Origin of the sequence: Streptomyces sp. NPDC091281 (assembly GCF_044757425.1) — a bacterium.
Lineage (GTDB): Bacteria > Actinomycetota > Actinomycetes > Streptomycetales > Streptomycetaceae > Streptomyces.
Map to the genome: position 1 here is coordinate 509684 of NZ_JBIVUY010000005.1, position 53839 is coordinate 563522.

At 73.6% G+C, this 53839-nt stretch carries 45 protein-coding genes, 1 tRNA gene and 2 pseudogenes (1 of these 48 only partly in view); 7 read left to right on the forward strand and 41 right to left on the reverse strand.

Annotated features, from left to right (window positions below):
• On the reverse strand, positions 1 to 527 hold the 5' portion of the coding sequence (gene ribA, locus ACIQPQ_RS16710) for a GTP cyclohydrolase II (RefSeq protein ID WP_383766927.1). It extends 133 nt beyond the left edge of the window; 527 of the gene's 660 nt are visible here — the first part of the coding sequence; the start codon lies at positions 525 to 527; the stop codon falls past the left edge of the window.
• Between the two features lie 38 nt (positions 528 to 565).
• Between ribA and ACIQPQ_RS16715 the strand changes: the two genes are divergently transcribed.
• The gene (locus tag ACIQPQ_RS16715; RefSeq protein ID WP_401304426.1) at positions 566 to 1420 is read left to right on the forward strand and encodes a creatininase family protein; all 855 of its coding nucleotides are present in this window, start codon (positions 566 to 568) and stop codon (positions 1418 to 1420) included.
• A gap of 140 nt (positions 1421 to 1560) precedes the next feature.
• Here ACIQPQ_RS16715 and ACIQPQ_RS16720 read toward each other — a convergent pair.
• The 5 genes and pseudogenes from ACIQPQ_RS16720 to ACIQPQ_RS16740 form a co-directional block, all read right to left on the reverse strand.
• Positions 1561 to 2604 (reverse strand): annotated as a pseudogene (locus ACIQPQ_RS16720) (lysylphosphatidylglycerol synthase transmembrane domain-containing protein); the annotation flags it as partial.
• Positions 2601 to 3575 (reverse strand): hypothetical protein, encoded by a 975-nt coding sequence (locus tag ACIQPQ_RS16725; RefSeq protein ID WP_401304427.1) that lies wholly within the window; start codon positions 3573 to 3575, stop codon positions 2601 to 2603. The pseudogene ACIQPQ_RS16720 and the gene ACIQPQ_RS16725, both read right to left, overlap by 4 nt.
• Positions 3572 to 4858 (reverse strand): glycosyltransferase family 4 protein, encoded by a 1287-nt coding sequence (locus ACIQPQ_RS16730; protein WP_401304430.1) that lies wholly within the window; start codon positions 4856 to 4858, stop codon positions 3572 to 3574. The genes ACIQPQ_RS16725 and ACIQPQ_RS16730 overlap by 4 nt, the downstream gene beginning before the upstream one ends.
• Positions 4855 to 5253: a 6-pyruvoyl tetrahydropterin synthase family protein gene (locus ACIQPQ_RS16735; protein WP_383766938.1), complete on the reverse strand. Its 399-nt coding sequence runs from the start codon at positions 5251 to 5253 to the stop codon at positions 4855 to 4857. Before ACIQPQ_RS16735 ends, ACIQPQ_RS16730 begins: the two co-directional genes overlap by 4 nt.
• 115 nt (positions 5254 to 5368) lie before the next feature.
• Complete coding sequence (locus ACIQPQ_RS16740; RefSeq protein WP_401304433.1) at positions 5369 to 6349, reverse strand: zinc-binding alcohol dehydrogenase; 981 nt, start codon at positions 6347 to 6349, stop codon at positions 5369 to 5371.
• A gap of 107 nt (positions 6350 to 6456) precedes the next feature.
• On the opposite strand from ACIQPQ_RS16740, the gene ACIQPQ_RS16745 reads away from it, so the two are divergent.
• Complete coding sequence (locus ACIQPQ_RS16745; protein ID WP_401304436.1) at positions 6457 to 7236, forward strand: CDP-alcohol phosphatidyltransferase family protein; 780 nt, start codon at positions 6457 to 6459, stop codon at positions 7234 to 7236.
• A gap of 60 nt (positions 7237 to 7296) precedes the next feature.
• On the opposite strand, the gene ACIQPQ_RS16750 is transcribed toward ACIQPQ_RS16745, so the two are convergent.
• The 7 genes from ACIQPQ_RS16750 to ACIQPQ_RS16780 all read right to left on the reverse strand — a co-directional run bounded on the left by ACIQPQ_RS16750 (position 7297) and on the right by ACIQPQ_RS16780 (position 17229).
• Positions 7297 to 8157, reverse strand: coding sequence for an alpha/beta fold hydrolase (locus ACIQPQ_RS16750; protein WP_401304439.1), 861 nt, complete (start codon positions 8155 to 8157; stop codon positions 7297 to 7299).
• 345 nt (positions 8158 to 8502) lie between these two features.
• Positions 8503 to 9861: a GH1 family beta-glucosidase gene (locus ACIQPQ_RS16755; protein ID WP_383766949.1), complete on the reverse strand. Its 1359-nt coding sequence runs from the start codon at positions 9859 to 9861 to the stop codon at positions 8503 to 8505.
• A gap of 29 nt (positions 9862 to 9890) precedes the next feature.
• Entirely contained in the window at positions 9891 to 10730 is an 840-nt protein-coding gene (locus tag ACIQPQ_RS16760; protein ID WP_401304555.1) for a carbohydrate ABC transporter permease, read from the reverse strand.
• A 34-nt stretch (positions 10731 to 10764) separates the two neighbouring features.
• Positions 10765 to 11754 (reverse strand): carbohydrate ABC transporter permease, encoded by a 990-nt coding sequence (locus ACIQPQ_RS16765; protein WP_383766951.1) that lies wholly within the window; start codon positions 11752 to 11754, stop codon positions 10765 to 10767.
• 9 nt (positions 11755 to 11763) lie between these two features.
• Positions 11764 to 13083, reverse strand: a complete 1320-nt coding sequence (locus ACIQPQ_RS16770; protein ID WP_401304441.1) for an ABC transporter substrate-binding protein — start codon at positions 13081 to 13083, stop codon at positions 11764 to 11766.
• A 944-nt stretch (positions 13084 to 14027) separates the two neighbouring features.
• A complete protein-coding gene (gene fusA / locus ACIQPQ_RS16775) occupies positions 14028 to 16094 on the reverse strand; it encodes an elongation factor G (protein WP_401304443.1) in 2067 nt (688 codons plus the stop codon).
• A 466-nt stretch (positions 16095 to 16560) separates the two neighbouring features.
• A complete protein-coding gene (locus tag ACIQPQ_RS16780; protein WP_401304558.1) occupies positions 16561 to 17229 on the reverse strand; it encodes a DNA polymerase beta superfamily protein in 669 nt (222 codons plus the stop codon).
• A gap of 479 nt (positions 17230 to 17708) precedes the next feature.
• Here ACIQPQ_RS16780 and ACIQPQ_RS16785 point away from each other — a divergent pair, with 479 nt between their 5' ends.
• Both ACIQPQ_RS16785 and ACIQPQ_RS16790 read left to right on the forward strand, forming a co-directional pair.
• Positions 17709 to 18545 carry a hypothetical protein gene (locus ACIQPQ_RS16785; RefSeq protein WP_401304560.1) on the forward strand — a complete coding sequence of 279 codons (837 nt, stop codon included), beginning with the start codon at positions 17709 to 17711 and terminating at the stop codon, positions 18543 to 18545.
• Positions 18546 to 18659: 114 nt separating this feature from the next.
• Positions 18660 to 19940 carry a flavin-containing monooxygenase gene (locus ACIQPQ_RS16790; protein ID WP_401304562.1) on the forward strand — a complete coding sequence of 427 codons (1281 nt, stop codon included), beginning with the start codon at positions 18660 to 18662 and terminating at the stop codon, positions 19938 to 19940.
• 289 nt (positions 19941 to 20229) lie between these two features.
• Here ACIQPQ_RS16790 and ACIQPQ_RS16795 read toward each other — a convergent pair whose 3' ends face one another.
• From ACIQPQ_RS16795 to ACIQPQ_RS16920, 26 genes and pseudogenes are all read right to left on the reverse strand, one after another.
• Positions 20230 to 21360: a tryptophan dimethylallyltransferase family protein gene (locus tag ACIQPQ_RS16795; RefSeq protein ID WP_401304446.1), complete on the reverse strand. Its 1131-nt coding sequence runs from the start codon at positions 21358 to 21360 to the stop codon at positions 20230 to 20232.
• A 222-nt stretch (positions 21361 to 21582) separates the two neighbouring features.
• On the reverse strand, positions 21583 to 22932 hold the full coding sequence (locus ACIQPQ_RS16800; RefSeq protein ID WP_401304448.1) for a cytochrome P450: 1350 nt from the start codon (positions 22930 to 22932) through the stop codon (positions 21583 to 21585).
• Positions 22933 to 22943: 11 nt separating this feature from the next.
• Positions 22944 to 23537, reverse strand: coding sequence for a GTP-binding protein (locus tag ACIQPQ_RS16805; RefSeq protein ID WP_401304451.1), 594 nt, complete (start codon positions 23535 to 23537; stop codon positions 22944 to 22946).
• On the reverse strand, positions 23512 to 23889 hold the full coding sequence (locus ACIQPQ_RS16810; RefSeq protein ID WP_401304454.1) for a DUF742 domain-containing protein: 378 nt from the start codon (positions 23887 to 23889) through the stop codon (positions 23512 to 23514). Before ACIQPQ_RS16810 ends, ACIQPQ_RS16805 begins: the two co-directional genes overlap by 26 nt.
• A complete protein-coding gene (locus ACIQPQ_RS16815) occupies positions 23886 to 24287 on the reverse strand; it encodes a roadblock/LC7 domain-containing protein (protein ID WP_383766974.1) in 402 nt (133 codons plus the stop codon). Before ACIQPQ_RS16815 ends, ACIQPQ_RS16810 begins: the two co-directional genes overlap by 4 nt.
• The gene (locus ACIQPQ_RS16820; RefSeq protein WP_383766976.1) at positions 24284 to 25459 is read right to left on the reverse strand and encodes an ATP-binding protein; all 1176 of its coding nucleotides are present in this window, start codon (positions 25457 to 25459) and stop codon (positions 24284 to 24286) included. The genes ACIQPQ_RS16815 and ACIQPQ_RS16820 overlap by 4 nt, the downstream gene beginning before the upstream one ends.
• A gap of 487 nt (positions 25460 to 25946) precedes the next feature.
• A tRNA-Leu gene (locus tag ACIQPQ_RS16825) sits at positions 25947 to 26031 on the reverse strand.
• A gap of 194 nt (positions 26032 to 26225) precedes the next feature.
• Entirely contained in the window at positions 26226 to 27305 is a 1080-nt protein-coding gene (locus ACIQPQ_RS16830; RefSeq protein WP_401304457.1) for a sugar phosphate isomerase/epimerase family protein, read from the reverse strand.
• 97 nt (positions 27306 to 27402) lie between these two features.
• Positions 27403 to 28854, reverse strand: coding sequence for a nucleotide pyrophosphatase/phosphodiesterase family protein (locus ACIQPQ_RS16835; RefSeq protein WP_401304460.1), 1452 nt, complete (start codon positions 28852 to 28854; stop codon positions 27403 to 27405).
• Positions 28851 to 30020 (reverse strand): metabolite traffic protein EboE, encoded by a 1170-nt coding sequence (gene eboE, locus ACIQPQ_RS16840; RefSeq protein ID WP_401304463.1) that lies wholly within the window; start codon positions 30018 to 30020, stop codon positions 28851 to 28853. The genes ACIQPQ_RS16835 and eboE overlap by 4 nt, the downstream gene beginning before the upstream one ends.
• Before the next feature lie 3 nt (positions 30021 to 30023).
• Complete coding sequence (locus ACIQPQ_RS16845; RefSeq protein ID WP_401304465.1) at positions 30024 to 30872, reverse strand: TatD family hydrolase; 849 nt, start codon at positions 30870 to 30872, stop codon at positions 30024 to 30026.
• On the reverse strand, positions 30872 to 31675 hold the full coding sequence (locus ACIQPQ_RS16850; protein ID WP_401304466.1) for an EboA domain-containing protein: 804 nt from the start codon (positions 31673 to 31675) through the stop codon (positions 30872 to 30874). The genes ACIQPQ_RS16845 and ACIQPQ_RS16850 overlap by 1 nt, the downstream gene beginning before the upstream one ends.
• Entirely contained in the window at positions 31672 to 32637 is a 966-nt protein-coding gene (locus ACIQPQ_RS16855; RefSeq protein WP_401304469.1) for a sugar phosphate isomerase/epimerase family protein, read from the reverse strand. Before ACIQPQ_RS16855 ends, ACIQPQ_RS16850 begins: the two co-directional genes overlap by 4 nt.
• Positions 32634 to 33542, reverse strand: coding sequence for an SCO3242 family prenyltransferase (locus tag ACIQPQ_RS16860; RefSeq protein ID WP_401304565.1), 909 nt, complete (start codon positions 33540 to 33542; stop codon positions 32634 to 32636). Before ACIQPQ_RS16860 ends, ACIQPQ_RS16855 begins: the two co-directional genes overlap by 4 nt.
• 248 nt (positions 33543 to 33790) lie before the next feature.
• Positions 33791 to 34921, reverse strand: coding sequence for an inositol-3-phosphate synthase (locus ACIQPQ_RS16865; RefSeq protein ID WP_401304472.1), 1131 nt, complete (start codon positions 34919 to 34921; stop codon positions 33791 to 33793).
• 116 nt (positions 34922 to 35037) lie between these two features.
• A pseudogene (locus ACIQPQ_RS16870) lies at positions 35038 to 35637 on the reverse strand (DUF1080 domain-containing protein); the annotation flags it as partial.
• Between the two features lie 452 nt (positions 35638 to 36089).
• On the reverse strand, positions 36090 to 37088 hold the full coding sequence (locus ACIQPQ_RS16875; RefSeq protein ID WP_401304474.1) for a sugar phosphate isomerase/epimerase family protein: 999 nt from the start codon (positions 37086 to 37088) through the stop codon (positions 36090 to 36092).
• A gap of 12 nt (positions 37089 to 37100) precedes the next feature.
• Positions 37101 to 38336, reverse strand: coding sequence for a Gfo/Idh/MocA family protein (locus ACIQPQ_RS16880; protein ID WP_401304476.1), 1236 nt, complete (start codon positions 38334 to 38336; stop codon positions 37101 to 37103).
• 261 nt (positions 38337 to 38597) lie between these two features.
• Positions 38598 to 39662, reverse strand: a complete 1065-nt coding sequence (locus tag ACIQPQ_RS16885) for a substrate-binding domain-containing protein (RefSeq protein WP_401304478.1) — start codon at positions 39660 to 39662, stop codon at positions 38598 to 38600.
• Positions 39663 to 39679: 17 nt separating this feature from the next.
• Positions 39680 to 40696: an ABC transporter permease gene (locus ACIQPQ_RS16890; RefSeq protein WP_383767007.1), complete on the reverse strand. Its 1017-nt coding sequence runs from the start codon at positions 40694 to 40696 to the stop codon at positions 39680 to 39682.
• Positions 40693 to 42219: a sugar ABC transporter ATP-binding protein gene (locus ACIQPQ_RS16895; protein ID WP_401304481.1), complete on the reverse strand. Its 1527-nt coding sequence runs from the start codon at positions 42217 to 42219 to the stop codon at positions 40693 to 40695. The genes ACIQPQ_RS16890 and ACIQPQ_RS16895 overlap by 4 nt, the downstream gene beginning before the upstream one ends.
• Positions 42220 to 42431: 212 nt before the next feature.
• Entirely contained in the window at positions 42432 to 43613 is a 1182-nt protein-coding gene (locus ACIQPQ_RS16900) for an ROK family protein (protein WP_401304484.1), read from the reverse strand.
• Between the two features lie 218 nt (positions 43614 to 43831).
• Positions 43832 to 44527: a GntR family transcriptional regulator gene (locus ACIQPQ_RS16905; RefSeq protein WP_401304567.1), complete on the reverse strand. Its 696-nt coding sequence runs from the start codon at positions 44525 to 44527 to the stop codon at positions 43832 to 43834.
• Positions 44528 to 44719: 192 nt separating this feature from the next.
• The gene (locus ACIQPQ_RS16910; protein WP_383767015.1) at positions 44720 to 45667 is read right to left on the reverse strand and encodes a beta-ketoacyl-ACP synthase III; all 948 of its coding nucleotides are present in this window, start codon (positions 45665 to 45667) and stop codon (positions 44720 to 44722) included.
• 258 nt (positions 45668 to 45925) lie between these two features.
• Positions 45926 to 46144, reverse strand: coding sequence for a hypothetical protein (locus ACIQPQ_RS16915; protein WP_401304573.1), 219 nt, complete (start codon positions 46142 to 46144; stop codon positions 45926 to 45928).
• Complete coding sequence (locus tag ACIQPQ_RS16920; protein ID WP_401304487.1) at positions 46101 to 47576, reverse strand: OFA family MFS transporter; 1476 nt, start codon at positions 47574 to 47576, stop codon at positions 46101 to 46103. The genes ACIQPQ_RS16915 and ACIQPQ_RS16920 overlap by 44 nt, the downstream gene beginning before the upstream one ends.
• A gap of 194 nt (positions 47577 to 47770) precedes the next feature.
• Here ACIQPQ_RS16920 and fdhD point away from each other — a divergent pair, with 194 nt between their 5' ends.
• Positions 47771 to 48628, forward strand: coding sequence for a formate dehydrogenase accessory sulfurtransferase FdhD (fdhD, locus tag ACIQPQ_RS16925; RefSeq protein ID WP_401304490.1), 858 nt, complete (start codon positions 47771 to 47773; stop codon positions 48626 to 48628).
• A gap of 46 nt (positions 48629 to 48674) precedes the next feature.
• Here fdhD and ACIQPQ_RS16930 read toward each other — a convergent pair whose 3' ends face one another.
• Positions 48675 to 49754: a bile acid:sodium symporter family protein gene (locus ACIQPQ_RS16930; RefSeq protein ID WP_401304570.1), complete on the reverse strand. Its 1080-nt coding sequence runs from the start codon at positions 49752 to 49754 to the stop codon at positions 48675 to 48677.
• A 149-nt stretch (positions 49755 to 49903) separates the two neighbouring features.
• Between ACIQPQ_RS16930 and ACIQPQ_RS16935 the strand changes: the two genes are divergently transcribed.
• Complete coding sequence (locus ACIQPQ_RS16935; protein ID WP_401304493.1) at positions 49904 to 50857, forward strand: LysR substrate-binding domain-containing protein; 954 nt, start codon at positions 49904 to 49906, stop codon at positions 50855 to 50857.
• A gap of 79 nt (positions 50858 to 50936) precedes the next feature.
• Here ACIQPQ_RS16935 and ACIQPQ_RS16940 read toward each other — a convergent pair whose 3' ends face one another.
• Positions 50937 to 51917 (reverse strand): Lrp/AsnC family transcriptional regulator, encoded by a 981-nt coding sequence (locus ACIQPQ_RS16940; RefSeq protein ID WP_401304496.1) that lies wholly within the window; start codon positions 51915 to 51917, stop codon positions 50937 to 50939.
• 185 nt (positions 51918 to 52102) lie between these two features.
• Here ACIQPQ_RS16940 and ACIQPQ_RS16945 point away from each other — a divergent pair, with 185 nt between their 5' ends.
• Positions 52103 to 53680 (forward strand): MFS transporter, encoded by a 1578-nt coding sequence (locus ACIQPQ_RS16945; protein ID WP_401304498.1) that lies wholly within the window; start codon positions 52103 to 52105, stop codon positions 53678 to 53680.
• Positions 53681 to 53839: the final 159 nt, after the last annotated feature.

Below are 53839 nucleotides of genomic sequence, written 5' to 3' on the forward strand. Positions count from 1 at the left end.
TTGTCGGCGAGCGCCTCCCGCTTGCGCGGGTTGTTCGACATCAGCCGCACCGAGGCGACCCCGAGGTCCTTGAGGATGTCGGCGGCGACCGTGTAGTCGCGGGCGTCCACCGGCAGACCGAGCGCCAGGTTCGCCTCGACGGTGTCCAGGCCCTCCGCCTGGAGCGCCATCGCCCGCAGCTTCGCCAGCAGGCCGATGCCGCGCCCCTCGTGCCCGCGCAGGTACACCACGATGCCGCTGCCCTCGGTGACCACCGCCCGCAGCGCGGCGTCCAGTTGGTCGCCGCACTCGCAGTGCTGCGAACCGAACGCGTCGCCCGTCAGGCACTCCGAGTGCAGCCGCACCAGAACGTTCTCGGCGCCTATCTCGCCGTACACCAGGGCCACTTGTTCGTCACCGCGGTCGTGGTCGAGGTAGCCGATCGCCTGGAATGCGCCGTACACGGTGGGCAGCGGCGCATTCACCACGCGTTCCGTACCGGTGCGCTGCGGGGACTTCTTGCCGAGGACACCAATTTTTTCTGTCATGATCTGTTTCCTAAGCAGAGACGAAAGGCCGGGAAATGATGAGCGATTCGGGAATACGGCCGCCGGCGCGCGGTCCGCTGCACGGCACCCTGCCGGCGGACACCACCGAGGACGTCCGGGCGCGCGGCGCCGGCCTCCCGGTCCGGGTGGCGGTCCTTCCCGTCGGAAGCTTCGAGCAGCACGGCCCGTACCTGCCGCTGGCGACGGACACCCTGGTCGCCTGCGCGATCGCCGGGGAGATCGCCGCCGCGTACCCGGTGCAGCTCCTCCCGCCGGTCACCATCGCCTGCTCCCACGAGCACGCGGCCTGGCCGGGAACCGTCAGCATCTCGTCAGTGACCCTTCATGCGGTTGTACGGGACATCGCGGCCTCACTGCGCCGCTCGGGCGTCGAGGCCCTGGTGCTGGTCAACGGACACGGCGGGAACTACGTCCTGGGCAACGCGGTCCAGGAGTCCTCCGCCCGCGGTGAGCGGATGGCGCTCTTCCCGGCCCCGGAGGACTGGGAGGCGGCGCGGGAGCGGTCCGGGGTGGTGACCTCGCTGCTCACCGACATGCACGCGGGCGAGATCGAGACCTCGATCCTGCTGCACACCCACCCGGAACTCGTCCGGCCCGGCCATGAATCCGCGGATTTCGTCGCGGACGACCGTCGCCATCTGCTCACCCTGGGAATGTCCGCCTATACCGATTCAGGCGTCATCGGCCGTCCTTCCCTGGGGTCCGCGGAAAAGGGGAAGGAACTCCTGGCGAGCCTCGCGGATTCCTTCGGCACGTATTTCTCGATACTCACCGCCGGAACACCCGGAACCCCCGGAACACCTGGAGCGGCCGGAACCGGCGCGCCGGGGACGAGCGGCAGCGGGGACGGCGCGGGCTCCGCGGGGGCGTAGGCCGCGGCCGGGCCGGGGGCCGCGGACGGCACGCGCCGCTTCCGCAGCCCCGCCCCGGCCCGTACGGCGAGGACGACCGCGCCCGGCAGCGCGGCGACGAAGCTCAGCACGCCGTACACCACGGCGACCGACAGGCCGGTGCCCGCGCCGAGCCCGGCGGCGCCGAACGCCCAGGCGGTGACGCCCTCGCGGGGCCCCCAGCCGCCGACGTTGAGCGGCACGCCCATCGCCAGCAGCGCGAGGACGGCGAGCGGCAGCAGGGTGAGCACCGGGGCGTCCGAGCCCGCGACCCGCGCGGCCACCACGAACATCCCGAGGTGACCGGCGAGCACCACCGCCGAGGAGAGGGCGACGCCGGGACCGTTGCGCCGGGACAGCAGGCCCTCGCGGGCCTCGGCCAGCACCGCGCGGGTCCGCCCGGCGGCCCGCTGCCTGCCGGACGCGGAGTTCATGCGGACGGCGACGATGACGGCCAGCGCGCCCACCGCACCGGCCGCGACCAGCGGCGCGAACTGCCGTACGTCGGCCGCGACCGGCGACGGCAACGTCAGCAGAATCGTCACTCCGGCGACGGCGAGCACCAGCTGGCCCGCCGTGCGCTCCAGGACCACCGCCCGCACCCCGCGCCCGACGTCCCCGGCGCTCTGCCCGTGGCGGACGGCGCGGTGCACGTCGCCGAGGATGCCGCCGGGCAGGGCCGCGTTGAGGAAGAGGGAGCGGTAGTAGTCGGCGACGGCCGGGCCGAGGGGCAGCCGGATGCGCAGGCCGCGGGCGACCAGGGCCCACCGCCACGCGCTGAACACCGTGGTGACGGCGCCGATGGCGAGGCCCGCCAGCAGGGTCGCCGCGTCGATGCGGCGCAGCCCGTCCAGGAAGACGCCGGTGCCCATGCGCCACAGCAGCACGCCGAGGATGACCGTCCCGGCGACGGGGCCCAGGTGGGGGCGGACGGCGGCCAGACGGGACCGGGGCGCGGCGGGCGGCCGGACGGCGGGGGCGGAGACGGCGGGGGCCTCGGCGGCCGGGGCGTGGGGGGACGCGGCGCCGGTGCGCGCCGCGGGGGCGCCCGGCCGCACGGCCGCGGTACGGCGCCACGGCAGCGGGCCGCGCCGGGGCCGCCGTACGGCCACCGGGGTGGCCGGGCGGGTGGGGGGCCGGTGCGTGCCCGCCGTCTCCGCGGTCATCGGGTGCCGCCCGTCGGACCGGGCAGGGCCAGCAGGTCGTCGTGGTGGACGGTGACGCGCAGCTCCCCGGCGGCGCAGGCCGCGAGGCGGGCGTCGAGGTGGGCGGCGGCGCGGTCGGCGATCTCCGGGCGCTGTTCCACGGCGGCGCCGACCCAGCCGCGCAGCCACTGGGCGGTGAGCGCGGCCTCGTCGGGGCCGAGCCGCCAGGCGCTGGGCCGGACCGTGACGGTCGCCCCGTGCCGGGTGAACGCCTCCGCGGCGACGGTGACCGCGTCGGGGCCGAGGAGTCCGTCGCGGCGCTGGTGGTCGTTGAACGCGGCGGCGATCTCCGCGTCCATCGGGTCCTCGGCGGTCAGCTCGACCCGTCCGGCGACGGAGAGGGTGAGCAGGGCGGGGCAGCCCGCGCCCGCGCAGACGGCGGCGAGGGTGTCGACCTCCCCGGCGGTGAGGACGTCCAGCAGCGCCGAGGCGGTGACGAGTCCGGCGCCGACCAGGGCGTCCGGGGTGAGGCGGGCGAGGTCGGCGCGCCGGGTCTCCACGGTGACGCGGCTGCCGTCGGCGGCGGCCTTGGCGGCGCCGACCGCCGCGAAGTGCAGCAGGTAGGGGTCGCGGTCGTGCAGGACCCAGTGCTGCGGGCCGTCCAGGCGCGGCGCGAGCCAGCGCCCCATCGAACCGGTGCCGCAGCCCAGGTCGTGGACGGCGAGTCCGCCGTCGCGGCCGGGCCGGTCGGCCAGGCGGGCGCGCAGCGGGTCCAGCAGTTCGGTGGAGCGCGCGGCGGCGTCGGCGGGCTCGCGCAGCTGGAGCCACTCGGGCGCGTAGCGGGGCGGCTCCTGCTCGTCGGCGTCGTCACGCAGCCGTACGGTGGGGCGCTCGCCGGGGCGGGTGACGGGCCCGGCGCCCGCGATGACGTCGACGGGGCCGGTGTGCGCGCGGCGGGCCAGGTCCGCCGGGGTGGCGGTGGTCTTCCTCATGCCGCCCTCCGGGGTTCGTTCGGCAGCCGTCCGAGGACGCCCGCGAGGCTCTTGGCGGTGTGGGCCCAGCCGTCGAGGGCGGCCCGGCGACCGCGGGCGGCGGCCTTGAGGCGGCGCCGTACGTCGGCCTCGCCGAACCAGCCGCGCAGTTCGGCGGCGAGCGCGGCGGGGTCCTCCGGCGGGACGAGGATGCCGGGGACGCCGCCGTCGGGGGCGCGGCCGACGGCCTCGGGGAGACCGCCGACGTCGGTGGCGAGGACGGGGATGCCGCGGGCGAGGGCCTCGGTGACCGCCATGCCGTAGGTCTCGGCGTAGGAGGTGAGGACCATCAGGTCGGCGGCGGCGTAGGCGGCGTCGAGGTCGGCGCCCGCCTTGGGTCCGGCGAGTTCCAGGCGGTCGTCGAGGCCGTGTGCGGCGATGAGTCCGCGCAGGTGGCGTACGTAGTCGGGGTCGCCGCCGAGGCCGCCGACCAGGGAGCAGGTCCAGGGCAGGTCGGTGACGGCGGCGAGCGCCTCGACGAGGCGGTGCTGGCCCTTGCGGGGGGTGACGGCGGCCACGCACAACAGCCGGGAGACGCCGTCGGTGCCGGAGGCGAGGGGGGCGATGTCGGCGCCGGGGGCGGCGACGTGCACCGTCTCGGGGGCGAGGCCGTGGTGCGAGACGAGGCGGCGCACCGCCCACTCGCTGGTGGCGACGACCGCGGGGACGGCGCGCAGCACCTCGCGTTCCTGTGCGTCGAGCGCGGCGGCGACCAGCGGGTCGAGGCCGGTCTCGTCGCCGAGCGGGAGGTGCACGAGGACGGCGAGCCGCAGCCGGCCGGTCTCCGGGACGACGATCTCGGGGACGCCGCAGGCGACGATGCCGTCGAGGAGGACGGTCGCCCCGTCGGGCAGTTCGCGCAGGGTGCGGGCGAGCGCGTTGCGCCCGTCGGCCTGCGGGCGCGGCCAGGCGCCGGGGACCAGGTGCTTCTCGACCTGCCAGCCGAAGCCGGGGAGGTCGAGGCAGACGCGGCGGTCGTAGGCGTTGCCGCCGCTGGGGTTGGCGGGGTCGTCGACGCCGCCCGGCATGACGAAGTGCACGGTGCTCAGGGACATCGGGATGATGCCGCTGGTCCGGGCGGGCGCCGGCTGCGGCGGGAGGTAGGTGAGGGGGCCCGCCTCGGGGGTGGGCGCGGTGAGGGCGGACTGCTGCGGGACCGGGCCGGGGGCCGTGCGGCCCGGCTGCTGCGCGGTCGGCGCGGGGGCCATGAGCCCCGGCGTCTTCTCCAGGGTCACGTCGGTCACAGGGCACGCTCGAAGCTCGCCCAGGCGACGTGCGACTCGTGGAGGGTGACGGAGAGGGCGGCGATGCCGCGGGCGCCCTCGCCGAGCGCGCCCTGGTGGATGCGGTCGGCGAGCCGGTCGGCGATGACCTTGGCGAGGAACTCGGTGGAGGTGTTGATCCCGGCGAAGTCGGGCTCGTTGTCCAGGTTTCTGTAGTTCAGCTCGCTCACGACGGCACCGAGCTCCTGGGTGGCCAGGCCGATGTCGACGACGATGTTGTCGTCGTCCAGCTGCTCACGGCGGAACGTGGCGTCCACGAGGAACGTCGCTCCGTGCAGGCGCTGCGCGGGTCCGAAGACCTCACCGCGGAAGCTGTGGGCGATCATGATGTGATCGCGGACGGTGACACTGAACAACGGACGACCCTCCAGGTGCGGCGCGTCTTGGTCCCCCGCACAGGCCGCCGGGGGATGTCCTGTAGTACGGCCGGGCCCCTCCCCGCGTTCACCCGCGCCGGACTCTTTTCTGAGGTCAGGCGCTCCGGCCGTACCGCACGCGGTGGCAGAGGGCCGGGATCTCGCCGCTCGCCAGGCGGGGCATCACCTCCGGAAGATCCTCGAACGCGCTTTCCCCGGTGACGAGGGCGTCAAGCGTGGGATCGGCGAGGAGTTCCAGGGCGAGGGCGAGACGGTCACCGTACGTGCGGTTCGCGCGGCGCGGGGAGACGGTGCCGACCTGGCTGCTGCGCAGGACGAGGCGGCGGGAGTGGAAGGCCTCGCCGAGCGGGAGGGCCACCGCGCGGTCGCCGTACCAGCTCAGTTCGAGGACGGTGCCCTCGGGGCGCAGCAGGTCCAGGGCGCGGGTGAGGCCCTGCTCGGTGGCGCTGGCGTGGACGACGAGGTCGCAGTCGCCGAGGGCGTCCTCGGGCAGCGCGAAGCCGATGCCGAGCGCCTCGGCGGTCGTGGCGCGGGCGGGGTCGGCGTCGACGAGCTGGAGGCGGACGCCGGGGAAGCGGCGCAGCAGGGCGGCGACCGAGCAGCCGACCATGCCGCCGCCGACCACCGCGATCCGGTCGCCGACCAGGGGTGCGGCGTCCCACAGCGCGTTGACGGCGGTCTCCACGGTGCCCGCGAGGACGGCGCGGGCGGCGGGCACGGTGTCGGGGACGACGGTGACGGCGCTCGCCGGGACGACGAACCGGGTCTGGTGGGGGTGGAGGGAGAAGACGGTCCGGCCGACCAGCTCCTTCGGGCCCTCCTCGACCTCGCCGACGTTGAGGTAGCCGTACTTGACCGGCGCCGGGAAGTCGCCCTCCTGGAAGGGGCCGCGCATCGCGGTGTGCTGGCTGGCGGGGACGCCGCCGCGGAAGACGAGGGTCTCGGTGCCGCGGCTGATCCCGGAGTAGCGCGAGCGGACCAGGACCTCGCCGTCGGCGGGGGCGGCAAGGTCCGTCTCGCGGATCTCGCCGCGGCCGGGCGCGGCGGTCCAGAAGGCGCGGGCGGAGCGGTTCATCGGCGTCCTCCTGAACGATCGGCAACTTGTTCACGTACCGAGGTGTGCACAGGTCGCGCACAGTACGCGGCCTTGATCGACTCTGTCACCTGGCCGGAGGATGTGCGGTGGCCCTGAACAACATTGACGACGCGAGGCTGGTCCAGCAGGAGACCGCTGTGGGAGCGGGCGTGCAGATCCTGGTGCTGGCCCTGCTGGGCACCGGGATCGGCCTGGGACCGGCGGGCTGGGTGACCGGCCTCGTCTTCGCCGCCGCCACCTGGGCGGTGCTCTCCCGGGCGCTCCAGCGCTCGGGGCTGCGCACCTTCGGTCCGGCGAACCGGGTGACGCTGGGGCGGGCGACGCTGGTCGGCGGGGTGACGGCGCTGGTCGCGGACTCCTTCGTGAGCGCGCCGCCGGTGTCGCTGCTGGTGGGTCTGACGGCGGTGGCGCTGCTGCTGGACGGCGTGGACGGCAAGGTCGCCCGCCGTACCGGCACCTCGACGGCGCTGGGCGCCCGCTTCGACATGGAGGTGGACGCGTTCCTGATCCTGGTCCTCAGCGTGTACGTGTCGATGGCGCTCGGCCCGTGGGTCCTGCTGATCGGCCTGATGCGCTACGGCTTCGTTGCTGCCGCGCGGGTCGCGCCGTGGCTGAACGCCCCGCTCCCGCCGAGCATGGCCCGCAAGACGGTCGCCGCGCTCCAGGGCATCTGCCTCTGTGTCGCGGGCGCCGGACTCCTGCCGTACGCGGCCGACTTCGCGGTGGCCGCGCTGGCGCTGGCGCTCCTGGTGTGGTCGTTCGGGCGGGACGTGCTGTGGCTGTGGCGGACGTCGCGGGTGACGGTCCGTCGGACGCCGGCGGCTTCGCCGGTGAAGGTGCTGGAGCTGGAACTCGCCGGTCAGTGAAGACCGGTTGACCGGGGGTACGACCCGACAGGCTCAGCCCGTGCGGCAGATGACGGTACGTCAGCCGCTCGTACCGAGGAAGCCCTCCACCACCCGCGTGAACGCCGACGGGTCGTCGCGCCAGGGGAAGTGGCCGCTGTCCGGCTGGACCCGGAACTCCGACTTGGGGAACAGCGCCGCGTACTCCTCCATCGCGGAGGGCGGGGCGGCGACGTCGGTACGGCCCGCCAGCAGCAGGACCGGGGAGCGCAGGGACGGCAGGGCCGCGCGGGTCGCGGGCGGGTCGAAGGCCCCCTCGGCGCCGTAGGCCGCCGCCGCCTCCGGGTTGCGGGTACGGTCCCCCGCCGCGTCGTAGGCGCGGGCCTCGTCGTCCCAGCGGGAGTGGTAGAACGGCGCGACGGCCTGGGCGGCGTCGGTGACCGGGCGTCCCGCCGTCAGTGATTCCAGGGCCTCGTACGCGGGCTCGAACCAGGGCTCGCCGCGCCGCAGCCGGGCCGCCGACAGCCGGTCCTCGGCGGTGACCTGGACCCCCGCCGCGTAGACGCTGGGTGTGATCAGCAGCAGGCGGGCGACCCGGTCGGGGTGCCGGGTGGCGTAGAGGAGGGCCAGGTTGGCGCCCGCCGAGTGGGCGAGCAGGTCGACCCGGTCCAGGCAGAGGTGTTCGCGCAGGGCCTCCACGTCGGCCACCTGCCGGTCGCAGCGGTACGAGGCCGGGTCGGCCGGGACCGCCGAGGCGCCGGTGCCGCGCGGGTCGAGGAGGACCAGGCGGCGGTGCGCGGTGAGGCCGCCGAGGTCGCCGAGGTAGGCGGAGGACTGCATGGGCCCACCCGGCAGACACAGCAGCGGCGGCCCGGCGCCCCGCTCGTGCGGGGCGAGGCGGGTGCCGTCGGGGGCGGTGAAGGTGGACAGGGGGGTGGCCATGGAGGTGAGCCTCGCAGCGGGCGGGGTCGGGGGGCAAGCGGGCGCGGGCGGGGCGCAGAGAGGCATGCGGACGCGGCGGGTGAGCCGGGTGGGCGGCGTGGGCCGGACGGGGGCCGGGGCGTGGGGGTGAGCCGGGCGGGGTCCCGCCTCCGCCCGGCTCACCCGGCTCACTCCGCCGGTCCGGCGCCTGCCGCCGGTCGGGCCGATCCTGCCGGTCAGGCTCTCCTCGGTGGGGATCGAGGAAGATCGAACTGTCGTGCACATGACATAAATGGAAGTCGCGCGGTGGACACGGGCTCCCGCACCCGCGTCCACCGCGCCCGGAAGGGCTCGTCCGAGACCGGCTCAGGCCGCCTCGGCCGCTCCCTCCCGGTGCTTGCGGATGAGGTCGGCGTAGTGGTGGCCGGTCCCCTTCACGGTGCGGACCTGGGTGGCGTAGTCGACGTGGACGAGGCCGAAGCGCTTGTCGTAGCCGTACGCCCACTCGAAGTTGTCCAGCAGCGACCAGGCGAAGTAGCCCGCCAGCGGGGCGCCCTTGCGGGCGGCGGAGGCGCAGGCGGCGAGGTGGCCGGTCAGGTAGGCCTGGCGCTCCGGGTCGTCGACGGTGCCGTCGGGGCGGACCACGTCCGGGTACGCGGAGCCGTTCTCGGTGACGTAGATGCGGCGGGCGCCGTACTCGTCGGTGAGGCGCATCAGCAGGTCCTCGATGCCGCTCGCGTCGACCTCCCAGTCCATGCCGGTGCGCGGGACGCCGGGGCGGCGTACGGCACGGGCGTAGGGGGCCGGGCCGTCGGGGTCGTCCTCGACCGTCGCCGGGAAGTAGTAGTTCAGGCCCAGCCAGTCCAGCGGCGCCGCTATCGTCTCCAGGTCGCCCGGCTTCTCGGGGAGTTCGACGCCGTACAGCTCCCGCATGTCGGTGGGGAAGCCGCGGCCGTGGACCGGGTCGAGCCACCAGCGGTTGGTGTGGCCGTCCACGCGGCGGGCGGCGGCGAGGTCCTCGGGACGGTCGCTCGCCGGGTGCACGGTCGAGAGGTTGTTGACGATGCCGACCTGGGCGCCGGGGGCGACCGCGCGGATGGCGCTCGCGGCGAGGCCGTGCCCGAGGAGCAGGTGGTAGGAGGCGCGGACGGCGGCCGTCAGATCGGTGAAACCGGGCGCCATCTTGCCCTCGAGGTGGCCGATCCAGGCCGAGCACAGCGGCTCGTTGAGGGTCGTCCAGTGGCTGACACGGTCCCCGAGCTTCTCGGCGACGACCGAGGCGTACGCGGCGAAGTGCTCGGCGGTGTCGCGCTCGGGCCAGCCGCCGCGGTCCTGGAGCACCTGCGGCAGGTCCCAGTGGTACAGGGTGACCGACGGGGTGATCCCGGCCTCCAGCAGGCCGTCGATCAACTCGTCGTAGAAGGCGAGGCCCTTGGGGTTGACCGGGCCGTCGCCGCCGGGCACCACGCGCGGCCAGGCGACCGACAGGCGGTAGGCGTTGGTGCCGAGCCCGCGCATCAGCTGGATGTCCTCGCGCCAGCGGTGGTAGTGGTCGCACGCCACGTCGCCGTGGTCGTCGCCGTCGATCTTCCCGGGGGTGTGGGAGAAGGTGTCCCAGATCGACGGGGAACGGCCGTCCTCCGCGACGGCCCCCTCGATCTGGTAGGCCGAGGTGGCCGTGCCCCACAGGAAGTCGTGGGGGAGGGCGGTGAAATCGATGGTCACGGAGTTCCCTTCGGGATGGGGCAGGTGGGTCACTTCACCGCTCCCGCCGTCAGTCCGGCGACGAGGTAGCGCTGGAGCAGGAGGAAGCCGGCCACCACGGGCACGCTGACGACCAGCGAGGCGGCCATGATCTGGTTCCAGTACACGTCGTTGAGGGTCGAGTAGCCCTGGAGTCCGACGGCGAGCGTGCGGGTGGCGTCGTTGGTCATCACCGACGCGAACAGCACTTCTCCCCAGGCCGTCATGAAGGCGTAGACGGCGACGGCGACGATGCCGGGGATCGCGGCAGGGACGACGACGCGGAACAGCGCGCCGAGCGGGCCGCACCCGTCGACCAGCGCCGCCTCGTCCAAGTCGCGGGGCACCGAGTCGAAGTAGCCGATCAGCATCCAGATCGAGAACGGCAGGGAGAAGGTGAGGTACGTCAGGATCAGCCCGCCGCGCGAGCCGAACAGGGCGATGCCGGTGGCGTTGCCGATGTTGACGTAGAGGAGGAACAGCGGCAGCAGGAAGAGGATGCCGGGGAACATCTGGGTGGAGAGCACGGTCACCGTGAACACCCGCTTGCCGCGGAAGTTGTAGCGGCTGACCGCGTAGGCGCTGAACACCGCGATGACCACCGAGCAGACCGTCGCCGCGCCCGCCACGATCAGCGAGTTCACGAAGTAGCGGGCCAGCGGCACGGTCGACCAGATGTCGATGTACGGCCGGATGGTCAGCTCGCTGGGCAGCCAGCGGAACTTGCCGGTGACGTCGGCGAGCGGTTTCAGCGAGCTGGAGATCATCACGTACACCGGGAGCAGCACGAACCCGGTGAGCAGGGTGAGGAAGATCCAGCGGGACCAGACGAACGAACGCGGCGGCGCCATCGGCGAGTTGCGTACGACGGACGCCGGGGAGGAGTCAGCCATCTTCGGGCCTCCGTCCGCGTGAGGTGACGGCGAGATAGACGCCGGTCACGGCGAGCAGGAAGAGCAGCAGCAGCACCGACATCGCGGAGCCGGAGCCGAAGTTCCAGGTGACGAAGGACGCCTGGTAGATGTGGACCGAGATGAGGTCCGCGGCCTCCGGGGCGGCCTTGCCGAACAGGACGTACGGGGTGTTGAAGTCGTTGAACGTCCAGAGGAACAGCACCAGGACGAGGACCTGGTTGACCGGACGCAGCGACGGGAGGGTGATGCGGCGGATCTGCTGGAGCATGCCGGCGCCGTCCAGGGCCGCCGCCTCGTACAGCTCGCGGGGGATGTTCTGGAGTCCGGCCATCACGATGAGGAACGCGAACGGCCAGCCCTTCCACACCGAGACGGTGAGCAGCGCCCAGAAGCTGTTGTCGCCGATCAGCCAGAACGACGGCTTGTCGGTGACGCCCAGCTGGTCGTGCAGGACGTGGTTCACCAGGCCGTTGTCGTGCTGGAACATGAACACCCAGGTGATGACGGCCGCGTAGACCGGCAGGGCGTAGGGGATCAGGAACAGCGCGCGCAGGATGCCGCGGCCGCGGAAGGTGTCCTGCATGTAGATCGCCGCGGCGGTGCCGATCGCCCAGCACAGGCCCACCGAGAGGAGGGTGAAGGCGACCGTCACGAGGAACGAGTGCAACAGGGCTTCGCCGACCGGGGCGTTGAAGTCGACCGACATCTTGTAGTTGTCGAGTCCGGCCCAGGGGGCGGTGCCCCAGTCGCGGATGTAGAACTGCGTGAGTTCCTTGAAGCTCATCACGATGCCGATGACCATCGGCACCAGGTGGACGAGGAGTTCGAGGATCAGCGCGGGCAGGAGCAGCAGATACGGCAGTCCGATCTTGCGGACCCGCCCGGTGCGGCGGCGGGGGCCGCGCGCCGCACCGGGGGAGCTCTTGCGCACGTCGGCCTCGGCGGGAACCGTGGTCGTCATCGTGCTCACTTACTTCGTCGGCATCTGCTGCTGGGCCTTCTCCAGGCGGGACTTGACCGACTCGGTGGTGACCGGGCGGCCGGCCGCGGCGTCCGCGAACAGCTCCTTCACGGCCGTACCCACGGCGGTCTCGAACTGCGACTCGTCGGCGACCTGCGGGAGGGCGGCGGCGCTCTTGGCGAGGGTGTCCTTCAGGACCGCGTTGGCCGGGTTGTTGAACGCGGGGTCGGTCTGGGCGCTCGCGACCGGCGGGATCGAGCTGTAGGCCTTGTTGAGGATCTTCTGCTCCTCGTCGCTGGTCATGAACTTCACGAACTTCGTGGCGCCGTCGAGGTTGTCGCTGTTCTTGAAGACGGACAGGTTGATGCCGGCGACCATCGAGTTGACCTGCTTGCCGGTGCCCGGGGTGCCGGACTGGACGGGCACGGGCGCGATGCCGTACTGGTCCTCGGGCATGCCCTGCGACTTGAGGTTGGCGGCGGCCGACTGCCACAGCAGCATCGCCGTCTTGCCCTTGGCGAAGTCGCTGACGGACTGGTTCTGGGCGTACTCGGCGTTGCCGAGCGGGATCGCCTTGTCCTTCGCCATCAGGTCGACGTACTGCTTGACGGCGGTGACCGCGTTGTCGGAGGTGAAGTCGGGCTTGCCGTCGGCGGTGAAGAAGTCCGCGCCGTGCTGCTTGGCGAAGGTGAAGACGTGGTGGACGTTCTCGGAGACGTTCGCGCCCTCGGCGCCGATGACCTGCTTGCCCTTGGCCTGGATCTTCTTGCCGTCGGCGACGAGCTGGTCCCAGGTGGCCGGGGGCTGGGAGATGCCCGCGTCGGCGAAGATCTGCTTGTTGTAGTACAGCGCGTACGCCATCGAGTACAGCGGGACGGCGGCGGGCGGCTGGCCCTCGGCGCCGGTCGAGCCGAGCGCGGAGGCGACGAACCGGTCCTTGCCGCCGATCTTGGCGAAGTTCGCGTCGTCCCAGGGCAGCAGCGCGCCCGTCGCCTGGAGGGAGGCCGACCAGGTGTTGCCGATGTTGAGGACGTCGGGGCCCTGACCGGACGTGGTCGCGGTGAGGATGCGGTTGAGGAGGTCCGACCAGGGGACGACCTCCAGCTTGACCTTGATGCCCGACTCCTTCTCGAACTTGTCGAGTTCGGGCTGGAGGGTCTTCTTGTCGATCTCGATGCTGGCGCCCTGGTTCGAGGCCCAGTAGGTCAGCTCCTTGGGCGAGTCGTTGGACCCGCCGCCGTCCGACGACGACCCACCGCCGCAGGCCGTCACGGCCAGCGCGAGTGACATGACGACGGCGCCTGCGGCCGCGGCTCGGATGGTACGCATGGGTCGGCTCCCGGGGTGTCGATCAGGGCTTAATTTAGGACGTGAGTTAAACCTCCGAAGAGAGCGGCGTCAAGAGTTTCGACGCGGGAGGTACAAGTCGGTATGCGGCTGTGACGGGTGACCCGCCGGGGCCCCCGCCCAGGCGTGCCGCGGGCTCCGGCGCACGTCGCGGGCCCGCACGGCCCCGCTCCCGCGCCCGGTGGCCCGGCAGGCACCGTCGTGAGGGTGCGTTCACTTCTCGAAGTGGGAAGCGGGGTTCCGGGTGAGAGGGACGGGGCGCGCGAACCGGGGTTCCCGCTGGGGGACGGGCGGGGGTGGGGTGCGCGGGGGCTCGGGCGGGGTGTGGCGGGGGTGCGGGCGGGGTGTGGCGGGGGGTGCGGGCGGCGCGGTGTGCGCCCCCGGCGGGGCACGGTCCCCTGGCGCACATCGGTGGCGGGCGGGCGGCTACGGGCTGTCGCGCCGTCGCCGCCTCCCCGGCCGACGGTGCCGTGGGCGGCACCGCCGTGCGGGTGGGGGCTGCGGGGCCGGGGCGTGGGGCGTCGGGGCGTGGGGGGGGGCGGAGGCACCGGCAGTGTGCGGCCCGCTCGCGTGCACCGCCGGGGGCTCAGGCGCCTCGGGTGCGTACGGAGGCACAAGCCTCGCGGGCGTACCAGGCGCACGGAACGGCGGACCCGCGGCGCCCAGCGACCGCGCCGCCCCCGCCGACGGCGCCTAGGCCGACGTCGTCGTGCCGAGCGGGGGCGGCGGGGCGCCCGGACACGGCCAGACCACCGGCGGGGGTACGACCCGCCCGGACACAGCCAGGCCACTGGCAGTGCGCGGCCCGTCCGCGGCACCCCCAGGGTCCGCCGCAGGCGCAGGCGTCACGGTGCGCCCAGGGGCACAAGCCCCCGGGCGCACCCCGGCAGCGGACGCGCGGCTCCGGGCTACCGCGTCGCCCCCGCCTACGGCGCCGTGGGCGGCGTCGCCGTCCCGACCGGGGTCTGCGGGGCCGGGGCGTAGCCGGTCGGGCGGGTGGTGAAGGTGCCGCGGCCCTGGGTGCGGCTGCGCAGGCGGGTGGCGTAGCCGAACAGCTCCGCCAGCGGGACGGTGGCCGTGACCAGCGCCGCGCCGCCCCGTACCGCCGAGCCGGTCACCCGGCCGCGCCGGGCGGCGAGGTCGCCGAGGACCGTGCCGACGGCGTCCTCGGGCACCGTGACGGTGACCTCGGCGACCGGCTCCAGCAGGAGCGCGGCGCAGCGGCGCAGGGCCTCGCGCAGACCGAGCCGGCCCGCCGTGCGGAACGCGGTCTCCGAGGAGTCCTTGACGTGCGTGGCCCCGTCGGTCAGCGTGACCCGCAGCCCGGTCACCGGGTGGCCGCCGAGGGGGCCCTCGGCGAGGGCGTCCCGGCAGCCGGCCTCGACGGCACGGACGTACTCCTGCGGGACCCGCCCGCCGACGACCGCCGAACGGAACACGAACCCCTCCTCCAGCGGCTCCACGTCGAGCACGACGTGCGCGAACTGGCCCGCCCCGCCGTCCTGCTTGACGTGGCGGAAGACCAGACCGGACACGCCCCGCGCGACCGTCTCCCGGTAGGTGACGCGCGGGCGCCCCACGGTGACCTCCAGTCCGAGGGTGCGGCGGATCTTCTCCACCGCCACCTCCAGGTGCAGTTCGCCCATCCCCGACAGCACGGTCTGGCCGGTCTCGGGGTCGGTGCGGACCGTCAGCGACGGATCTTCCTCGGCGAGCCGGGCCAGCGCCGTGGCCAGCCGGTCCGTGTCGGTGGAGCGGCGGGCCTCGACCGCGACGGAGACCACGGGATCGGCGACCCCGGGCGGTTCGAGGACCAGCGGCGCGTCCGGCGCGCAGAGCGTCGAGCCCGCGCGGGCCGACTTCAGCCCGATCACGGCGACGATGTCCCCGGCGACCGCCCGTTCCACCTGCTCGTGCCGGTCGGCCTGGACCCGCAGGATGCGGCCGATCCGCTCCCCGCGCCCGGCGGTGGTGTCCCGCACGGCGTCCCCCTTCTCGATGGTCCCGGAGTAGATCCGCAGGTAGGTGAGGCGTCCGGTGGGCGTGGCGGCGACCTTGAACGCGAGGGCCGCGAAGGGCGCCGCCGGGTCGGCGGGCCGCCGCTCGTCGGCGCCGTCGTGCGTGCCCCGTACGGGCGGCACGTCCAGCGGCGACGGCAGGTAGGCGACGACCGCGTCGAGCAGCGGTTCGATGCCCCGGTTGCGGTAGGCGGAGCCGCACAGCACGACGACGCCGTCCCCGGCGCGGGTGAGGTCGCGCAGCGCCGCCGCGAGGGTCGGCGCCGACAGCGTCTCCCGGTCGCAGAACTCCTCCAGCGCCGCCGGATGCCGTTCCGCGACCGCCTCCTCCAGCAGCCGTCGGCGGCGCAGCGCCTCCGCGCGCAGTTCCTCGGGCACCGGCCCGTCGACGGCGGCCCCGCCGTCGCCGTCCCAGGTCAGGGCGCGCAGGCGGAGCAGGTCGACGACGCCGGTGAAGCCGTCCTCGGCGCCGATCGGCAGCTGCACGACGAGCGGTACGGGGTGCAGCCGGTCCCGGATCGAGGCGACGGCGGTGTCCAGGTCGGCGCCCGCCCGGTCCAGCTTGTTCACGAACGCGATCCTCGGTACGCCGTACCGGTCGGCCTGCCGCCAGACCGACTCGCTCTGCGGTTCCACGCCCGCGACGGCGTCGAACACGGCGACCGCCCCGTCCAGCACCCGCAGGGAGCGTTCGACCTCGTCGGCGAAGTCGACGTGCCCGGGGGTGTCGATGAGGTTGACGCGGTGCCCGTCCCAGTCGCAGCTGACGGCCGCGGCGAAGATGGTGATGCCGCGGTCGCGTTCCTGGGGGTCGAAGTCGGTGACGGTGGTGCCGTCGTGGACCTCGCCGCGCCGGTGGGTCGTCCCGGTCGCGAACAGGACGCGTTCGGTGACGGTGGTCTTGCCCGCGTCGACGTGGGCGAGGATGCCGAGGTTGCGTACGGCGGCGAGGTGGAGGTCGAGGTGGTTGCGCACGGCCCGTGGCCTTTCGGGAGGTTCTCGGAGAAGGGCGGCGCGATGGTGTCCGACGGGACCCGCGAAGAAGGAGGTGACGGCGGACCGGTGCGACCAGTACGTCTGGTGCGTCCGGTAAGTCCGGTGCGCCCGGCCGTCGGTGGGCCCGGCGGCGCGTCCGGTGCCGTCGGAGTCGCGGTCCCGTCAGAGCTTCCGGTGCCGGCCGCGCAGCGGGCACCGGAAGGACGAGGACACGAGGATCACCTCGTAGCGGGAACGGGGAGCGCGGACAGCGGTGCGGTCACGCATGTCCGGGCTCCCCTCTTCCGTGACGTCCGGTCGTCCGGTCGTCATGCGCGGTGCGGAGCGGCCCCCCGTGGGCGGCTCTCGTCGACCCGAGTGTAGGAGTGGCGGAACGGACGGCGCACGGCATTTTCCCGCGGCCTCCCGGCAGTTGGCACCCCGGCCGGCATCGCGTGCCGCCGCGTCAGCCCGCGTAGAAGTGCCGCCGCACCCTCCGCAGCCAGGCGTCGGCGGCCGTCTCGTCCGGCTGGTCGGGGAGCGGGCTGCGGGTCTCGGCGAAGGCCGCCTCGTAGTGCCGCAGGAGCGGCAGCGCCGCCTCGGGGTCGGCCGCGGCCTCCTCGCCGAACCGGCGGAAGCTCTCCGGGTCGTCGACGCGGATGCTCAACCGCCCGGTCGCGTACAGCTCGTAACCCTGGTGGCAGAGCCGCTTGAGGTGGCGGGCGTGCTTGGCGGTACGGCGGCGGGTCTCGCCGGGGCCCGCCGCGTCGGTGCGGTTGCGGAGCTTGCGGAACTGCTGGGTGGCGTAGCCGAGGTAGGCGTCACGGACCCGGCGCGCGCCCAGCAACGTGTGCCGTATGCCGATGAGTTCGTCTCCCAGCGGGGTACGGACCTCGTACAACTCGTCGGGCAGCCAGACGAGTTCCATCACGGTGGGGTTGCCGCCGAGGGCGAGTCGGCACCACTTGGCGGCCTCGTGGAGGGTGCGGTCCGGTGCCGTGGTGACGTGGGACTCCGGCGGGGTGCGCAGACCGTGCAGTTCCTCGGTGGGCGTCGCGAACATGCCGAGGCGGTCCAGATCGGAGCCCGCGTGGGCGAGGCCGTAGGCGGTCGAGCCGACGATGCCGGAGAGCAGGACCGTGCGACCGGCCGTACCGGTCGACGGGTCGGGTCGCGCCCGGTCCGTGCCGGGGGCGCTGCGGGTGTGCTGGGCGTGGTCGGTCACAGGTTCTCCCCCGGTCGTGGTCCCGGGCCGTCCGCGGCGGACGGCGGGACGGCCATCATGCCCCGGCGGCCCCGGCGCCCACCTCGCGTTTTCGGGGCCGCCCGCTCCCCCACCGCCCATGAGGTTCGATCGGCGGCGTCACCCGGATGACGGCGTTGCGCTGGTCGCCCGCGCGGGCCGGTGGTGCCGTGGAGGGGCAGGGGGGCAGCCGTCCGGGGCGCCCGCGCGCCGGGAAACCGTCCCGTCCTCAGGAGGAACTCGTGATCACCCCTAGCCCCACCGGCCCGTCCCACACGCCGCGCACGACCCGTACGACCCGTACGACCCGTACGGGTCAGGCGCTCCCGGCCCCCGCTCCGGCGACCGGCAGGGCCCGTACCGTCCGCGTCCTGGCCGCTGCCGCCCTGACCACCGGAACCCTGTTCGCCGCCGCGGCCTGCTCGGGCGACGGCGACGGTTCCGCCTCCGGGTCGAGGACCGCGACCCCGGCCGTGACCGCCGCCGCCTCCGCGGCCGTCGCCGAACGCCCGCTGACGGCGCGGACCACCGCCGCCGCTTCCCCGTCCCCGTCCAGCACGCTGAGCGAGTCCGGCGCGAAGTCGGCGCTGATCACGGAGGCGGACATCGAGGACGCCTGGACGCAGGTGGACGACGCGCAGACCTGGAAGGAGTCGCTGCTCGTCGGGAAGGTGGACACGGCGCAGTTCGTGACCGCCAAGACCGACGCCGCCGACTGCCAGCGCCTCCTCGACGGCCTCTACGACGAGGACCTGCTCGGCAAACCGTCCGGCGCGTCGGCGCTGACCGGTTTCGAGGAGGGCGAGTCCCGGCTGCTCTACCAGGTCGCCGGGTACCGGCAGGCCGACCTCGACAAGTCGATGGACTGGCTGGAGAAACTGCCCGACACCTGCGCCCAGTTCACCGCGACCGGCGACGACGGAGACCGTACCGTCCAGGTGGTGGAGGCTTCCCTGCCGAAGGAGGGCGACGGGCGGCGCGGGCTGACCGTGACGGTGAAGGGCGAGACGAACGGCGAACCGGTGACCCTCACCCTGGACGTGGCCGTCGTCCAGGTCGGCACGTCGGACGCGATCACCGTGACCAACGGCGGGCTCGACGGCGCCGACCACGACAGCACCGAGCAGGCCGTGGAGCAGGGCACGCCCCGGCTGAAAGACGTCCTCGCGGGCCGCACGCCGAAGGCGACCCCGAACACCCTCGACTGAGCCGCCCGGCGGGGCCGCTGTGATCCTTGTCGCTGGTTGGGGGCGGTGGGCGGTGGGCAGACACTGCGGGTGATCCGTGAAATCGGTGCCGTTCCTGTGGGGGAAACCGTGCGTGTGTGTCTCATCGGTGCAGGCCTGTCGGGGCTCGCGACGGCGCGTGCCCTGAAGAGCGCGGGCATCGACTTCGTCTGCCTGGAACGGACCGGCGGGGTCGGTGGCATATGGCGCAGACCCGGGGCCGGTGAACCGGGCCCGGGTTACCTTTCGTTGCACCTGAACACCACCAAGAAGCTCACCGGTTACGCCGAGTTCCCGATGCCGGACTCCTACCCGGTCTATCCGAACCACCGCCAGATGGCCTCCTATTTGCAGGAGTTCGCCGAATGGGCTGATCTCCTCGGGCACATCGAGCTGGAGACGACCGTCGAGTCGGTGACCCGGCAGGCCGACGGTTCCTGGTCGGTGGACTCGGTGGACACCGACGGCGCCCGCTCCTCCCGTGTCTTCTCCCACGTCGTCGTCGCCTCCGGCGCCAACACCGAACCGTCGGTGCCCGCACCGCCACCGGGTGCCGAAACCTTCACAGGAACGATTCTGCACGCCCAGGACTACCACGACGGCAACGAGTTCGCCGGACAGCGGGTCGTGGTCGTGGGGCTCGGCGCGTCGGCCGTGGACATCGCGGCCGACCTGCCGCGGTACGCCGAGCGGACCGTCCTCTCCGTCCGGCGGGGCCACCACATCCTCCCCAAGCAGCTCTTCGGCATCCCGCTCGACGAGTTCGCCGAGGCGCCCTGGTGGACCGCGATGTCGCTGCCCGAGCAGCGCACGTTCCTGGAGGAGGCGGTGCGCACGGCGCGGGGCTCGCTCTCCGACTACGGGCTGCCGGAGCCCGAACACCCGGTGTTCGCCTCGGCGGTGACCCTCTCGGACGAGATCCTCAGCAGCATCCGGCACGGCGGCGTGCTCCCGAAACCCGCGATCGCCTCGCTGGCGGGAGACGTGGTGACGTTCACGGACGGCACGTCGGAGCGGGTGGACGCGATCGTCCACTGCACCGGCTACCGGCTGGCGTTCCCCTTCCTGCCTCCGGGCTGCCCGTTCGGCGCGTCGGGCTCGGTCGAGCTGTTCAAGCGGGTCGTGGCACCCGACCTGCCGGGGCTGTTCTTCGCCGGACTGGTGCGCCCGCAGGGCTCCATCACCCGGCTCGTGGAGGCACAGGCCCGGTGGATCACGCGGCTCCTTCTGGGCGAGGCGGTGCTGCCCGAGCCCGAGGTGATGCGCAAGGAGGTGGCCTCCTACCTCAGCGGCATCGCGGACCAGTACGGGCAGAGCGAGGGCGGGTCGATCAAGGTGAACGTGGCACCGTATCTGGAGCAACTGCGGGACGAGTGACCCCTGATCGGGCGGCGCCCGATCGGATCCGGCGAGGCGGATGTGGACAGGACCCGAGGAACCCGGGCACCGCTGAGACCTGTGGGCCGGTGGGGCCGGTGGGCGGGAGCGTGCCGCGCGCCGGCCTCCTCGTCGAGTCGGCGGGCGCGGGACCGTGATGGCGGCGGGGCGCCCGCCGGGGCGGGACGCGCGGGGTCCGGCGCTGGGCGAGCGCTTCGTCGGCGGGCCGGGGGGAGCGGTCCGGCGCCGTCGGCGTACGGCTCCCCCGGCCTGCGTGCCGCGGCCGCGGTCAGCGCGCGGCGGCGGGCACGGGCAGCGGTCCCGTGGGCGGGCGGACGTGGTACGCCTCGGAGGACACGTAGGCGGTGACGCGCGGCGGCCGGCCCTGCTGGTGGGCGAGCGCCAGGTAGGCGACGAGGCCGACCCCGTCCTCCGGGTGGCGGTCGGTGACGGCGGAGACGGCCCGCAACAGCGGGTCCGGGGCCTGCCCGTGGTGGCGGAGCAGGGTGCCGGCCCGTTCCAGGGCCTCGCCGTCGTGGCGGGCGTAGTCGCGGACGGGGACGTAGAGGGTGAAGCCGCTGGGCCGGCCGGTCGCGGTCTCGGTGAAGGCGTGGCAGGACTGGACGGGCCGCCGGACCTGCGGTGACGTGAGGTCGTCGGCGTCGTGTCCGGCGGCGATACGGAAGAACGCCTCGGTCTCGGCCGGGGTGGGCCCGGTCTCGGTGCGGCACAGCGCGCCCGCCTCGCCGGCCGACAGGTCCTGGTGCGCGAGGTACACCTTGACCCGGGGTTCGGCCCAGTCGCCGAGGTCCAGGGCGAAGAAGAGGTGACGGTCACCGGGGGGCAACGCGTCGAACGCCCGGTGGTGGCCGAGCCTGCGCAGGGCCTCGGCGACGGTGGCCGGGGCGCGGTTCTGTCCGGAGGCCGCCGGGTTGAGGTAGACCTTCACCTTGGGGACGCCGCCGGGCAGCAGCTCCAGGGCGCACCACAGGGCGAGGGGGCCTTCCGGCGCGGGCGGCAGGAAGAGGTCCTCCAGCTCGTCGAGGCGGTCGGTGGAGAAGCCCCAGCGCCGGGCGACCTCGCGGACGGCCCGCAGCCCGGCGCGGCCGTTCGCCGCCCGTCCGGGGGCGTCGCAGCCGGGTTCGACCAGCATCCGCAGGGTGGGGTCCTCGCCCTGCGTGAAGGAGAGCGAGAACTCGACCGGGGTGTGGTCGTCCGAGAGGAACGTGGGGTTCGGCGGCGGCAGGTGCAGCGGTCGTTCCGCGGCGCCGCCGAGCATCTCGGTCAGCGTACGCGCGTAGACCCCGGCGTCGTCGGTGCCAAGACCCACGACGTCGGCGAGGCGCAGGAGCTGGCCCGCGGTGTGTCCGCCGAGCGTGCCGGAGGCCGGGGGTCTGAGCGGTGCGTCGGGGGCGCTCACGCGGCCTCCCGCGACGGCTCGGCGGGAACAAGAAGATACCCGCCCGGGAAGGCGGGTATCCGGTGTGACGACACGCGCGGCGGTCGTCGGAAGACGCTGTCGGTACGTATGAGGTTCACGGCGGCTCCTCGGGTCGGTGAGCTATGCGGAATGCCGCATAGCTCTCTACCCGTGCCGCTGAACGGTCATACGATGGCCACAAGTTGACGCGTGTTGGCTAAATCACCTCGTAAGCCAGTTGAGGAACTGGCTCCACACTCCACTGCGCTCGGCACGGTGGCCCTGCTGTGCCGACTGCGCCGGACCGGCCGGCGCCTCGGTGCGGGTCCCGGCGTCGGGCCGGCGAGCGGCCTGCACCGGGGTGAAGCGCGCGGGCAGCGCGACGAGTCCACGGTTGAACGGACCCGGACGCCAGGTCAGGGACTCCTCCGGGACCGCGAGTTCGACATCGGGGAGCTTGTTGAGGAGGTTCTCCAGCGCGGTGATGGTGATCTGCCGCGCGGGGTCCTTGGAGGGGCAGGCGTGCGGGCCCGCGCTCCAGGCGAGGTGGGCGCGGTTGCTGCCCGCCTGGCGGGCGGCCGTGAGCGCCGGACCGGTGTTGGCGGCGGCGAAGCTGACCAGGAGGAGGTCCCCGGCCTGGAGGTGCTGCCCGGCGAACTCCATGTCGGAGGCCGGGTAGTGGGGCGCCAGGTTCTGCATCGGCGGGTTCTCCCACAGCGTGTCGTCGATCGCCTCGTCGATCAGACCGCCCTGGTTGGCGTACGCGTCGTGGGTGAGGAGCCGGTGCAGGGTGTTGCCGATGAGGTTGCGCAGCGGCTCGTTGCCCCCTACGAGGAGCAGCGCGAGCTGGTACATCATCTCCTCGTCGGTGAGGTTGGCCTGATGTTCCATCAGCCAGGAGGTGACGTCGTCACCCGGCCTGGCCCGCTTGAGCGCGATGAGTTCGCCGACCGCGCCGAACAGCACGCCCATCGCCTGTTCGGCGTTGACGCCGTCGAACATGCCGGTGACGCCGTAGACGACGCGGTCACCGATGTCGGGCGGGCAGCCGAAGAGTTCGTTGAAGACGACCAGCGGAAGCTGCTTGGCGTAGTCGGCCAGGAGGTCCGCCGAACCACGGCTGCTGAACTGGGATATGAGGTAGTTGGAGACCTGCTCGGTGCTCTGGCTCAGCCGACGCGAGTCGATGCGGGCCATGCTGTCGGTGATGGCCTGGCGCAGCCGCAGGTGTTCGGCGCCGTCGCTGAACATGGCGTTGGGGCGGTAGGCGAGGACCGGTGCCACGGGGCTGTCCGGGGAGATCTTGCCCTCGTTGAAGTGCCGCCACCGCCGGGAGTCCTTGCGGAACGAGCCGGAGTCCTGGAGGAGTTGGAGGGCGCTCGCGTAGTCGGTGACCAGGGTGGCCTCGACACCGGGAGCGATCTCGACGGGCGCCGTCGGCCCGTAGTGCCGCAGATAGCTGTAGTAGGCCTGTGGATCTGCCGCGAACTCGGGCCCGTACAGCGGCACTCGGCCGCCGCTGTTGTGCGCCGGGCACCCGGGCGGGGGCACGGGCGCGTTGGGGTGGTCCATGGAAGCTGCTCCTAGTGGGCACGGTCCTGCAGGTGGCGGACGAGGGTGATCAGCGCTTCGGCCGAGGACCGCTCGTCACGCGCGTCGCAGGTGACGACGGGGGTGTCGTCGAGCAGGTCGAGGGCGTCGCGCAGGGCCGCCTCGTCACGCAGGGGTACGCCGTCGAAGTGGTTGACGGCGATGGCGTAGTCGAGCCCGTACTGCTCGATGAGGTCGATCACGGCGAAGGAGTCGGCGAGACGCTCGGGGTCGACGAGGACCAGCGCGCCGAGCGCGCCGCGGGCCATGTCCTCCCACATCTGCACGAACCGCTGCTGGCCGGGCGTCCCGAAGAGGTAGAGGACGACCCGGTCGCTGATGGTGAGGCGGCCGAAGTCCATGGCGACCGTGGTGGTGGTCTTGCCCTGGACGCCCTTCAGGTCGTCGATCTCCTCGGCGGCCCGCGTCATCGTCTCCTCGGTGGTCAGCGGGGTGATCTCGGAGATCGCCCCGATGAACGTGGTCTTGCCCACCGCGAAGTGACCGACGACGAGGATCTTGACGGCGGTCTGGGTCGCGCCGTCACGGACGTACGCCTGCTCATCCAAACTTGCGCCTGAGACCATTCAGCACCTCCTCCAGGATCTCCCGGTCGGCGAGGGGGGCCCGCTGCACGGGCGGGCGGGTGATGAGGTAGCCGCCCTCGGTGAGGGCGGCGAGGAGGATCTTCACGACACCGAGGGGCAGTTGGGTGTGCCCCGCGATCTCCGCGACCGACAGGTACCCGGCGGAGCACAGGTCGAGCAGGCTCTGCTCTTCCGGGGACAGCCGGGTGGGCCGCTGCTGCTGGTCGACGGTGGCCGTGACCAGGGTGATGAGGGAAAGCTGCTCCTCGTCGGGGAGCCCGCGTCCCTTGGTGATGACGTACGGACGCACTAATTCGGGCGTCTGGGGCTCCAGTTCACCGAAGCCCGTCATGACCGCGCGCCGAGGTTCTCGCGCGGCGGCGTCGTCAGGGCCTTGCCGAGCTGGCTGACGAGCTGCTGCATCCGGAAGGTGATGTCCTGCATGTCGACCTCCGGCGCGGCGGAGACGCCGAGGTAGGCGCCGTCACCGGCGGAGATCAGGAAGACCCAGCCCCCGTCGAACTCGACGACCGTCTGGCGCCACCGCTGGCTCGCGTCCTCGCAGAAGAAGGCGAGGGAGCGGCTGAGCGACTGCACCCCGCTCATGGCGGCGGCGACCCGGTCCGCGTCATCCTTGTGGAAGTCCTGCGTCCGGGCCATCAGCAGGCCGTCGGCGGATATCAGGACGGCGTGCAGGGCCCCGGGAATCTCCAGGGCGCTGTCAAGCATCCATGACAGATCGTCGTTCACGAGAACTCATGCCCTTCGCTGCTTGCACCGGGGGTGCTGCTCGACTGTTGCGCGGGGTCCGTGGGCCTGGCCCGCCGCCCCGACTGGGTGCCGCGCTGGAAGGCACCCATGATCGCCGCCGTCTCGGCGCCCGAGCGGGCGGGAGAGGAGGCGGTCGACGCGCTGCCGGGCACGATCGCCATGGGCCGCTTGCGGCGGCGCTTGGGCAGACCGTCGGCGGTGCTGCTGGGAGCGGGCGCCGTCTCGGGTCCACCGCCGCGCACGGGGGTGGCGACGGCCGGGGCGACCGGGGCCGGCTCCTTCTGCTCGGGCGCGTTCGTGAGCAGGTCGTGGGGGAGGAGGAGGACCGCGCGGACGCCGCCGTAGGGCGAGCTGGAGTCGACGGACACCTCGAATCCGAAGCGCTCGGCGAGGACGCCGATCACCGCGAATCCGAACTGCGGGGGGTTGCCGAGTCCGGAGACGCCGGAGACGCGATCGGTGGAGAGGAGTTTCTCCGCGCGGGCGCGTTCCTCGTCGTTCATGCCGACACCGGCGTCGTCCACGACGATGCAGATGCCCTTGGGCACGGTGCGGATGTTGATCTCGACAACGGTGTCCGGGCTGGAATAGCTGGTGGCGTTGTCGAGCATTTCGGCGAGCGCCAGCGCGACGGGTTCGACGGCGCGGCTGGTGATGCCGAAATCGACCTGCGAAAGGATTTCCACCCGCCGGTAGTGGCGGATGCGTCCCTGGGCGCTGCGGACGACGTCGTAGACGGACGCGACATCGCGCTGACGTCCCAGCCAGCCGTCGCAGAGCACTGCGATGGACTGGGCGCGGCGACCGAACTGGGAGTTCGTGTGGTCGATCTCCAGAAGGTCCTGGAGAATGACCGACTCGCCGTACTTGGACTGGAGCCGGGAAACGATCAACTGCTGTTCCGCGGCGAGGCCCTGGAGGGTCCGCATCGCGGACTTGAGGACCGTTTTGGTTGCCTCTTCGGCTCTTTCCTGAGCTGCCTCGACGGATTTCGCGTACCCGTTCTCCAGCTCGTTGTGCTGAGCCCTGAGATCTGCGAACTCCCGCCTTAACGTCCGTGCCGCCCTCCGCTGGCGAACAATGAGGGCCACGGAGACGATCACGGCGACGAGGAGAGCCCAGAGTACCGGGTTCTGTATGTAATCAGTCATAAGACTCTCTTCAGGCGACTGACGGCCAGTGCTGAATTCCCGTCAATGCGGGTGGACCGGCGGACCGCCCGCACCGGGGTCACCGCCCGGACTGTCCCCGTAGTCAGGGATGTCGTCGTCCTGCACCCATCCGCCCGCTCTACAAGCGCCGTGATCGTATCACCACACGATCCGGTCACAGACCGCCAACATAGGCGGTCAGGATGAACATTGACGCATCGTCAGGAATAGGGCCCGTGGGGCGTTCCCATCACAACCGATAAACCGCGTTCCGCGGCATTCAGGGGCAAGTGAGAGGTTCGGAGAGGTTTCCGGCGGCGCGGCGGCCCGAAGGAGAAGGGGATCGCGCGCCGGCGGGCCGGACGGAGGCCGCGGGCGAAAGCGCGCGCGAAACGACGCTACCCACATCCGGCGACGCGGATGCGGGTAGCGTTTGTTTGATATTCCACTTACCGATCGAGGGCAATGCGATACGGAGAGTGATATGTGTCCGAGGGGGGACTTGAACCCCCACGCCCGATAAAGGGCACTAGCACCTCAAGCTAGCGCGTCTGCCATTCCGCCACCCGGACCAGGTGTCTGTCACCGGCCGGGGTGTTCCCGGCGGCGACATGGACAACAATACCAAGCTTTCGGGGTGCGTTTCACCTGCGTATCCGCTGGCCGGGAGGGTGCGGGGCGGGGTGCCGTGCGGGGCGGGGCGGGGGGCGCCGGGGAAGGGCTGCGCGCACGGGGTGCGGCGGGCCCTCCCCCGGCTCCTCCGGGGTCAGCAGTTCTCGCGCAGGGAGTGCAGGTGCTCGCTGGAGCGGCGGGCGAAGGTGAGGGAGTCGGCCGGGTTGTCGTGTTCCGCCTGCCAGTGGTGGGCGAAGCGCTCGCCGCGCAGCCGGGTCACGGCGGAGAGGAAGCGCCGGTAGTCGATGTCGCCGTCCCCGACGTCGGTCATGCGGTAGCCGTAGGGGTCGGTGGGGTCGCTGACGCCGTCCTTGACGTGGAAGAGGGGGTAGCGGTGCGGCCTGCGCAGCACGTAGTCGAGCGGTTCGAACGGCGCGGGCTTCCCGTCGGGCCGCACGGAGAAGCGGAACTGTCCGACGTACGCCCAGTAGATGTCCATCTCCAGGAAGACCAGGTCGGGGTCGGTCTCGCGGAGCAGGACGTCGTAGAGGCGGACCGAGGGGTCGTCGGTGGCGAAGGAGAACTCCTCGGAGTGGTTGTGCTGGTAGAACTTCATGCCGCGGGCGCGGGCCGCGGCGCCGTAGGTGTTAAAGTCCTCGGCGGCGCGCTTCCAGGCGTCGACGGTGGAGCCGTAGCGGAACGGCCCGGCGGCGGTCCCGATGTGCTGGAGGCCGAGCGCCTGGGCGTCGTCGAGGACCTTGGTGAGGTTCTGGGCGAAGGTGTAGGCGTTGGGGTCGCCCGAGTAGTAGCCGACGTGGCTGCCGATCGGGTTCAGCCCGTGGTCGCGGGCGAGCCGCTTGAGCTGGGCGAGGGTGATGGCGCCCGCGGAGCCCTGGGTGTATCCGGCGAACTCGATCTCGTCGTACCCGTACCGCTCCAGCTCGGCGAAGACGGGTGCGAAGCCGAGGGAGGAGACCTTGTCGCGCAGGCTGTAGAGCTGGATGCCGAGGCGGCCGGGGGGCAGGACGGGACGACCGCGGCCGTGGCCGTGGCCGCGGTCCCGGGTCCGGCCGGGGTCGGCGCTCGCGGCGGGAGCGGCGGCGGGGGTCGCCGCGGCGGGGCCGGCGGCGGCGCCGAGCAGGGCGGCCGCGGTGGTGCCCGCGGCGACGCCGAGCATGCCGCGTCGGCCGAGGCGGTGGGTGAGTTCGGGATCGGACTGGGACATGCGGCTCATACCGGGAACTCCTCGCGATACGGGTGCGTTGGGGGAGATGAGTGCTTCGCCTGCTTCATGTCGGGACAGAGGTCGCCGTCCGGTGCGGACGGGACGCTCAGTCCAGACCGGCCAGGCGCAGCAGCAGGGATTTCACCTCGGTGGCCGCGACGCGGTCACCGACGGCACGGGGGGTGGAGCAGATGAGCAGCGGACCGTCGTCGTCGCGTTCCGGAAGACGCCCGTGGCTGCCGCGGACAGGGGACGGGTCGAGAGGCACCACGGCCATCCGGTAGCGCATGCCGAGCTTCTTGCGGGCGAGCGCGGTGGCCGCCTTGACCTTCACATAGGGGTCGAGGGGGTCCATGAACAGCTCGACCGGGTCGTAGCCGGGTTTGCGGTGGATCTCGACGAGCTGCGCGAAGTCGGGCGCGCGGTCGTCGTCGAGCCAGTAGTAGTACGTGAACCAGGCGTCCGGCGCGGCCACGGCGACGAGTTCGCCGGAGCGCGGGTGGTCGAGGTGGTGGGCCTTCTTGCCCTCGTCGTCGAGGAGCAGGTCCAGGCCGGGCAGTCCGGCGAGCGCGGCGCGGGTGGCGTCGAGGTCCTCGGGGCGGCGCACGTAGACGTGGGCGATCTGGTGGTCGGCGACGGCGAAGGCGCGGGAGGCCATCGGGTCCAGGTACTCCATGCCGTCCTGGGTGTGCACCTCCAGCAGTCCGGCGCGGCGCAGGGCGCGGTTGATGTCGACGGGCCGGTCGACGCGGGTGATGCCGTACTCGGACAGCGCGACGACGGTACGGCCCTCGGCGCGGGCCTGGGCCAGCAGCGGGGCGACGGCGGCGTCGAGGTCGGCGGCCGCCTTCAGGGAGCGCGGGTCGTCGGGGCCGTAGCGCTGGAGGTCGTAGTCGAGGTGGGGGAGGTAGCACAGGGCCAGGTCGGGGCGGCGGGTGCGCAGGATGTGCCGGGTCGCGTCGATGATCCAGCGGCTGGAGACGAGGTCCGCGCCGGGACCCCAGAAGTGGAAGAGGGGGAAGACTCCCAGTTCTTCGGTGAGTTCGTCGTGCAGGGACGGCGGCCTGGTGTAGCAGTCGGGCTCCTTGCGGCCGTCGGCGTAGTAGACGGGGCGGGGGGTGACGGTGAAGTCGGTGTCGGCGCCCATGGCGTACCACCAGCAGATGTTGGCGACCGTGTAGCCGGGGTGGGCGCGGCGGGCGGCGTCCCAGAGCTTGTCCCCCGACACGAGGCCGTTGTGCTGGCGCCACAGCAGGACGTCGCCGAGTTCGCGGAAGTACCAGCCGTTGGCGACGACGCCGTGCTCCGAGGGGAGCGTGCCGGTGAGGAAGGTGGACTGGGCGGCGCAGGTCACGGCGGGCAGCACGGTGTCGAGCGGGGCGCGGGAGCCGTCCCGGGCCAGGGAGCGGAGGTGGGGCATGTGGGCGAGGAGGCGGGGGGTGAGGCCCACGACGTCGAGGACGAGCAGCGGAACCGGGGAGCGGTCGGGGGACGCCCCGTCGGCAACGGCGGTGGCGGGAGTTTCCGCGGGGGTGCCGGGGGCGGGGGTGGGGGTCATGGCAGTTCCTTCAGGCCGAGATCCGTCAGCAGGTCGCGGGCGAGGGAGAGTTCGGCGGCGATGCCGTCGGCGAGCTGGGCGCGGCCCCGGGGCCGCAGCGCGGGCGGGAGGGCCTGCCAGGTGTAGGTCTCGACCTCCAGGTGGCGGGTGAGGGGGTGCGGGCCGCCGACCAGGCGGGTCAGCGTGGACTTCAGGACGGGGAGGGTGGAGGTGAGGGGCGCGGCGGGGGCCGCGTGCAGCGGGACGTGGAAGTGGGCGCGCCAGGGCGTGGCGTCGGGCAGAACGTCGCCGCCGAGGGCTTCGGCGAGGTCGTCGGTGCCGTGGCGGCCCTCGGCGTCGACGGTGCGGGTCTGGTGCAGGAAGCGGGGTTCGTCGAAGGCGGAGAGGGCGGCGCGGACGGCGGGGAGGCGGGGGTGTTCGGCGTGCAGGGCGGCCGAGAGCTGGGACTTGACGACGGGGACGCGGGCCGCGGTGAGCGCGTCCAGGGCGGTGTGCGGATCTTCGAAGGAGGTGGCGAGGTGGCAGGTGTCGAGGCAGAGGCCGATCCGGTCGTGCCCGACGGCGGTCAGCGGGGGCAGCGCGTCCGCGGTGGTCTCGACGATGCAGCCGGGCTCGGGTTCGAGGCCGACGCGGATCGAGCGGCCGGTGAGGTCGGCGAGGGCGTCCAGGCGGTCGGCGAGCGTCAGCAGCGCGGTGTGGGCGGCGTCGGCGCGGGTGGCGTCCCAGCCGGTGCGCCAGCCGAGCGGGAGGGTGGAGACGGTGCCCTCGGTGATGTCGTCGGGCAGCAGACCGGCGAGGACCCGGGCGAGGGCGGTGGTGTGGTCGAGGCGCTCGGGGTCGGCCCAGTCGGGCCGGTAGACGCGGTACTTGACGCGTTCGGCGCCGAACCCCTCGTAGGGGAAGCCGTTGAGGGTGACGACCTCCAGGCCGCGCTTGTCGAGTGCGGCGCGCAGCCCGCGCAGGGCGGCCGGGTCGGTGTGGAGGACCCGTGCGGCGTCCCTGGCGAGCCAGAGCCCGATGCCGAGCCGGTCGCGGCCCATGCGGCGGCGGACCGGTTCGCAGTGGTCGCGGAGTTGGGCGAGGACGCCGTCGAGGGTCTCGGCGGGGTGCACGTTGGTGCAGTAGGCGAGGTGGACGACGCTGCCGTCGGGGTGGCGGAAGCGCATCGCTCACTCACCGCCGCGCAGCACGGAGTTGCCCTCGTGGGTGGCGTCGGGCGCGGCGACCTCCAGGTCGAGGCGTCCGCTGAGCCCGTAGAAGGCCACCGGGTTGCGCCACAGGACGCGGTCCACGTCGTCCTCGTCGAAGCCCTCGGCGAGCATCAGATCGGCCACGCTCCGTGTCTTCAGCGGGTCGCTGTTGCCCCAGTCGGCGGCCGAGTTGACCAGTACCCGCTCGGGGCCGTGGGCGCGGAGGATCGCCACCATCCGCCGTTCGTCCATCTTGGTGTCGGGATAGACGGAGAAGCCGAGCCAGCAGCCGCTGTCGCGGGCCTCCTTGACGGTGGTCTCGTTGAGGTGGTCGATCAGGACCCGGTCCTCGGGCAGGTGCGACTCGCGGATCACGTCGAGGGTGCGGCGCAGTCCGGCGGCCTTGTCGCGGTGCGGGGTGTGCACCAGCGCGGGCAGCTCGTGGTCGGCGGCGAGCTGGAGCTGTGCGGCGAGCGCGGTGTCCTCGGCCGGGGTCATGGAGTCGTAGCCGATCTCGCCGACGGCGACCACCCGGTCCTTGACGAGATAGCGGGGCAGTTCGTCGAGGACGGGCAGGCAGCGCGGGTCGTTGGCCTCCTTCGGGTTGAGGGCGAGCGTGCAGTGGTGGGCGATGCCGTACTGGGCGGCCCGGAAGGGCTCCCAGCCGAGGAGGGAGTCGAAGTAGTCGAGGAAGCTGGCGGGCGAGGTGCGGGGCTGGCCGAGCCAGAAGGAGGGCTCGACGACGGCGCGCACCCCGGCGGCGTGCATCGCGGCGTAGTCGTCGGTGGTCCGGGACGTCATGTGGATGTGGGGGTCGAAGAGGCGCATCAGGACTCCTTGCCGTGGGGGTGGCCCGTGCTGTGGAGGTGGGTCCCGGACAGCCGTCCGGCTCCGTCGGCGGTGCGCGCGGCGGGGGCGGCCGGTTCGGTGAGGGCGAGGACGCGGTGCAGGTCACCGGGGACGGGGCGGTCCGCGGCGGTGCGTTCGGCGGCGTAGTCGCGGAGCATGCGGGCGAGTTCGGCGTCGGCGCGCGCCCGCTCCGCGAGCGCGGCCACCGCGTCGACGGACACCCCGGTGAAGAGGCACTTCAGGACGGCGTGCCGCCAGGAGTGGACGTCGAGGTGGCGGGCGCCGTACGGGCCGACGGCGGCGGCCAGCAGCCGGGTGTCGTTGGTGCGGAGCGCGTCGTGCACCAGCGGCAGCGCCTCCGGGCCGGGCACCAGGTACGGCAGGGCCGACAGGACGGCCCGGCGTTCGTCGGCGGTGCCCTGCGCGTACACCCGGGCGAGGACGCCCAGGTCGGCGCCCGCCACGCACAGGAGCAGCAGCCTGGCGGTGTCCGCGTGCGCGCTGCCGCAGCGACGACGGGCCTCGGCGAGGCGCAGCTCCCAGGGGGCGAGGGGGGTGCGGGCTCGGGAGGCGGGCGGTGCGGGGGCGTCGGGGCGCGCGGACGTCTCCGCGTGCGCGGTCGCCTCGTCCAGGGCGTTGCGGAGCCAGGCGCGGGCGGGGGCCGGGAGGCGGGCCTCCAGGCCGGCGCGGAGGTCGGGGAGGGGAGTGAGGGGCGGGGTGGGGAGGGGGGCGGGAGGGGTGGGGGGCAGGGGGGCGGGGGGAGGTGAGGCAGGCTCGTTCATGCGGAGGGCCCTTCCGAGGTGCCGTCGGGTGGGGCGGGGGTGGCCGGGGCGGCCCGGTGGAGGAACGGGAGGGCGCGTTCGGCCTGGTGGGGACCTGCGTGGGAGTGGCGGGGCAGTTCGACGACGGTGAGGCCCTGGTAGCCGGTGGCGGCGAGCGCGGCGAGGACCGGCGGGAAGTCGATCTCGCCGTCGCCGAACGGGAGGTGCTCGTGGACCCCGCGCCGCATGTCCTCGATCTGGACGTGGCGCAGCCAGGGGGCGGCGGCGCGTACGCACGCTTCGGGCGGGAGGGGTTCGAGGCACTGGCAGTGGCCGATGTCGAGGGTGAGCCCGAGGGGTTCCGGGTCGCCGAGGAGACGGCGCAGGTGGTGGAAGTCGGCGAGGGTGGCGAGGAGGTGCCCCGGTTCGGGCTCGACCGCGAGGGGGACCCCGGCGTCGGCGGCCGCCTCCAGAACCGGGGTGAGGGACTGGGCGAGACGCTGCCAGGCGGTGGCGGGGTCGATGCCGGGCGGGGTGACGCCGCTGAAGCAGTGGACGGCGTGCGCGCCGAGGTCGGCGGCGATCCGCACGGCGGTGCCGAGCAGGTCGGCCCGGCGGGCGCGGTCGGCGGGGTCGGGGTCGAGCAGGGTGGGGCCGTGTTTGCGGCGCGGGTCGAGGACGTAGCGGGCGCCGGTCTCCACGGTGACGTCGAGCCCCAGCTCGGCCAGGCGGCGCGCGGTCCGGCGGACGCGGTCGGTGAGGCCGGGGCCGAGGGGGTCGAGGTGCATGTGGTCGAGGGTGAGGCCGACGCCGTCGTAGCCGAGGTCGGCGAGGAGGGCGAGGGCGTCGTCGAGGCGGAGGTCGGTGAGGCCGTTGGTGCCGTAGCCGAAGCGGAGGGCGGACACGGGCGGCCGCGCGGGGGAAGGGGGGCCGGGGCGGCGCGGGGCGGTGAGGGGCGCGTACGGGTTCGGGTGGGTGTTCATGTGACGCTCACCCGCCGGGCGAACCTGCGGGCGGCGGGTGCCAGCGCCGCTGTGAGCAGGGCGGTGACGGGGGAGCCGGAGCGGGCGGCGAGGGCGGCCTGGAGCGGGATCGTGGCGCGGATTCCGGCGCCGACGGCGCGCTGGGTGAGCGGGGGTGAGGGGTTGAGGGTGGCGTGGAGGTAGGCGCGGGCGGTGGTGGCGGCGTACGCGGCGGTGGCGAGGGCGGTCAGGGGGCCGGGGGGTGGGGAGGGGGCGGTGCCGGGGCGGGAGGGGTGGGGGTCGGTGTCCGGTGGGGTCGGGGGGTTCCGGGGTCGGGTGAGGAGCCAGGTGAGGGTGCCGGTGGCGGCCAGGGCGGCGAGGGGGGCGGTGGGGGTGCCGTCGCGGGTCTCCTGGCGGGAGACCGTGGTGAGGGCGAGAGTGTGTCCGCCGAGCAGGGCCGCCGAGGGGAGGGCGGGGCGGACGTGTCCGGCGGTGGCCGCCGCGCCGAGGAGGAGGTCGAGGCCGCGGGCGGCGGCCATGGCGAGCGGTCCGGCGGGGGTGCGTTTGAGGCCCAGGTCGTAGGACCACACGGTGACGGCGAGGGGGGCCGCCACGGTGAGGGCGGGCCGTCCCGCGCGGGCGGTCAGGGCGAGGCCGGTCGCGGTGAGCGCGCAGGCCGCGGTGAGGGCGGCGGCCGGACGGACCCGGCCGGAGGGCAGCGGGCGGTGCGGGCGCTCCACGGCGTCCTCGGCGCGGTCGGCCCAGTCGTTGAGGGCCATGCCCGCCTCGTACAGGCAGAGGGAGGCGGCGACGGCGAGCAGGGTACGGCGGCCGGGGCGCACGGAGGTGGCCGCCGCGCCCGCCAGCGTGTCGCCGGGGACGGTGAACAGGGCGGGTAAGCGCAGGAGTTCGGCCCAGGCTCGCAGGTCGGGGGTCGACCGGGCGAGGGCGGGGCGGGCCGGGAGGGGGCCGGTCCCGGTGGGCCGGGGTCGGGGCGGGCGCGGGGGTTGCGGTGCGGCTCCCCCGCCGACAGACGCCCCTCGCCCGTCGGCGGATGCCCTTTGCCCGTCGGTAGATGCCCCCTGTCCCGAGGCGTTCACCGGCTCCCCGCCCGCGTCGGCCGCTCCCCCGGCCGCAGCGCCCGTGTCCCCGCCGCCGGGGACCGCTCCCCCGCTCACCGGTCCTCCTCGTCGCTCAACCGGCGGGCGAAGGCGAGGAGTTCGGCGTGCTGTTCGGCCAGGGAGGAGGGGGCGTCGCCGATCGGGTCCTTGAAGAAGAAGGCGAGTTCGGGGCGGGGGCCGGTGAGGCCGCGTTCGTGGGCGCGGGCGAGGAGGCGGGCGAGGTCGAGGACGAGGGGGGCGGCGAGGGCGGAGTCGCAGCCCTGCCAGATGGTCTGGAGGATCATGCGGGTGCCGAGGAAGCCGTCGAAGGCGATGTGGTCCCAGGCGGTCTTCCAGTCGCCGAGCGCGGGCACGTCGTCGATGTGGACCTGGCCCTCGGGGACGGTGCCGAGGGTGTCGGCGAGGACGCGTTCCTTGCCCGCGTTCTTCGCCTCGGCGGCGGCCGGGTCGGCGAGGGCGGCTCCGTCGCCGCCGCCGAGCAGGTTGGTGCCGGACCAGGCCCGTACGTCGAGGGCGCGTTGCGTGAACATCGGGCCGAGGACGGAACGGAGCAGGGTCTGGCCGGTCTTGCCGTCGCGTCCGGCGTACGGCAGGCCGCTCGCCGCCGCGGGGTCGGCGAGGGCGGGGTGGTGGAGGCCGGTGGAGGGGGTGAAGTTGACGTAGGGGCAGCCCGCTTCGAGGGCGGCGGCCGCGTACAGCGAACTGGGCGGCAGGGCGGGGCCGTTCGGGGCGGGTTCGGTGGAGGCGACGTTGACGACGACGGCGCGGGTGAGGTCGCCCCGCCGGACGAAGGCGCGGATGTCGTCGGCGAAGTCGGCGATGAGGCGCCGCTCGTCGCGGGTGTCGCCGGGGAGGGGGCCGCCGGGTCTGATCTCGGCCTCGGCGGCGGCGAGTTCGGCGGCGACGGCGGTGGGGAGGCCGGGCGGCAGGACCCCTCCCGCGGCGAGTTGTTCGGCGCGTTTGGGCAGGGGGCAGTCGAGGGTGTCGTGGCCGCCGAAGACGAGGGAGGACAGGGCGGGGAGGCCGCTGTCGGCGAAGGCGGGGGTCTCGGTGACGAGGCCGGTGGGTGGGCGGAGTCCTGCGGTGAGGGCGGCGCAGCCCGCGACGACGGTGGTGGCGACGGAGCCGCGGGCCCCGATCAGCCAGACGCCGACGCGCGGCGGGAGCGGGCGGGGCGCGGACATGGGCAGCCTCCTTCTGGTGCGGGGAGCCGGGAAGGCGGAACGGGCAGAACGGCGTTCCGGTGCGGCGGAGCGGGGAGACGGCGGGCGGAGGTCCGGCGTCCTCCGCCCGCCGCCGTTCAGTGGCCCCGTGCGGGGAGTTGCTTGATCCGGACGTCGCGGAAGGACACCTGGTCGTCGGCCCCGTGGTTCTGGAGGCCGAGGTGTCCGTCGCGCAGGCTGCGGGCCGGATCGGTGTTGGTGTAGTCGTTGATCCAGACGCCGTTGAGCCGTACGCGCAGGCGTTCGCCCTCGACGCGGATCTCGTACGTGTTCCACTCCCCCGGCGGGTTGAGCGCGCGGTCGCGAGCGGCGAGGTCGGCGGAGCGGAAGCCGTAGACGGCGCCGGTGGTGCGGTCGGGGACGTCGGTGGCGTCGATCTGGATCTCGTAGCCGTTGTCCACCGCGGACCAGGGGTCGTCGGAGGGCGGGAAGCCCACGAAGACACCGGAGTTGTCGTCGCCGGAGGGGCTGGACATCCGCCAGTCGAGCTTCAGGGAGTAGGAGGTGAAGCCGGAGGCGGCGTACCAGAGGAGGCCCATGCCGCCGGAGGAGGTGAGGGTGCCGTCGGCTCCGAGGGTGAAGGAGCCGGGGCCCGCCTGCCGCCAGCCGTCGAGGGAGGTGCCGTCGAAGAGGGGGCGGTAGCCGCGCTCCGGGGGGCAGTCGGCGCGGTGGGTGCCGGTCGGGTGCGTGCCCGTCGTGTGTGTACCGGTCGGGTGCGGCGCGGTGGCCGGAGCCGCCGCGGTCGCCGGGTCGGTGACGGCGGCCTCGGCGCGGGGCGCGGTGAGGTGGAGCGGCGCCGTGGCGAGCAGGGCGCCCGCCAGGACGGCGATCGCCGTGCGGGGCGCGGGGGTTCGGGTGCGGGCGGTGGGGGCGGCGGTGCGGGTGGTGCGGTCGTTCCCGTGCACGGGTCCTCCAGGGTGGGGCCGGTGGTACGTGCGGGGTGGTGCCTGCGGTCGCCGGGACGCGCCGTCGTCCCGGCTGCGGGGAAGCGGACCCGGCCGGGGGGCGGCCGGGGTGGTGCGACGGAGCGGTGTGCGGCCGTGCCGGGCCGTGGGGGCTCCGGCACGGTTCCGGCGGGCGGGCTGCGGGCCAGGGCCCGCGACCGACTGCAAGGTCCGGAAGAGCGGCCCTAGTTGCCGAACGCGGCGTCGAAGGAGGCGGTGGGCGGGTCGAAGTCGTAGGCCTTGAGGCGTCGGAGGGCCTCGGGGGCGCCGTGCAGGCGGTCCATCCCGGCGTCCTCCCACTCCACGGAGACGGGCCCGCGGTAGTCGATGGAGCGGAGCATGCGGAACACGTCCTCCCAGGGGACGTCGCCGTGCCCGGCGGAGACGAAGTCCCAGCCGCGGCGCGGGTCGCCCCAGGCCAGGTGGGAGCCGAGGCGGCCGTTGCGGCCGTCGAGCCGCTTGCGGGCCTCCTTGCAGTCGACGTGGTAGATCCGGTCGCGGAAGTCCCAGAGGAAGCCGACCGGGTCGAGGTCCTGCCACACGAAGTGGCTGGGGTCGAAGTTGAGGCCGAACGCGGGGCGGCGGTCGACGGCCTCCAGGGCGCGGACGGTGGTCCAGTAGTCGTAGGCGATCTCGCCGGGGTGGACCTCGTGCGCGAAGCGGACCCCTTCGGCGTCGTAGACGTCGAGGATCGGGTTCCAGCGGTCGGCGAAGTCCTGGTAGCCGCGGTCGATCATCGCCTCGGGGACGGGCGGGAACATGGCGACCAGGTGCCAGATCGCGGAGCCGGTGAAGCCGATGACGGTGTCGACGCCGAACGCGGCGGCGGCGCGGGCGGTGTCGGCGATCTCGGTGGCCGCGCGCCGCCGGACGCCCTCGGGTTCGCCGTCGCCCCAGATCCGGGCGGGCAGGATCGCCTCGTGCCGTTCGTCGATGATGGCGTCGCAGACGGCCTGCCCGACCAGGTGGTTGGAGACGGCCCGGCAGGTCAGCCCGTACTTGTCGAGCAGGGCCCGGCGGGAGTCGAGGTAGGAGGGGTCGGTGAGGGCCTTGTCGACCTCGAAGTGGTCGCCCCAGCAGGCGAGTTCGAGTCCGTCGTAGCCGAAGTCACGGGCGAGGCGGCAGACGTCCTCCAGCGGGAGGTCGGCCCACTGGCCGGTGAAGAGCGTGAACTGGCGGGGCATGCGGGGCCTTCCTCAGTCGGCGATCGGGGTGTAGACGGAGTTCTTCTCGGCGCTCTCCTCGACCGCCGCGAGGACCCGCTGCACCTGGAGTCCGTCGGCGAAGGAGGGTTCGGGGCGGCGGCCCTCGGCGATGAAGTGGACCAGGTCGCGGGCCTGGTGGACGAAGGAGTGCTCGTAGCCGAGGCCGTGGCCGGGCGGCCACCAGGCGTCCAGGTAGGGGTGGTCGGGCTCGGTGACGAGGATGCGGCGGAAGCCCGCGTGGGTGCCGGGCTCGGTGGCGTCGTGGAACGACAGCTCGTTGAGGCGTTCCAGGTCGAAGGCCAACGAGCCGCGCTCGCCGTTGAGTTCGATGCGCAGGGCGTTCTTGCGGCCGGTGGCGTAGCGGGTGGCCTCGAAGGAGGCGAGGGCGCCGGAGGTGAACCGGCCGGTGAAGACGGCCGCGTCGTCCACGGTGACCGTCGCGGTCGTGGCGGTGCCGCCGGTGCCCGTCCCGGCGGCGAGGCCGCTGGTGGCGCCGTCGGGCAGGGGCCGCTCCCGTACGAACGTCTCGGTGATCGCGGAGACCCCGGCCAGCCGCTCCCCCGCCAGGTACTGGGCGAGGTCGATGATGTGGGCGCCGAGGTCGCCGAGGGAGCCGGAGCCCGCCAGTTCGCGGCGCAGCCGCCAGGTCAGCGGGAACTCCGGGTCGTTGAGCCAGTCCTGAAGGTACGTCACCCGCACGTGGCGCAGGGTGCCGAGGCGGCCCTCGGCGACCATGGTGCGGGCCAGCGCGGTGGCGGGGAGGCGGCGGTAGTTGAAGCCGACCATCGCCAACTGGCCACGCTCCCTGGCCCTTTCGGCGGCGCTGGTCATGGCCTCGGCCTCGGAGACGGTGTTGGCGAGGGGCTTCTCGCACAGCACGTGCTTGCCCGCGGCGAGGGCGGCCACGGCGATCTCCGCGTGGCTGTCGCCGGGGGTGCAGATGTCGACGAGGTCGACGTCGTCGCGTTCGATCAGGGCCCGCCAGTCGGTCTCGGTCGCCGCCCACCCGTGGCGGTCGGCCGCCGCGCGCACGGCGGCGGCGTCGCGGCCGCACAGCACGGCCAGTTCCGGGCGCAGGGGCAGGTCGAAGACGTGGCCCGCGGTGCGCCAGCCCTGGGAGTGGGCGGCGCCCATGAAGGCGTAGCCGACCATGCCGACGCGGAGCGGTGGCCGGCCGGCCTCGGCGACGGCCTCCTCCGGTCCCGCTGACGCTTGCGGCTGTTCCATGCAGGTGTCCTCCTGGTCGTCGTGGCGCGATGGGGGGCGGTTCCTGCCGGGCGGGCGGGCCGCGCCCCGGCCGGAGCGCCGGGGCGCGGTCCCGCGGCGCGCGGGTCCGGCGGGAGCCGACGTCCCGCCGGACGGCGCCGTACGCCCCGAGGCGGCACGCCCCACGGCCGTACGCTCCACCGTCGTACGCCCCGCTGTACGTCCCGCCGTGGCGCGGGCCGGGTCCCGGCAGACCCGTCCCGCCCCCGTGGTCCGGTCGGCTCACCGGAAGCCGGTGGACATGTACTGGTCGACGTTCTCCTTGTCGACCACCGCCGAGTACAGGGTCAGCGAGGCGGGGATCTCGAACTCGGCGAGGCCGCCGATGCCCCTGGCCTGGCCGAGGGCGCGGGCGAGGTCGATGGCGGAGGCGGCCATGGTGGGCGGGTAGAGGACGGTGGCCTTGAGGACGCCGTTGTCCTGCTTGATGGCCTCGAAGGCGGAGAGGGCGCCCGCGCCGCCGACCATCAGGAAGTCGTCGCGGCCCGCCTGCTCGATGGCGCGCAGCGCGCCCACGCCCTGGTCGTCGTCGTGGTTCCACACCGCGTCGAACTTGGACTGGGCCTGGAGGAGTTGGGCCATCTTGGCCTGCCCGGACTCGACGGTGAAGTCGGCCGCCTGGCGGGCCACCTTCTTGATGTTGGGGTAGTTCTTGAGGGCGTCGTCGAAGCCCTGGGTGCGCTGTTTGGTCAGCTCCAGGTTGTCCAGTCCGGCGAGTTCGATGACGCGGGCGTCGGAGGTGTCCTTGAGCTTCTCGCCGATGTAGTGACCGGCGTTGAGGCCCATGCCGTAGTTGTCGCCGCCGATCCAGCAGCGGTACGCCTGCGGGGTGTTGAAGATCCGGTCGAGGTTGATGACGGGGATTCCGGCCCGCATCGCCTTGAGGCCGACCTGGGTGAGGGCCTTGCCGTCGGCGGGGAGGATGACGAGGACGTCGACCTTCTTGTTGATGAGGGTCTCGATCTGGCCGATCTGCTGGGCGGTGTCGTTGGAGCCCTCGGTGATCTCCAGGGTGACGTCGGAGTACTTCTTGGCGCGGTTCTTGGCGTTGTCGTTGATGGCGTTGAGCCAGCCGTGGTCGGCCTGCGGTCCGGCGAAGCCGATGGTGACCTGCTTGCCGGGCTTGTCGTCGGCGGCGGGCTGGCTGTTGCCGGCCGGGGCTCCGTCGTCGTCCTTGGGGTCGTTGCTGGTGCAGCCGGCGAGGAGGGCTCCGGCGGAGACGGCGGCGGTACCGAAGAGCAGTCCTCTGCGGCTGGCGACACGGTGGGTGATCAGCGGCTCTGGCATGGCGGTGAACCCTCTCGTCAGGTCGTGCTCGCGGTACGGCGCTGGACCAGCACGGCGGCGACGATGATCGCGCCCTTGGCGATCTGCTGGACGTCGCTCTGCAGGTTGTTCAGGGCGAAGATGTTGGTGATCGTGGTGAAGATCAGGACGCCGAGGACGGAGCCGACGATGGTGCCGCGGCCTCCGCTGAGGAGGGTGCCGCCGATGATCGCGGCGGCGATGGCGTCGAGTTCGTAGAGGTTGCCGTTGGTGTTCTGGCCCGAGCCGGAGAGGATGATCAGCAGGAACGCGGCGATGCCGCAGCACAGTCCGGACAGCAGGTACAGGTACAGCCGTTGACGGCGTACGTCGATCCCGGCGAGGCGGGCGGCCTCCGCGTTGCCGCCGACGGCGACGGTGCGGCGGCCGAAGGTGGTGCGGTTGAGCACCAGCCAGCCGATGAGCGTCACCACCGCGAACACCATGACCAGCGGCGGCACTCCGAGGACGTAGGCGTCGCGCTCGCCGAGGTCGAGGATGCCGTCGATGGTGACGATCTGCGTCTTGCCGTCGGTGATCTGGAGGGCGAGGCCGCGCGCCGAGGCCAGCATGGCGAGGGTGGCGATGAAGGGCACCATCCCGCCGTACGCGATGAGGAGGCCGTTGACGAGGCCGCAGCCGAGGCCGACGAGGACGGCGGTGAACAGGACCCCGCCGAAGCCGTAGTCCTGGGTCGCGAGGGTGGTGGCCCAGACGGAGGCGAGGGCGACGATGGCGCCGACGGAGAGGTCGATGCCGCCGGACATGATGACGAAGGTCATGCCGACGGTGACGACCCCGATCACCGAGGCCTGGGTGAGGACGAGTTGAAGGTTGCGGGTGTCCAGGAACTCGTCGGGCTTGGTGATGCCGCCGATGAGGACGAGGACGGCCAGCACGCCGAGCAGGGACAGGGTGCGGACGTCGGCGCGGGCCACCGCGCCGCGCCAGGGCGGGGGTTGGGGCGGCGGGACCTTGTCGGTGCTGTCCCGCGGCGGGGAGACGGGCTGCGTCATGACGCCGGACTTCCTTCCATGACGAGGTCGAGTACGCGGTGTTCGTCGAGTGCGTGGGCGGGCGCGGTGTGCACGACGCGGCCCTCGCGGAGCACGAGGACACGGTCGGCGAGGCCGAGGACCTCGGGGACCTCGCTGGAGACGAGCAACACGGCGAGCCCTTCGTCCGCCAACCGGCGGACCACCGCGTACAGTTCGGCGCGGGCGCCGACGTCGACCCCGCGGGTGGGTTCGTCGAGCAGCAGGACCCGGCAGCCGCGCAGCAGCCAGCGGGCCAGGACGGCCTTCTGCTGGTTTCCCCCGGACAGGGTGCGGACCGGGACGGACGGGTTGTCGGGGCGCAGGGAGAGTTCGCGGGTGGCCGCGCGGGCCGCGCGCAGTTCGGCGCCCCGGTCGATCCATCCGGCGCGGGAGAAGCGGGCGAGGGTGGAGACGGAGACGTTGCGGGTGACGGACTCCAGCATCAGCAGGGCCTGGGCCTTGCGTTCCTCGGGGGCGAGCCCGAGCCCGGCGCGGACGGCGTCCCGGACGCTGCCCGGCCTCAACTTCTGTCCGTCCACGCTGACCTGACCGGCCGTCGGCCTGCGGGCACCGTAGATCGTCTCCAGGATCTCGGAGCGTCCGGAGCCGACCAGTCCCGCCAGGCCGACGATCTCGCCGGGCCGCACGTCGAGGTCGAGGGGCTCGAACTCGCCCGCGCGGGCCAGTCCGCGGACCTCCAGCAGCGGCTTCACCGGCTGCGGCGCCGGGTCGGCGGTCGGGCGCGGCGGGAAGACGTACTCGACGTTGCGGCCGGTCATCAGGGCGACGACCTCGCGGGTCGGGGTCGACTTCGCGGGCAGTCCCCCGGCGACCGCGCGCCCGTCCTTGAGGACGGTGACGCGGTCGCCGATGCGGCGGATCTCCTCCAGCCGGTGCGAGATGTAGACGACGGCGACGCCGTCCGCGGTGAGGTCGGCGACGATCCGGAAGAGGTTGCCGACCTCGTCGGGGTCGAGGGCGGCGGACGGTTCGTCCATCACGATCAGCCGGACCTCGTGGGACAGGGCCCGCGCCATGGAGACGATCTGCTGCTGGGCCGCCGAGAGGTCGCCCACCAGCCGCCCCGGCGCGATCTCCGGGTGCCCGAGCCGCTTGAGGAGGGCGGCGGTCGAGGCGCGGGCGGCCTTTCCGCGGACGACGAATCCGGCGGTGGTCGGTTCGTGGCCGAGGTGGACGTTCTCCGCCACCGACAGGTGCTCCACCAGGTCGAGTTCCTGGTAGATGGTGGCGATGCCCAGGCGCATGGCGGCGATCGGCGAGCGCAGGGTGACGGGTTCGCCGCGCCAGCGGATCGTGCCGTCGTCGGGCTGGTGGGCACCGGCCAGCACCTTGATGAGGGTGGACTTCCCGGCCCCGTTCTGGCCGAGCAGGCAGTGCACCTCGCCGGCCTGCACGTCGAGGTCGACGCCGTCGAGGGCCCGGACGCCGGGGAACGACTTGGTGATGCCGGACATGCTGAGCAGGGGTGGTTCGGGTGCCATGGGGTTCCCCTCTGCGGGCGTGCGGGCCGGTGTCAGGGCAGAGCGAGGCCGAGCGGAGTGGGGCGGGTCGGAGCAGGGTGCGCCTGGGCGCGGGTGCGGGCAAGCGCTTGCAGGACGGCAGTACGGGGTGGTGCGACGCGGAACGGTGCCGTGCCGAGAGGTGCCGTGCGGGATGGTGCCGTGCGGGGCGGTGCGGCCGTACGGGGTCAGGGCTACGCGGGTGAGAAGAGGTGGTCGCTGATCAGGCGGGCCGCGCCGATGACTCCGGCGGTGGGCCCCAACTCCCCCAGGACGATGGGGAGGTTGCCGGTCGCCAACGGCAGCGACTGGCGGTAGACCTGGGTGCGGATGGCGGCGAGGAGGGTGTGGCCGAGGCCGGTCACCCCGCCCCCGATCACCACCAGGCCGGGGTTGAAGAAGGAGACGAGCCCGGCGATGACCTGGCCGACCCGGTTGCCGCCCTCGCGGATCAGGTCGAGCGAGGTCGCGTCACCGGCGGCGGCCGCGGCCGCGACGTCGACGGCGGTGAGGGCGCCGCTCGCCTCCAGCCGGGCCGCGAGTTCGGCGGAGAGACCCTGCTCGGCCGCCTCCACCGCGTCGCGGGCCAGCGCCGCGCCGCTGAAGTACGCCTCCAGGCAACCGCGGTTGCCGCAGGCGCAGGGGCGGCCGTCGGGCACGGCCTGGATGTGCCCGATGTCGCCCGCGCTGCCGGTGGTGCCCCGGTAGACCTGGCCGCCGACCACGATGCCGCAGCCGATGCCGGTGCCGATCTTGACGCAGAGGAAGTCGCCGACGGACCGGGCGACGCCCGCGTGCTGCTCCCCCATCGCCATCAGATTGACGTCGTTGTCGACCATGACCGGGCAGCCGAGTTCCTGGCTGAGCGCCTCCCGTACGGGGAAGCCGTCCCAGCCGGGCATGATCGGCGGCGCGACGGGGACGCCCTCGGGGAAGCGGACCGGGCCGGGGACGCCGATCCCGGCGCCGTCGAAGCCCTCGGCGAGCCCGGTGGCCCTCAACTTCGCCGCCATGGCGAGCACTTGCTCGAACACCGCGACCGGGCCGTCCCGTACGTCGAGCGGCTGGTTGAGATGTCCGAGCGTCTCCAGTTCGGCGTTGGTGACCGCGACGTCGACCGAGGTCGCGCCGATGTCCACGCCGAGGAAACGGAGTTGGGGGTGGAGGCGGACGTTGTGCGAGCGGCGGCCACCGCGGGAGGCGGCGAGCCCGTCGGCCACGACGAGGCCCGTCTCCAGCAGCCGGTCCACCTCCACGGCCAGCTTGGACCGCGAGAGGTCGATCTGATCGCCCAGCTGCGCCCGGGAGTTGGGTCCTCCGTCGCGCAGCAGCTTGAGCAGCCTGGCCTGGTGCGCGTTCGCGGGTCGTGCCGTCATGCGTCTCACGGACCCCTCCCCGCCTGAATCGGCCGCCTGCTTGTCGGGCTTTCGAGGGGAACGTAGCAGCGGTTGCCGGGCGGGGGAAGAAGTCGTGCAGGGATTGCTGCGATCTTTTCCCACTCACAGGACAAAGACCGGTGAGGGCGCCCGGCGAAAGCGGCTCGTGACGCCCCGCGCGCCGGGTGCGACAGGTGCGCCGAGCCTGTCAGGCAGGCCTAGGTGTCCCGCCGGACCGGGCGGACCGGGTGGGTGGTGGGTGCGGGCTGCTCGGGTTCGGCCTGCTCGCGGGTGAGGCGGGTGGCGAGGGGCTGGTCGCCCGCGGCGATCGCGGCGGTCACGTCCCGGTACCCGCTCCAGGTCCGGCCGTCCCGCGCGCGGCTGCCGGGGGCGTGGTACCAGCGGGCGCGGCGGTCGATCTGGGCGGCGAGTCCGGCGAGGACGGCGTTGCCCGCGAGGTCCATGACCTTGGCGTGGAAGAGGGCGTCGAGGGTGCCCGCGCGGTCCAGGTCGTCGGCGGCGACGGCCGACCCGCCCTGCCCGCAGATCCCCGTGAGGGCCTCGACGTCCGCAGGGCGGGCGCGGGTGGCGGCGAGCCCGGCGGCCTCGGACCGCAACAGGGCGCGTACGGCGAGGAGTTGCCCGGCCTCCTCCTCGGTCGGCAGCCGTACGTAGGCTCCTTGGGCGGGGCGGAGTTCCACCCAGCCCTCGGCGTTGAGGCGTTGCAGCGCCTCGCGGACGGGCTGCCGGGAGACGCCGAGGCGGTCGGCGAGCTCGTTCTCGACAAGGTGCTCCCCCGGGCGGAGGGCGCGGGTGGTGATGAGTTCGAGCAGGGCCTCGTAGACGCGCTCGCGCAGCGGCCCCGGTCGTTCCAGCCGGGGTCTCCCGGCCGGTGGCGGTCCTGACGGCGGCATGGTCGCTCCCCCTCCGGGGCGGCGCCGGTGGCGGCGGCCGGACGTCCCCGTGTCGATGGTCACCGGCAGGGTACGACCGCGGCCGCCCCCGCCCACCGGCACCGCACGGCCGCAGCCGTCCGGCTCACCGGCGGCCTGCGGCCGGGACCGGCCGGGTTCACCGGCACATACGGCCGGAGGCGGCCGGTCCGTTCACGGGCAGCGTACGACCTGGCCCGCGTACGACAGGTTGCCGCCGAAGCCGAAGAGGAGGACGGGGTCGCCGCTGCCGATCTCGCCGCGTTCGACCAGCTTGGAGAAGGCGAGGGGGATGCTGGCGGCGGAGGTGTTGCCCGATTCGGTGACGTCCCGCGCGACCACGGCGTTGACGGCGCCGATCTTCTCGGCGAGGGGTTCGACGATGCGGAGGTTCGCCTGGTGCAGGACCACGGCGGCCAGGTCGGCGGGGGTGAGTCCGGCCCGCTCGCACGCCTCGCGGGCCAGCGGGGGCAGCTTGGTGGTAGCCCAGCGGTAGACGCTCTGCCCCTCCTGGGCGAACCGGGCGGGCTGTCCCTCGATGCGTACCGCGTGCCCCATCTCGGGCACCGACCCCCACAGCACGGGCCCGATCCCGGGCTCGGTGCCGACCGGGGCGGCCTCGACGACGGCGGCGCCCGCCCCGTCGCCCACCAGCACGCAGGTGGTGCGGTCGGTCCAGTCGGTCACCTCGGACATCTTGTCGGCGCCGATGACCAGGGCGCGGGTCGCGGCGCCCGCGCGGACGGTGTGGTCGGCGGTGGCGAGGGCGTGGGTGAACCCGGCGCACACCACGTTGATGTCCAGGGCGGCCGGGCTCGGCACGCCGAGGCGGGCGGCGACCCGGGCGGCCATGTTGGGCGAGCGGTCCACGGCGGTGGAGGTGGCGACGAGCACCAGGTCGATGTCGCCCGGCGTGAGCCCGGCGGCGGCGAGGGCCTTGGCGGCGGCGTGCGCGGCCAGCTCGTCCACCGGCTCGTCGGGCCCGGCGATGTGGCGTGTGCGGATGCCCACCCGGCTTCTGATCCACTCGTCACTGGTGTCGACCATGCCGGCCAGGTCCTCGTTGGTGAGGATCTTGGCGGGCTGGTAGTGGCCGACGGCGGCGATGCGCGAGCCGTTCATTGGGGAATCCCCTCGTTGCCGTGGGTAGCGGGATCCACCAGTCTGATCAGTGACTCACGGGTACGCGGACACGTGATGTGACAGGAAACGAGCTTCGGGGTTGTCGGCTTCCCGACAGGGCCCGGCGCCCCGGCGTCCGAACATCCGGTCGCCGGGGTACCCGCGTCAGCCGGGTCGGGCGGCCGTCACTCCGGCCGGTGACGGCCGGTAGCCCGCCGGTCCCCGGTGACCGCCCGGCGCTCGCCGGGGACGGGCGGCCTATCCCGTGAAGAGGCGCGTCGCCTTCTGGACGAGTTCGTACAGCCCGTAGCCGAGCGGGAGCACCACCCAGAGCCAGGCGAACACGATCAGCGGCCGACGACCGCCGGTTCCCCCGGCACCGGCAGAACCACTGGTGCCCGCGGGCTCACTGACGCCGCCGGGGCTGCCGGGATCACTGGTGTTGTTGGGGCTGCTGGGGCTCGACGCGTGCGGCATCGGGGGCCTTCCTGGGGGCGGGGACGTGGTGGTGGCGGGCGTGGACGGGCCGGACGAGTTCGTTGGCGACGAAGCCGACGGCGAGCAGCCCGATCATGATGAGGAGGGACCGGCTGTAGAGGTCCGGGCCGTGCCGTCCGGCCTCCTCCTGCCGGTCGGCGATCCAGTTCACGATCAGCGGCCCGAGCACCCCCGCCGTCGACCAGGCGGTGAGCAGCCGCCCGTGGATGGCGCCGACCTGGTAGGTGCCGAACAGGTCCTTGAGGTAGGCGGGGATCGTGGCGAAGCCGCCGCCGTAGAAGGAGAGGATCACCAGCGCGCAGACGACGAACAGGGGCTTGGAGGAGTCCCCGGCGAGCGCGATCAGCCCGTACATCAAGGCGCCCGCGCCGAGGTAGAGGCGGTAGACGTTCTTCCGTCCGACCAGGTCGGAGGCGGAGGACCAGCCGATGCGACCGGCCATGTTGGCGGCCGACAGCAGGGCGACGAAGCCCGCGGCGGCGGTCGCGGAGACCGGGGCGGAGGTGTCGGCGAAGAAGTCCGTGATCATGGGGGCGGCCTTCTCCAGGATGCCGATGCCCGCCGTCACGTTCATGCAGAGCACCACCCACAGACACCAGAACTGCGGGGTGCGCACCGCGCTGCGGGCGGAGACCTGCACCCCGCCTCGCGCACCGTCCGCGCCCACCGCACCCGCCGTCCCTGACGTCCCCGACGCCCCCGCCGTCCCCGGCGCGCCCGCCCCGTCCTCCGCCGGGACGGCAACGGCCGAGGAGGCCACGGATGCCGAGGAAGGCGCCGAAACCGAGGTAGCCGAGGCAGCCGCGGCGGCGCGCGGGACGCGCACCAGCAGCACGCCGAGCGTCATGAACACCGCGTACGCGAGCCCGTGGACGAGGAACGCGAGCGCGATCCCGGTGTGGTCGGCGCCGAACGACTCCAGCATCCGCGCGGACCACGGCGAGGCGATGAGGGCGCCGCCGCCGAAGCCCATGATGGCGATGCCGGTGGCCATGCCGGGTCGGTCCGGGAACCACTTGATCAGCGTGGACACGGGCGAGATGTAGCCGATGCCCAGTCCGATGCCGCCGACGAAGCCGTAGCCGAGGACGATCAGCCAGAACTGCTGGGTGGCGGCGCCGAGCGCGGAGACGAGGAAGCCGGAGGAGAAGCAGACCAGGGCGACGGTCATCGCCCAGCGCGGGCCGTTGCGCTCGACGAGGGTGCCGCCGAACGCGGCGGACAGGCCGAGCATGACGATCGCGACCTGGAAGGGGAGCGCGCTCTGCGTCCCGCTGAGACCGAGCGCGGATTCGAGGGGCGGTTTGAAGACCGACCAGGCGTAGGCCTGGCCGATGGAGAGGTGGACGGAGAGGGCGGCGGGCGGCACGAGCCAGCGGCTCCAGCCCGGAGGTGCGACCGGGGGACTCATGAGGCCGGACGGTAGGCAGCGACGGGTGGGTTGGAAAGCCGGGGGATCACGCGGGTGCGGTGAGCGGTAGCGGGCGTGCGGTGAACGGTCGGCCGGTGCCGGACAATGGACGGGGTCGGGGCGAGCGCGGCCGGCCCGCGGGCGGAGAGCCGCGCGGGCGGAACTCCACGGACGGAACCGGGGCTGATCACGACATGGGACGAGTCACCGAACGGCGCAAGGTGCTGCGGGTGCGCGACGGCGCGGTCTCGCACCGCCCGGACACCCTGGTGGCGGAGGAGCCGCTGGAGATCCGGCTGAACGGCAAGCCGCTCGCCATCACCATGCGCACCCCCGGCGACGACTTCGGGCTCGCGGCCGGATTCCTGGTCAGCGAGGGCGTGTTGGCGCGCACCGAGGACCTGCTGAACATCGTCTACTGCGCGGGCGCGACCGCCGACGGCTCCAACACGTACAACGTGGTCGACGTGCGTACGGCCCCCGACGTCGTGCTGCCCGACATCACCCTCGAACGGAACGTGTACACCACGTCGTCCTGCGGGCTGTGCGGCAAGGCGAGCCTGGACGCGGTCCGTACGACAGCACGCTGGCCGATCGCCGACACGCCCCCGCTCCGCCTCGGGACCGACCTGCTGGCCCTCCTGCCCGACCGGCTCCGCGAGGCCCAGCGCGTCTTCGACCGGACGGGCGGGCTGCACGCGGCGGCCCTGTTCTCCGAGGAGGGCGAACTGCTCGACGTCCGTGAGGACGTGGGCCGCCACAACGCGGTGGACAAGCTGGTCGGCCGCGCCCTGCGGGAGGGCCGCCTGCCGTTGTCGCGGGCGGTGCTGCTGGTCTCCGGGCGGGCGTCGTTCGAGCTGGCGCAGAAGGCCGTGATGGCGGGCATCCCGGTGCTCGCGGCGGTGTCGGCGCCGTCCTCGCTGGCGGTGGACCTGGCGGCGGAGACGGGGCTGACCCTGGTGGGCTTCCTGCGGGGCAGCTCCATGAATGTGTACGCGGGCGAGGAGCGGATCACCGTACCGGCGACGGCCGTCGCCCCCGCCCAGGGCTGAGCCACCGGCGACGGCCGCCCGGACCCGGACCGCCCCCCGGCACCCGTCAGCGCGCCCCCGACCCCGAGTCGACCTGACTCCGCCCCACGCCGCCGTCGCCGTCGCCGTCCCCGCCCTGCGTGACCGCGTCAGCGCCTGCCCCCGCCTCCGGCTCGGGCTCCGCCTCCGGCTCCGCATCGGGCGGCAGCGGATCGTGCGAGCGCCGCTTGGCGATGACCGCGCAGACCATGAGCTGCATCTGGTGGAAGAGCATGAGCGGCAGCACCGCGAGGGAGGCGTGCGCGCCGAACAGCACGCTCGCCATGGGCAGTCCGGCGGCGAGGGACTTCTTGGACCCGGCGAACTGGATCGCGATGCGGTCCTCGCGGCCGAACCGCAGCGCCTTCGCGCCGTACCAGGTCAGGGCGAGCATCACGGCGAGCAGGACGGCCTCGACGGCGAGCAGTCCGGTGAGCCGGGCCGCGCTGACGCGGTGCCAGACGCCCTGGACGACGCCCTCGCTGAACGCGGTGTAGACGACGAGCAGGATCGAGCCCCGGTCGACGAGCTGGAGCACCTTCTTGTGCCGGGTGACGAAGCCGCCGATCCAGCGGCGCAGCACCTGGCCCGCGAGGAACGGCACGAGGAGTTGCAGCACGATCCGCATCACCGCGTCCGGGGAGAACCCGGCGCCGGTGCCGCCGAGCAGGGCGGCCGTGAGCAGCGGGGTGACGACGATGCCGACGAGGGAGGAGAAGGAGCCCGCGCAGATTGCGGCGGGCACGTTGCCGCGGGCGATGGAGGTGAAGGCGATCGACGACTGCACGGTGGACGGGACGAGGGTGAGGAAGAGCAGGCCCTGGTAGAGGGGGTCGGTGAGGAGCACCGGGACGAGTCCGCGGGCGGCCAGCCCCAGCAGGGGGAAGATCAGGAAGGTGCAGGCGAGGACGGTGAGGTGCAGCCGCCAGTGCCGGACGCCGTCGAGGGCCTCCTTGGTGGACAGGCGGGCGCCGTAGAGGAAGAAGAGGAAGGCGATCGCGGCCGTGGAGGCGCCGGAGGCCGCGTCGGCGGCGGCGCCGCGGGCGGGCAGCAGCGCGGCGAGCCCGACCGTGCCGAGCAGCAGCAGGACGTACGGGTCGACGGGCATCCGGCGCGGCCGGCTCAGGCGTTTCACGGTCCTCCCCAGCGCTCTCGTGGTGATCTCCCCCATCGTGCTCCCCCGCCCCGTCATCGGGAATCCCGCACACCGCACTCACTGTCATCACATGATGCGATGAGCGGGCGTACGCTGGACGCGTGTACGACCCGTCCCGGTTGCGGACCTTCCTCGCGGTCGCGCAGACGCTGAGTTTCACGCAGGCGGCGCGGCGGCTCGGGCTGCGGCAGTCCACGGTGAGTCAGCACGTACGCCGTCTGGAGGAGGCCGCCGGGCGGACGCTGTTCGAACGGGACACGCACTCGGTGGAGCTGACCGAGGACGGCGAGGCCATGCTGCGCTTCGCGCGCCGCATCCTGGAGGTGCACGAGCAGGCCACGGCGTTCTTCACGGGGACCCGGGTGCGCGGGCGGCTGCGGTTCGGGGCGTCGGAGGACTTCGTGCTGACCCGGCTCCCGGAGATCCTGGAGAGCTTCCGGCACGACCACCCCGAGGTCGACCTGGAGCTGACGGTGGAGCTGTCGGGGACGCTCCACGAACGGCTGGCGGCGGGCCGCCTCGACCTCGTCCTCGCCAAGCGCCGCCCGGAGGAGACCCCGCCCGAGCCGCCCGTACGGCAGGACCCGCGGTCGCGGCGGGACGCGCCGGTACGGCAGGACACTCTCGTCCGCCACGACGAACTGGTGTGGATCGGGGCCGAGGGACTGCGGCTGGACGCCGGGCGGCCGGTACCGCTGATCGTGTTCCCGCCACCGGGGATCACGCGCGCCCTCGCCTTCGAGGCGCTGGAGCGGCAGGGGCGGCCGTGGCGGATCGTGTGCACCAGCGGCAGCCTCAACGGGCTGATCGCGGCGGCCCGCGCGGGGCTCGGCGTGATGGCGCACTCGCGGGGCCTGATCCCGCCGGGCCTGGTCCGGCTGCCGGAGCGGGCGGGGCTGCCGGAGCTGGGCCCGGTGGACTTCGTCCTGGCCTACGGCAGGGAGCGGGAGCGCGCTTCGGCGCGGGACGCGGCGGACGCGCTGGCCGCGGCAATTCTGGCGAGCGGCGACCGCCTCCACCGCGGCACCCGCCATCCCCACCCCGACGGCGCCTGACGTCCCCCGGCCCAGGCGGTCGACGTCCCGCCGGGGGCCCCCGCACCGCCCGCCGGGTCCCCGCATCGCCCGCCGGGCGCTACCGCGGCGGACGCTGGTACGTCAGCTGCTTGACCCGCCGCAGGAACGGCGTGGCCTCCACGTGCTGGACGCCGTCGAGGCGGCCGAGGGGGCCGCTGAGGTAGGCGTACAGCCCGGCCGTGTCACGGACGACGGCGGTGACGACGATGTGGGACGGGCCCGCGGTGGCCGCCGCGTGGGCCACCTCCTCGTGGCCCGCGAGGGCCTCGCCGACCCGGTGCAGCGCGGCCGGGGTCGTGGTGATCCAGAGGACGGCGGCGAGCGGGAAGCCGAGGATCTCGGAGTCGTACTCGACGTCGATGTAGACGGCGCCGGAGCCGAGGAGCGTGGCGAGGCGGCGTTTCACGGCGGACTCGGAGCGGCCGGTGGCGCGCTGGAGTTCGGGGTATCCGGCGCGGCCGTCGCGGGCGAGGACGTCGAGGAGGGGCTGGTCCTCGGGGTCGACGCGGGGCGGGCCCGGGGCCGGGGCGGGGCACGGGGTGAGGGCGGCGACCTGGTCGTCGTCGAGGACGCCGAACTTGCGCAGCCAGCCGCTGGGCCCGCCGTAGAAGCGGTGCAGGATCTGCTGGGCGCGGATCTCGACGACGCTCGGGGTGCGCGGGAGCTTGCCGAGGAGCAGGTCGTCGTGGTCGCCGGGGCGGCGCGGGCGGGTCATGCAGAGGATCTCGGTGCCGCCGGAGCCGAGGCCGATCCAGTGGGTGTCGTGGCGTTTGGCTAGGGCGTCGGCGATGACGGCCGCGCTGTCGGGGACGCAGCGCAGTCGCAGCATCCACTGGTCCTCGCCGAGGACGGCGGCGTCCCGGACGGCCACCACGCGCAGGCCGCCCTCGGCGCACAGCCGGCGGAAGCGGCGGGCGACGGTCTGGTCGGAGACGCCGAGGACCGTGCCGAGCCGGCTGAAGGAGGCCCGGCCGTCGACCTCCAGGGCGCAGAGCAGCTTGAGGTCCAGCGCGTCGAAGGTGTCGGATTCCATCCTCATCGGCCGCTCTCCCATCGGATTCCGTCGGCAGGGGGGTATTTTCCACGGCGATCGCCCCGCGCTTCCCCATCGTACGGAGCGTTCGTGTTCCGCGGACCGGGCGGACCCGGTGCGCGGACGTGCCGGAAGGAAGGCCGCGGGGCCGCAGGGCCCGGGGTCGTGTGGAGACCGAGGGAAGTGAAGAGATGCGCGCATGGGGGCCGCTGACGGCGGTGTGCCTGGGCACGTTCATGTTGCTGCTGGACGTGACCATCGTGGTGGTCGCGCTGCCGGACATGGCGGCGGCGCTGGACGCCTCGCTGAGCGATCTGCAATGGGTGGTGGACGGGTACGCGCTGGCGCTCGCCGCGCTGCTGCTCGGCGCGGGCGCCGCGGCCGACATCCTGGGGCGACGGCGGGTGCACGTGGCGGGCGTGGTGGTCTTCGCCGCCGCGTCCCTGCTGTGCGGGCTCGCCCCGGGGCCGGGGACCCTGGTGGCGGCGCGGGCCGTGCAGGGGGTGGGCGCGGCGGCGATGTTCGCGACGACGCTGCCGCTGCTCGGCTCCGTCTACCAGGGGCGGCAGCGGTCGGCGGCGCTCGGCGTGTGGGGCGCGGTGAGCGGCGCGGCGGCGGCGGTCGGGCCCGTGGTGGGCGGGCTGCTCACGGCGGGACCGGGCTGGCGGTGGATCTTCTTCGTGAACCTGCCGGTGAGCGTGCTCGCGGTGTGGCTGACGCTGAAGGTGGTGCCGGAGTCGAAGGGCCCGCGCGGGATGCGGGTGGACTGGGCGGGCACGGTGACGTTCGCGGCGTTCGCGGGCGGGCTGACGTACGGCGTGGTGCGCGCCGGGGAGGACGGCTGGTCGGCGACGGCGGCGCTGGCGGCGTTCGCGCTGGCCGCGCTGGCGCTGGGCGCGTTCGTGCTGGCGGAGCGGCGTGCGGCGCACCCCCTGCTGGACCTGGCGCTGCTGCGGCGGCCCGCGTTCGTCGGGGTGATGCTGGGCGCGATGGCCTTCAACGGCGTGGCGTTCGGGGTGACGCCGTACCTGTCGATCTGGATGCAGACGCTGCTGGGGATGAGCCCGGTGCGCGGCGGTCTGACGCTGCTGCCGATGACGGTGGCGGCGATGGTGACCGCGATCCTGGTCGGGCGGCTGCTGCACGGCGCTCCGGCCCGGCTGACGATCGGCGGCGGGCTGCTGCTGATCGGCGCGGGCTGCTGCGCGCAGGCATTGCTGGACGCCGGGTCGACCTGGGTGGCGCTGGTGCCGGGACTGGTCCTCGTCGGGTTCGGTACGGGCCTGGTGTCGCCGACGGTGTCGGGCGCGGCGCTGGCCGCGGTGCCGCCGCAGCGGGCGGGCATGGCGGGCGGCGCGGTCAACACCGTGCGGCAGCTCGGCTACGCGCTGGGCGTGGCGGTGTTCGGCACCGTGCTGACGTCGCGGATGTCGGACGCGCTCGGCCAGGAGGGGGCGCACGCGCTGGCGGGCGGCGGCGCCGGAGCGCTGCGCGGGGCGTACGGGGAGCACGCGCTGCGGTCGGCGTTCGCCTCCGGTCTGGACACGGCGCTGCTGGCGGCGGGCGTGACCGGGCTGGTGGCGGCGGCGCTGGTGTTCGCCCTGGTCCGGCCGGGCCGCGCGGAACGGGGCGGGGAGGCGGGGACCTCCAGGGAACGGACCCCCGCGGAAGGGACCACCGTGGAAGGGACTCCCGCGGAAGGGGCCTCCACCGCGGGGACGTCGTCCGCGGCGACGCCCCGGTCGCGGACGGCGGGCACCCGGACCTGAACACCGCGCCCGCCCCGGCGACGACGCACCCGTCCGCCGCCGGGGCGGGCGTGGCGCCGGTTGCGGGGGGTGCCTCTATGTCTTTCGTCAAGCGAGGCGTGGGGTTCGGGGTTCGTAGAAGGTGCCGTCGCGGAGCATCGCGAACAGCACGTTGATCCG

Coding starts and splice junctions, on each gene's coding strand:
- ACIQPQ_RS16715 (WP_401304426.1), top strand. CDS start 566: ATGAGCGATTCGGGAATACGGCCGCCGGCGCGCGGTCCGCTGCACGGC.
- ACIQPQ_RS16725 (WP_401304427.1), bottom strand. CDS start 3,575: ATGAGGAAGACCACCGCCACCCCGGCGGACCTGGCCCGCCGCGCGCAC.
- ACIQPQ_RS16740 (WP_401304433.1), bottom strand. CDS start 6,349: ATGAACCGCTCCGCCCGCGCCTTCTGGACCGCCGCGCCCGGCCGCGGC.
- ACIQPQ_RS16750 (WP_401304439.1), bottom strand. CDS start 8,157: ATGGCCACCCCCCTGTCCACCTTCACCGCCCCCGACGGCACCCGCCTC.
- ACIQPQ_RS16760 (WP_401304555.1), bottom strand. CDS start 10,730: ATGGCGCCGCCGCGTTCGTTCGTCTGGTCCCGCTGGATCTTCCTCACC.
- ACIQPQ_RS16765 (WP_383766951.1), bottom strand. CDS start 11,754: ATGACGACCACGGTTCCCGCCGAGGCCGACGTGCGCAAGAGCTCCCCC.
- ACIQPQ_RS16770 (WP_401304441.1), bottom strand. CDS start 13,083: ATGCGTACCATCCGAGCCGCGGCCGCAGGCGCCGTCGTCATGTCACTC.
- ACIQPQ_RS16800 (WP_401304448.1), bottom strand. CDS start 22,932: ATGGACCACCCCAACGCGCCCGTGCCCCCGCCCGGGTGCCCGGCGCAC.
- ACIQPQ_RS16805 (WP_401304451.1), bottom strand. CDS start 23,537: ATGGTCTCAGGCGCAAGTTTGGATGAGCAGGCGTACGTCCGTGACGGC.
- ACIQPQ_RS16810 (WP_401304454.1), bottom strand. CDS start 23,889: ATGACGGGCTTCGGTGAACTGGAGCCCCAGACGCCCGAATTAGTGCGT.
- ACIQPQ_RS16820 (WP_383766976.1), bottom strand. CDS start 25,459: ATGACTGATTACATACAGAACCCGGTACTCTGGGCTCTCCTCGTCGCC.
- ACIQPQ_RS16830 (WP_401304457.1), bottom strand. CDS start 27,305: ATGAGCCGCATGTCCCAGTCCGATCCCGAACTCACCCACCGCCTCGGC.
- ACIQPQ_RS16835 (WP_401304460.1), bottom strand. CDS start 28,854: ATGACCCCCACCCCCGCCCCCGGCACCCCCGCGGAAACTCCCGCCACC.
- eboE (WP_401304463.1), bottom strand. CDS start 30,020: ATGCGCTTCCGCCACCCCGACGGCAGCGTCGTCCACCTCGCCTACTGC.
- ACIQPQ_RS16845 (WP_401304465.1), bottom strand. CDS start 30,872: ATGCGCCTCTTCGACCCCCACATCCACATGACGTCCCGGACCACCGAC.
- ACIQPQ_RS16850 (WP_401304466.1), bottom strand. CDS start 31,675: ATGAACGAGCCTGCCTCACCTCCCCCCGCCCCCCTGCCCCCCACCCCT.
- ACIQPQ_RS16855 (WP_401304469.1), bottom strand. CDS start 32,637: ATGAACACCCACCCGAACCCGTACGCGCCCCTCACCGCCCCGCGCCGC.
- ACIQPQ_RS16865 (WP_401304472.1), bottom strand. CDS start 34,921: ATGTCCGCGCCCCGCCCGCTCCCGCCGCGCGTCGGCGTCTGGCTGATC.
- ACIQPQ_RS16875 (WP_401304474.1), bottom strand. CDS start 37,088: ATGCCCCGCCAGTTCACGCTCTTCACCGGCCAGTGGGCCGACCTCCCG.
- ACIQPQ_RS16880 (WP_401304476.1), bottom strand. CDS start 38,336: ATGGAACAGCCGCAAGCGTCAGCGGGACCGGAGGAGGCCGTCGCCGAG.
- ACIQPQ_RS16885 (WP_401304478.1), bottom strand. CDS start 39,662: ATGCCAGAGCCGCTGATCACCCACCGTGTCGCCAGCCGCAGAGGACTG.
- ACIQPQ_RS16890 (WP_383767007.1), bottom strand. CDS start 40,696: ATGACGCAGCCCGTCTCCCCGCCGCGGGACAGCACCGACAAGGTCCCG.
- ACIQPQ_RS16895 (WP_401304481.1), bottom strand. CDS start 42,219: ATGGCACCCGAACCACCCCTGCTCAGCATGTCCGGCATCACCAAGTCG.
- ACIQPQ_RS16900 (WP_401304484.1), bottom strand. CDS start 43,613: ATGACGGCACGACCCGCGAACGCGCACCAGGCCAGGCTGCTCAAGCTG.
- ACIQPQ_RS16905 (WP_401304567.1), bottom strand. CDS start 44,527: ATGCCGCCGTCAGGACCGCCACCGGCCGGGAGACCCCGGCTGGAACGA.
- ACIQPQ_RS16910 (WP_383767015.1), bottom strand. CDS start 45,667: ATGAACGGCTCGCGCATCGCCGCCGTCGGCCACTACCAGCCCGCCAAG.
- ACIQPQ_RS16915 (WP_401304573.1), bottom strand. CDS start 46,144: ATGCCGCACGCGTCGAGCCCCAGCAGCCCCAACAACACCAGTGATCCC.
- ACIQPQ_RS16920 (WP_401304487.1), bottom strand. CDS start 47,576: ATGAGTCCCCCGGTCGCACCTCCGGGCTGGAGCCGCTGGCTCGTGCCG.
- fdhD (WP_401304490.1), top strand. CDS start 47,771: ATGGGACGAGTCACCGAACGGCGCAAGGTGCTGCGGGTGCGCGACGGC.
- ACIQPQ_RS16930 (WP_401304570.1), bottom strand. CDS start 49,754: ATGCCCGTCGACCCGTACGTCCTGCTGCTGCTCGGCACGGTCGGGCTC.
- ACIQPQ_RS16940 (WP_401304496.1), bottom strand. CDS start 51,917: ATGAGGATGGAATCCGACACCTTCGACGCGCTGGACCTCAAGCTGCTC.
- ACIQPQ_RS16945 (WP_401304498.1), top strand. CDS start 52,103: ATGCGCGCATGGGGGCCGCTGACGGCGGTGTGCCTGGGCACGTTCATG.